We start from the raw sequence: 48,855 nt of genomic DNA on the forward strand, positions 1-48,855 counted from the left end.
GTACCCCGGATTTTCCAGCGCCACCCCGTCCCCCGGCTCCACCAGCAGCTGTGCACAAAGGCTAATTCCCTGTTGCGCACCACTGGTGATCACTATTTGCTCAGCGGTGCACTGCATTCCCCGGGAACTACGCAAATACGCGGCAATCAACCCTCGCAATCGCGCATCGCCGGCCGGATCGCCGTAGCACAACTGCTGCAAGTCCGGTTTACGCCAGAAAGCCGCGTTCAGCTTGGCCCATATCTCAAAAGGGAACAGGTCGAACGCCGGCACACCCACCCGAAATGCCCGAGGCGGCCCGCTGGGTGGTGTCGCTAAATGGTTCTTTTCGACCCGTTCCAGAGCACCATTGTGGATAACTTTACTGGATGAAATTACAGGTAAGTCCAGCCAATTTGTGGATAAGGCTGTGGACAAGCCTGTTGAAAACCCTGTGGATACTTTTGTGGATAGTTTTTTGTCGAGCGAGTCCGCTTGGGGCAATTGCGCGACATAAGTCCCGTCTCCCACTCGCCCCTCGATAAACCCTTCGGCATACAGTTGATCGTACGCCCGCACCACGCTATTGCGGGAAATTGCCAGCGCTGACGCCAGATCGCGTGTTGCAGGCAATCGGGTGCCACTGGCCAGCCGTCCATCCAGCACGCGCAGTCGTAAAGCCTGGTAAAGCTGTCGACTCAGACCCTGGCGTCGATCGAGTTCGATACCAGCCGGATTGAACGACAGGGAAAGCAGCGACTGGCTCATGGTAATGGACCTATGAAATTGGTCGTTAATGGCTCTTACAACAGACCAATAGCCTGCCTAGGATGCAGGCATTCGCCAAGGAATTTTTCCATGTACAACCCAAGCAGCTTTGCCATCCACGATTTGGACGAACTGCAGCAGCAGATACTCGCCACCCGTCTCGCCCTGGTCGTCACCCATGGCGAACAAGGCTTGCAAGCCAGTCACCTGCCCCTGTTGCTGCGCGGCGACGAAGGTCCCAATGGCACGCTCTACGGTCATTTCGCCAGGGCCAATCCACAGTGGAAGGAACTGCACAATGGTGCTGAAGCGATGGTGATATTTGCCGGTGCCGATGCCTATGTCAGCCCCGGGTTTTACCCCAGCAAAGCCGAGCACGGCAAAGTCGTGCCCACCTGGAACTACATCGCCGTGCACGCGTACGGCACTGCCGAAGTGTTCAGCGATGCCGGGCGTCTGCTGGAGCTGGTCAGCGGCTTGACCGATCGTCATGAAGCGGCCCGCGCGCAGCCGTGGAAAGTGAGCGACGCTCCGGCCGACTACATTGACGGGATGCTCAAGGCCATCGTCGGCTTTGCCCTGCCAATCCAGCGCCTGGAAGGTAAACGCAAACTCGGCCAGAACCGTAGCCCCGCCGATTATGCCGGCGTGCGCGAGGGGCTCGGCGCCAGCCCCGATGCGCATGATCAGGCTCTCGCTCACTTGATGCGTTAAGGAACCAACATGAGTCAGCTCGACATCCGCCAGGTCACCGCCGGCGATCACGCCGCCTGGCTACCCTTGTGGCAAACCTATCTGGATTTTTACAACACCCAGCTGCCTGAAACGGTCACCCGAAGCACCTGGGAGCGCATCCTCGATCCAGGCGAGCCGACCCACGCCGCGCTGGCCTGGGCGGATGGTCGAGCGGTAGGCATGGTGCATTTCATCTACCATCGATCAAACTGGAGCATCGAGAATTCCTGCTACCTGCAGGACCTGCTGGTGGCACCACACACCCGCGGCACGGGCGTCGGCCGCCAGTTGATCGAATTCGTCTACGCCACCGCCAAAAACGATGGCTGCTGCAAGGTCCACTGGTTGACTCACGAGACCAACGCCACCGCGATCCAGCTCTACGAGCGTATCGCCGAGCGGCCCGGTTTCATCCAGTTTCGTAAAGCCCTTTAAGGTTCAAGGAGAACAGCATGTCGACTTCACTCGCGGACTGGAAGGGCGTCCCGGCCCCCTCGGTTCAAACCATCGAAGGTCGGTTTATCCGCCTTGAGAAACTCGATGCGGCCCGTCACGCCGATGGCTTGTTCAAAGCCCTGCAAGGTCCGGGCGCAGATCCCAAGCTGTGGGATTACCTGCCTTATGGACCGTTTCCAGAGCGCAGCGTGTTCGACGATTGGTTGAACAATCATGCGGCCCACAGCGACCCCTATTTTTTCAGCGTGATCGACCGCGCCAGCGATGAGGTGCAGGGCATCCTCAGCCTGATGTCGATCGTTGCGGCCCAGGGCCGCATCGAGATCGGCCACGTGACCTTTGGCGCACCGATGCAACGCTCGCCGAAAAGCACCGAGGCTGTGTATCTGCTGGCCAGGGAATCCTTTGCCTTGGGTTACCGCCGCCTGGAGTGGAAGTGCAACAACGGCAACGCTCGCTCCAAGTATGCGGCCGAGCGGCTGGGATTCAGCTTTGAAGGGGTGTTCCGCCAGCACATGGTGGTCAAGGGCCAGAACCGCGACACCGCCTGGTATTCGATCCTGGACTCGGAGTGGCCGGCCATCGGCGCGGGCTTCGAACAGTGGTTATCGGATGAAAACCAGACGACGTCGGGTCAGTTGAAGACGCTGGCGGAGTGCCGGGCTTAGGGACTGATCGGCTTACCGGCGGTGGCGCGTGAGCCATCGCAATCGCCGGCAAGCCGGCTCCTACGGATTGGCGGCGCGGCGTAGTTCAACGCTCACTATCGCGCCGCAGCCGCACCACCCCCATTTTCATTCCAAAAGGTCTGAACACTGCATTCAGGGATTTCAACGTCTGATTCCCCTCCCCATGCTCGATATGTACCAGCGTGCGCACCGAAATCTTGCACATTTTCGCAAACTGCGTCTGGTGCAGGCCCGTGACCTCCACACGTAAACGGCGAACCGCCTCGCCGATTTCAAGAGTGCCTTGGGCAAGTGCCTCCCGGATGCTCTCAATGAGCTTTGTGCGCTCTGCAACCGTCATGCTCATTTCAAGTCCCACTCTATCAAACGGTGCTCCAGGCTTTTCAAGGCAATTCGCGGGTGATTCATCGTCGCGTCAGGCAAACCACTGGCACTTAGAATGTCGGGAAGTGCAGCCAGGCGTCGGGCATCCGCACGCAGGCGCTCGTAGATTTGCGATGCATCGCCGAGTGTGGCCAATGGGTCATTCGGATCGGCCAGTTCAGCCACGGCGCTACACACGCCACGCCAATCCACGTCACCTGCCCGTTCCAGTTCTTTTGGCCACTTGGTAGTACGTGTAACACCTTCATCGTCCATCACCATCGGTGCCAGATCGTAAATCGGTGCCAGTCGAAACGAATCAGTGCCACGGATAATCGCGGTGTTGCGACCATGGTTGTCTGAGTTACCGAGAATCTTATTGATCAAGTCGCGTCTCAGATAATCAGCGAGCAAATCAGGGATTTCAATTTGCAGGCTTGTCTCGGCCGATGCGAGCCATTAGAAATCTTTTCGCCGCTCCTGCAGGTGCAATGTCATACACGAACGCCGGGGCATTGGAGCGCCATCCATCCCAATCCAGTGGAAGCCTGGCACTCACAGCTTTCGCGAAAGGTGTTCCGATGGATTCATAGTTGTCGGCCAGATAACTCTGTTCGTAACCGAAACTGCAGCGGCTCTCAAAGCCTTTTTCAGGGCTGTCAAAGCTCAAGACCATGGCGTCGCGCCAGGTAGCGTCGATGTAGACCTGTAAGGTGAGGTTATACATGCCATCTTCACCTGCATTTAAATGCACATTTTGACGTCAATTGCGAAGCCAACACGCAATATAGTGCATTCAGACCTGGGAAGCACCCTTGCGAACTGCAGTAGAATGCAGATCAAGTTAAAACTTTTAATAAAAAACGCAAAATAATGCAGATGCCAGACGCTTGTCGGCAACCGCCCAAACGACAGCCAAAAAAAAGGGGAGCACATGCCCCCCCGAGGTTTAAAGCGGTGTACCGAGGCTGTTAATCAGCCTTCGATCTCGATCAGGATTTCGCCCGGGTTTACCCGGTCGCCCTTGGCCACGTGAATGGCGGTAACTTTGCCGGCGATGGCGGCCTGGACTTCGGTTTCCATTTTCATCGCTTCGGTGATCAGCACGGCCTGCCCGGCTTTCACCACGTCGCCTTCCTTGACCAGCACGTCGACAATGTTGCCCGGCATGGTGGTGCTGACATGGCCAGGCGCCGTGGCTTGCTTGCGCTTGCTGCTGCCGCCGCTGACGAATTCATTGAGCGGTTCGAACACCACTTCTTCCGGCATGCCGTCGATGGACAGGTAGAAGTGACGCTTGCCTTCAGCCTTGACGCCGACACCGGTGATGTCGACTCGGTAGGTTTCACCGTGAACGTCGATCACGAACTCGGTCGGCACGCCTTCGCCACCGGCCGAGGTCACGCCACCGGCTTCTGGAATCGGCAGCAACACTTCAGGCGTCAGGGTGCCGGCGGCACGCTCTTCGAGGAATTTGCGCCCGATGTCCGGGAACATGGCGTAGGTCAGCACGTCTTCTTCAGACTTGGCCACCGAGCCGATTTCAGCGCGCAGCTTGGTCATTTCCGGCTTGAGCAGATCAGCCGGGCGCACGTCGATCACTTCCTCGCTACCGATCGCCTGGCGACGCAGTTTTTCATTAACGGTGCCCGGCGCCTTGCCATAGCCACCTTGCAGGTAGAGCTTCACTTCATTGGTGATGGTCTTGTAGCGCTCGCCGGCCAGCACGTTGAAGAACGCCTGGGTGCCGACGATCTGCGAAGTCGGGGTCACCAGCGGCGGGAAACCGAGGTCCTCGCGAACACGCGGGATCTCGGCCAGCACTTCGGCCATGCGGTTGAGGGCGCCCTGCTCTTTCAACTGGTTGGCCAGGTTGGAAATCATCCCGCCCGGCACCTGGTTGACTTGCACGCGGGTGTCGACGGCGGTGAACTCGCTTTCGAACTGGTGGTACTTCTTGCGCACGGCGTAGAAGTACAGACCGATTTCCTGCAGCAGTTCCAGATTCAGGCCGGTGTCGTACTCGCTGCCTTTAAGGGCGGCGACCATCGACTCGGTGCCCGGGTGGCTGGTGCCGGAGGCGAAGCTGGAGATCGCGGTGTCGATGTGGTCGGCACCGTTCTCGATCGCCTTGAGCTGGCACATGGTGGCCAGGCCCGCGGTGTCGTGGGAGTGGATGAACACCGGCAGGGACTGCTCTGCTTTCAACGCACGGACCAGTTCGCCAGTGGCATAAGGGGTCAGCAGACCGGCCATGTCCTTGATCGCCACCGAGTCGCAACCCATGGCCTCCATCTGCTTGGCCTGGGCCACAAACGCATCGATGGTGTGCACAGGGCTGGTGGTGTAGGCGATGGTGCCCTGGGCATGCTTGCCGGCAGCCTTCACGGCTTCGATGGCCGTGCGCAGGTTACGTACGTCGTTCATCGCGTCGAAGATGCGGAAGACGTCGATGCCATTGACCGCAGCCTTGGCGACGAAGGCTTTGACCACATCGTCGCTGTAGTGGCGGTAGCCCAACAGGTTCTGGCCACGCAGGAGCATTTGCAGGCGAGTGTTAGGCAGCGCGGCGCGCAGTTGGCGCAGGCGCTCCCACGGGTCTTCTTTCAGGAAGCGTACGCAGGCGTCGAATGTCGCACCGCCCCAGCATTCCAGCGACCAGTAGCCGACCTTGTCGAGCTTGTCGCAGATCGGCAGCATGTCTTCGGTGCGCATGCGGGTCGCGAGCAGCGATTGGTGGGCGTCGCGCAGGATCGTGTCGGTGACGTGGATTTTCTTGCTCATTGTTATATTCCTCACAGGCCTGCGTGGGCGGCGATGGCGGCGGCGATGGCCAGGGCCAGCTCTTCGGGTTTGCGCTTGATCGAGTAGTTGGTCAGTTCAGGGTGGCTTTCAACGAAGCTGGTATTGAACTGGCCACTACGGAATTCCGGGTTACGCAGGATTTCCTGGTAGTACGCGGCGGTGGTCTTGACCCCTTGCAGACGCATGTCGTCGAGGGCACGCAAGCCACGGTCCATCGCTTCTTCCCAGGTCAACGCCCAGACCACCAGTTTGAGGCACATGGAGTCGTAGAACGGTGGAATGGTGTAGCCGGTATAGATTGCCGTGTCGGTACGCACGCCGGGACCGCCGGGTGCGTAGTAACGGGTGATCTTGCCAAAGCTCGGCAGAAAATTGTTTTTCGGGTCTTCGGCGTTGATCCGGAACTGCAGGGCAAAACCGCGGTGCTGGATGTCTTCCTGTTTCACCGAAAGCGGCAAGCCGGACGCAATGCGGATCTGCTCACGCACGATGTCGATGCCGGTGATTTCTTCGGTGATGGTGTGCTCCACCTGCACCCGGGTGTTCATTTCCATGAAGTACACCTCGCCCTCGGCGAGCAGGAACTCCACGGTACCGGCGTTTTCGTAACCCACGGCTTTGGCCGCACGTACGGACAGGTCACCGATGTAGGCGCGCTGTTCCGGGGTCAGTTGCGGGCTCGGGGCAATCTCGATGAGCTTCTGGTTGCGTCGCTGGATCGAGCAGTCGCGCTCGAACAGGTGCACGACATTGCCGAAACTGTCGCCGAGGATCTGCGCTTCGATGTGCTTCGGGTTGACGATGCATTTTTCCAGGAACACTTCTGCCGAACCAAAGGCCTTGGTGGCCTCGGAAATCACTCGCGGGAATGCCTGTTCAAGTTCGTCCCGACTGTCGCAGCGTCGGATACCACGGCCACCGCCACCGGAGGTCGCCTTGAGCATCACCGGATAACCGATGCGGTCGCCTTCGATAAGCGCTTCCGCGATATCCGCGACGTTGCCTTCCGTGCCGGGTGTGACCGGTACTCCGGCCTTGATCATGCTGCGGCGCGCTTCGGTCTTGTCGCCCATGCGCCGAATCACTTCAGCCGAGGGACCGATGAACTTGATCCCGCGCTCGGCGCAGATGTCTGCCAGTTCGGCGTTTTCCGAAAGGAAACCGTAGCCGGGGTGCAGTGCATCGCAGCCGGTTTCTACCGCCAGGTTCACCAGCTTGCGCGCATTCAGGTAGCCGGCCAGAGGTTCGGCACCAATGCTGTGGGCTTCGTCTGCACGCTTCACGTGCAACGCGTGCCGATCGGCGTCGGAGTAGATCGCGACCGAGCGAATGCCCATCTCGGCGCAGGCACGTACGATTCGTACGGCAATCTCACCACGGTTGGCGATCAGGATCTTTTTTATCACTTGGAATTTCCCTTGAGCCGGTGGTACCCACAACCTGCTAGACCAGGTCGACGTGACCAAATGTTTCCATCTGGTCGCGAACCCACACTAGCGCTCACGAGGGATTAACAAAAATGAATAATTATTGGGTCAGGCATAAGTAAAGACTTATAGTTGCGTTACCGGCCATGGTTAAAAGCGAAGAAAAAATGCGTAAGTCCTTGATGCGAATGACATTACGCCAACTTCAGATCTTCAATGAGGTGTGTGATCTACGGTCCTACAGCCGTGCAGCCGAGGAAATGTCGCTGACACAGCCAGCTGTCAGCCTGCAGATTCGGCAGATCGAAGAACTGATCGGGCAGCCATTGTTTGATTATGTTGGCAAAAAACTCTACATGACCGAGGCCGCCGAAGCACTCCAGCGAGCCAGCCGGGACATCTTCGGCCGCCTGGAAAACCTCGACATGCAGCTGTCGGACATGCAGGGATCGCTGCAGGGACAGCTCAAGCTGGCAGTGGAATCCAGCGCCAAGTATTTCGTGCCGCACTTGTTTGCCGCCTTCAAGCGCCAACACCCCGAGGTCAATCTGCAGCTGACGGTGGTCAATCGCGGGCAGGTGATTCGGCGCCTGTCGGATAACCGCGATGACCTGGTGATCATGTCCATGGTGCCACAGGACATGGGGCTCGAATTCCTGCCTTTCCTGAACAACCCGATAGTCGCGGTGGCGCCGCCGGACCATCCGCTGTGCCATTTGGGACCGCTGCGCTTGCAGGATCTGGAACCTTATACCTTGCTGCTGCGCGAACCCGGCTCCGGCACTCGCCTGGCCTGCGAGGAGTACTTCAAGGAAAAGCGCGTGCACTTCAACCAGACCCAGGAAGTCTCGTCGGCCGAAGCCCAGCGCGAGTGTGTACTGGCAGGTTTGGGCGTGGCGCTGTTGACGCGTCACGCCCTGAACCTGGAACTGGCGACCGGCGGATTGATCGAGCTGCCGGTGGAAGAGTTACCGCTGTACCGCAGCTGGTGCCTGGTGCAGGCCAAGGCGAAGCGCCTGTCACCGGTGGCTCACGCATTCCTTGCGTTTATCCGCAGCGAGCGGGTGCAGATCAGCGCCCTGGTTGAGCGTTTCGACGGGAAGCTGCGGGCGCTGCCTGCCAGTAGTTGAGTTCGAGCTCGTCAGGAAAGCCGCCGATTTCAGCCAGCAGCTGGCGGCGCTCGCAGCGGTCTTCGATGGCGCGGCGAAACTCCATGCGGCGCTGGTCTTCCTGCTGACGACGGGTTCTGACGGCGCTGTTGCGTTCTTCGTAGGGCTGGGCCATTTCGAGTCTCCCAAGGCGATTACGGGAGTTTCAAGATAGGCGCGGGGGATGACGGTTTGGCGGCATGCGCGTTACAGGGGTGTGAACATTTACAGATCAAAAGATCGCAACCTTCGGCAGCTCAGGGTACGCGAATTCCCGCAGGAGCTGCCGAAGGCTGCGATCCTTTGATCTTAATCGTCCAGCGCCTTGACCGACTTGGGCGACAACCGCAAGCTGCGCAAGCTGCGCTTCACGCTCTTGAGGTGGTTCACCAGGCTCGGGCCGCGCGCCATGGCCACGCCCATCGCCAACACATCGATCACCACCAGGTGGGCAATACGTGAAGTCAGCGGCGTGTAGATCTCGGTGTCTTCATGCACATCGATCGCCAGGTTGACGGTCGACAACTCGGCCAGCGGGGTCTGGCTCGGGCACAGGGTGATCAGCGAAGCACCGCTTTCACGCACCAGGTTGGCCGTGATCAGCAAATCCTTCGAGCGCCCGGATTGCGAAATGCAGATGGCTACATCGGTGGGTTTTAGGGTCACCGCCGACATGGCCTGCATGTGCGGGTCGGAATATGCCGCCGCCGTCAGCAACAAACGAAAGAATTTGTGCTGGGCATCTGCTGCCACTGCGCCCGACGCACCAAAGCCGTAGAACTCTACCCGCTGGGCCTGGGACATCAGTGTCACTGCGCGCTGCAACTCGATCGGGTCGAGCCGCTCGCGCACTTCCATCAGGGTATGCAGGGTGGTATCGAAGATTTTCAGACTGTAGTCGGCGACCGAATCGTCTTCGTGAATCGCGAACTGTCCAAAACTCGCGCCCGCCGCCAGGCTCTGCGCCAGCTTGAGTTTCAGGTCCTGGAATCCGGAACAGCCGATGGCCCGGCAAAACCGCACGATGGTCGGTTCGCTGATGCCCACGCTGTGGGCCAGGTCTGCCATGGAACTGTGCATCACCGCCGCCGGGTCAAGCAGCACGTGGTCGGCGACCTTGAGCTCCGACTTGCGTAAGAGGTGGCGTGACTGGGCGATGTGTTGCAACAGATTCAAAGGTCTGGACTCTTTGTTATTGGCAGGCGCCGTGATGTAGCGAGCTTGTAGTTATACTACATGAATTGGCTTTTTGCCTGCTCAATCCGTAACCGAATCCCTCGTTTTCAGCAGAGCATGGCTCCATGTAGCGCCAATCACGCCTTCACGGATTTACTTCGAGCCCTGCAACTGCAGAAGGCTCGCTAGCTGTTGCGCCTCAACGGGCTTGCTGATCAGGTAGCCCTGCACCTCATCACAATGTTCGCCTCGCAGGAACTCAAGTTGCTCGGGCCGCTCCACTCCCTCAGCCACCACTTTCAACGACAAGCCATGGGCCATGGCGATGATCGCGCGGGTGATCGCGGCATCCATCTGCCCCTCGCCCAGGCCGCGAATAAACGTCTGATCGATTTTCACGTAGTCCACCGGAATGCGCTTGAGGTAACTCAAAGACGAATAGCCGGTGCCAAAGTCGTCGATCGCCAGTTTTACCCCCAGGTCCCGTAGCTGCTGGAACGTCGAAATGATGTGCTCGACGCTGTCCAGCAACTGACTTTCGGTCAGTTCAAGCTCAAGGTATTGCGGCGCCAGCCCGGTTTCTTCCAGCACCTGTCGAACCAGGCTGACCAACTTGCCCTGACGCAGCTGATACACAGACAGATTGACCGACACACGAATCGGCTCGAGCCCCTGGCGCTGCCACTCGCACGCTTGCCAGCAGGCCTGACGCAGCACGAACTCGCCGATCGGACCGATCAACCCGGTTTCCTCGGCCAGGCCAATGAACTCTGCAGGCGACACCCTGCCCCTGTCGGGATGATCCCAGCGCACCAAGGCTTCGGCGGCATTCAGGCGTCCCGTGGCGAGGCAGAGCTTGGGTTGGTAGAACACTTTAAGCTGCTTCTCATCGATCGCTTTGCGCAGCTGGTTTTCCAGCTGCAATCGCTCCAGGGTGCTGGCTTGCAGGCTCTCGGTGTAGAACTGGAAATTATTGCCACCCAAGTGTTTGGCATGCTGCATGGCCATGTTCGACTGGCTGACCAGCGCTGAGATTTCCCGGGCGTTGTCCGGGAGCATACTGATGCCCATCGACGCACTGACTACCAGCTCATGTCCGTCGATGTTCAATGGCAAACGCAACTTGGCGGACACCCGTGTCGCCACCCGGGCCAGACTGGAGAGGTTGGCGTAGCTGTCAAACAGCACGGCAAATTCGTCGCCGGACAAGCGTGCAATAGTTTCGGCCTCGGGCAGCGCACTTACCAACCTGCGGGCGATTTTCTGCAATAGCTCGTCGGCAATGTCATGGCCCAGGCTCTCGTTGAGCAACTTGAACCGGTCCAGATTGATATGCAGCAACGCCAGGCTGCGCCCGCCCTGACGCATCCGTTGATGAGCCTCGCGCAGGCGCTCGCGGAACAGCGAGCGGTTGGCCAGGCCCGTCAACTCGTCGTAATGGGTGAGAAACCGCATCCGTTCTTCGGATTCGCGCCTGGCCGAAAGATCAGCGAAGAAGCCGACAAGATGACTTACATTTCCCCGATTATCACGCACCGCACTTAGCTGCAACCACTGCGGATACAACTCACCATTTTTCCGCGTCTCCACCAGTTCGCCCTGCCAGCTGCCATGCTGCTCCAGTGCCTGGCGAATGGCGCTGTAGTGCCGGCGAGCGTCACGACTGCACGGCAGATCGACCACACTCAGTCCGAGCAGGTCTTCGATCTCATAGCCGGTCACTCGGCAGAAGGCCTGATTAGCGGCGATCAGGGCGTAATTGGGATCGAAAATCACAATGCCTTCACTGGCCGCTTCAAAGACCGTCGCAGCCAGTTGCTGTTGCGTTTCGTGGTGCTTGCTGACGCTGATGTTGCGTCGAGTCCCGACCATGCGCACCACCCGGCCATTTTCGCCGCGCTCCACCGCCCGTCCACGGTCCTCGATCCATACCCAGTGACCGTCACCGTGACGCACGCGGTATTCGATCTGATAGTCCTCGCTGCGACCCTTCAGGTGCTCAACCAATGCGCGCTTGAGCGCCGGCAGGTCCTCGGGGTGCAGGCGTGGCTTGAGATGGCGCAGCATGGCCGTCACTAACTCTGGCTCCAGGCCGAACAATTCCTGAAGCTGCGTGTGGTGGACTTCGTCCGTCTGCAGGTTCCAGTCCCACAACCCGAGCTCACTGGCTTTCAGCGCCAATGCCAGACGCGCCTCGCTTTTACTGAGGGCCTGGTTGGCCAGGTCGAGTTCGAGGCTGCGCTGGGCAACACGGCCTTCCAGCCCGGCCTGAATGGCCCGTAGTTCAGCTTCCGCGCAATTACGCTGCTCAACCTCCCTGGCCAGCTTCTTATTCAGTTGATCGCTGCTGGTTTGAGCCTGCTGCAGGTGCTCGATCAGTGCCTGATTCTGGAAGCGACGCAACAAGCCGCGATCGATCAGCCGGTTGACCTGCCAGGCGACCACGCTCAACGCCCCCAGCAAAATCAGGCCGAACCAGCCCCAGCCCTGGCCTTGCTCATCGCCGCCCCAAAACAGATAGGCGATCGCCGGCAACAGACAGGGCAACGTAAACGAAAGAAACGCCGGGAGGCTGACGGCGTACGCCACGCTCGCTGACAGCGCAGCGGCCCCGATCAGGCCAAATACCCAGGCTTGCTGGATGAAGGTGTCCGCCGGGACCAGTGCGATACCGGCACCCGCCAAGGTCAAGCCGGTCAGACCCGAGCCGAGCATGAACATGCGGCGCCAGACCGGATGCGCCTGACGGTTGGGGATCGCTGAGTCGAAAGCCGCAACCTGGATAACCCGCAACGCCACCAGTGAGAGCAACCACACCAGCCAGATGCTGACCAGAAAGTAGCGTTGCGGGCTCCAGAGCAGGCCGGCGCAGACCAGGCCATTGATCAGCATGAACAAAGTAGGCAGCAGCGATCCCTGGTAAAGCAGACGCGTGCGCTCCACCGCCATTTCCATGGCGTATTGTCTGCGGATAACCCGGGGCTCCACGGAGGGGCCCGACAGGTCGATGCTGAGGGTCATAGGCAATATTCTTGTTCTTATAATGGTGAGCTTGTGCCCGAATCGTCGACGGAGCATACACAAGCACGTGGCTGGACCAAACCGCCGCCCACTATAAAAAACATGAAATCTGCGGTTGCACTTGCCCCCTGAAAAGCCGCAGAGCAAGCCCCGCCAGCGCTTGCAGGCAGTGACTGACCGGTCGTCATCCGTGCGTCTTTCATCGGCTAATGCAAAGCTCGGTTTGCCCGGTGTGACGGCGCACCCTAGAATGCCCCGATGCGCGATGATCTCTCCCTTCTGCTGAACTCCCTCAACGATGCCCAACGCCAGGCCGTAGCTGCCTCCGTGGGTCGTCAGTTGGTCCTGGCCGGTGCTGGTTCCGGTAAAACCCGAGTGCTGGTGCACCGTATCGCCTGGTTGATCCAGGTCGAGAACGCCTCACCCCACTCGATCCTGTCGGTGACCTTTACCAACAAGGCCGCTGCCGAGATGCGTCATCGCATCGAGCAGCTGATGGGTATCAACCCGGCCGGCATGTGGGTAGGCACCTTCCACGGCCTGGCGCACCGCTTGTTGCGGGCGCATTGGCAGGAAGCCGGCCTGAGCCAGACCTTCCAGATTCTCGACAGCGACGACCAGCAGCGGCTGGTCAAGCGGGTGATCCGCGAGCTGGGGCTGGACGAACAACGCTGGCCAGCGCGCCAGGCGCAATGGTTCATCAACGGGCAGAAAGACGAAGGCCTGCGGCCACAACACATCCAGGCCAGTGGCGACCTGTTCCTGGCGTCCATGCGCAGCATCTACGAAGCCTATGAGGCCGCTTGCCTGCGCGCAGGTGTCATCGATTTCTCCGAACTGCTGCTGCGCGCACTCGACCTGTGGCGTGATCACCCAGGCCTGCTGGCGCATTATCAAAAACGCTTCCGGCACATTCTGGTGGACGAATTCCAGGATACCAACGCCGTGCAGTACGCCTGGCTGCGCCTGCTGGGCAAGGGCGGCGACAGCCTGATGGTTGTAGGCGATGACGACCAGTCGATTTACGGCTGGCGCGGCGCGAAAATCGAAAACATTCATCAGTACTCCTCCGACTTCCCGGATTCGCAAACCATCCGCCTGGAGCAGAACTACCGCTCCACGGCCGGCATCCTCAAAGCGGCCAATGCCCTGATCGCCAACAACACCGGGCGCCTGGGCAAAGAACTGTGGACGGACGGCGGCGATGGCGAGGCGATCAACCTGTACGCGGCTTTCAACGAGCACGATGAGGCGCGTTACGTTGTCGAAACCATCGAAAGCGCGCTGAAAACTGGCCTTGGACGCAGCGATATCGCAATTCTGTATCGCTCCAACGCCCAATCTCGCGTTCTGGAAGAAGCCTTGCTGCGCGAACGCATTCCGTATCGCATCTATGGCGGCCAGCGCTTCTTCGAGCGTGCAGAAATCAAGAACGCCATGGCGTACCTGCGGTTACTGGAAGGTCGAGGCAACGACGCCGCCCTGGAACGGGTGATCAACGTGCCCGCCCGTGGCATCGGTGAGAAAACCGTCGAAGCGATCCGCGAGCATGCGCGCCATAGCGACGTCTCGATGTGGGAAGCCATGCGCCTGCTGGTGGCCAACAAGGGCCTTACCGGACGTGCTGCCGGCGCCTTGGGAGGCTTTATCGAGCTGATAGAGAACCTCGCCGCCAAATGCATGGAAATGCCGCTGCACCTGATGACCCAGACTGTTATCGAGCAGTCCGGGCTGATTGCCTACCACGAAGCGGAAAAAGGTGAAAAAGGCCAGGCACGGGTGGAAAACCTTGAGGAACTGGTCAGCGCTGCCCGCAACTTCGAAAACACCGAGGAAGACGAGGACCTCACGCCGCTGGCCGCATTCCTCGGCCACGCCTCGCTGGAGGCCGGGGATACCCAGGCCGACGAACACGAAGACAGCATTCAGCTGATGACGTTGCACAGCGCCAAGGGCCTGGAATTCCCTTATGTGTTCCTGGTGGGCATGGAAGAAGGCCTGTTCCCGCACAAGATGAGCCTGGAAGAACCCGGACGCCTTGAAGAAGAACGCCGCCTGGCCTACGTCGGCATCACACGGGCCATGCAGAACCTGGTAATGACCTACGCCGAAACCCGCCGCCTGTATGGCAGCGAGACCTACAACAAGGTGTCGCGCTTCGTACGTGAGATCCCGAAGGGTCTTATCCAGGAAGTACGCTTGTCGAACAGCGTCAGCCGGCCCTTCGGCGGCAACCAGTCGATGAGTGGCAGCAACCTGTTCAGTGGCAGTGAAATTCCGGAAACCGGCTTCAGCCTGGGTCAGACGGTGCGTCACTCAATCTTTGGCGACGGCGTGATCCTCAACTTCGAAGGCGCCGGCGCCCAGGCCCGGGTGCAGGTGAACTTCAGCGAAGGCAGCAAATGGCTGATGCTCGGCTACGCCAAGCTGGAAGCCGTCTAGGGACCTGCAAGCAGGTCTTGCAGGTAGGAGCGGCGGTGCGGCTCGCTCGTGAATACCGTGTATCAGCTGGCATCCATGCCAGGTACTAAACGGCTTTCGCGGGCAATCCCGCTCCTACAGGGTTTCATTTCTCTGTGAACCTATCCCTTTTTCCTACAGACAAAAGTACATACCCTTATTGCCTCGACGAAGCTGAACCATACCTGTCAGGCAAAAGCTCGAAACACTCTGCCGCTAGCCAGTAACACTTCAGCTGTGCAACATGGCGCGCGTGCCTTCCACAAATGGGAATTCCCTTTATGAAACGTTTTCTTAGCATCGCCATGGCGTTGTGCATCGGCCTGACGATGAGCCTCGACGCCAACGCCAAGCGCTTTGGTGGCGGCAAGAGCTCCGGCGCTGCGCCGACTCACCAGACCAGCCAAATGGCTCCTTCTTCTGCTGCCGGTGGCGCTGCTGCCACTGCCGGCGCGGCCGGTGCCGCTGGCGCCGCTGCCAAAGCCGGCGGTGCATCGCGCTGGCTCGGCCCTCTGGCCGGTATCGCTGCCGGTGGCCTGCTGGCCTCCATGTTCATGGGCGGCGGCTTCCAGGGGATGCAGATCTTCGACATCCTGATCATGGCGGTCATCGCCTTCCTGGTCTTCCGCTTCATCGCCGCTCGTCGCCGCAAGCAGCAGGAGCACCTGGCCCCGGCCGGCGCGCCAATGCAGCGTGAAGTGTTTGAGCAGAAGCCTGCTGGCATGGGTTCGATCTTCGGCGGTGCAGCAGCGCCGGTTGCCGCACGTCCGGTGATCAATGCGCCAGCCTGGTTCAATGAAAACAACTTCATTGAAGCAGCTCGCAACCACTTCCAGTCCCTGCAGCAGCACTGGGACGCTAACGAAATGGACAAGATCGCCGAGTTCGTGACCCCGCAACTGCTGGAGTTCCTGAAGCGCGAGCGCGCTGATCTGGGCGACAGCTTCCAGTCCACCTACATTGATAACCTCAATGTGCAACTGGACGGCGTGGATGACCGTGCGGACAAAACCATCGCCACCCTGACCTTCAGCGGTCTGTCGAAGACCTCGCGCTTCGACCAGGGCGAAGTGTTCAGCGAAAGCTGGAACATGGAACGTCCACAGGGCGAGAACCAGCCTTGGCTGGTAGCCGGTATCCGCCAGAACGGCTGATCACCCGCTGCTTTAAAAATGCTGTAATAAAAACCCCAGCCCCGGCTGGGGTTTTCTATTTCGCGGTTGCATCTATAGCAAGCTACTGTATAAACCGCCCCAACCAAACCGCGCCAACAGCAAGAGGATCCCGGACGTGGAAGAAATCATCGAACAACTGCGTGACGCCAACGAACCGGTACCAGTCCCCTTGGAACTGCCTGACGAAGACATGCTGGTAGAGATCGAAGAGCAACTGTTCATCGACATTCCCTTCGTCTTCAGAGAATTTTTGCTGACCGTCAGCGACGTGGTCTACGGCAGCCTGGAGCCGGTGACGGTGACCGACCCGCAGTCCCACACCTACCTGCCGGACGTGGCGGCCAATGCCTGGGATGCGGGCGTCGATCGCAGCCTGATCCCGATCTGCCAGGACGGCGACGACTACTACTGCGTCGAAGAAGACGGCACCGTGGTGCTTTGGCAAGCCGAAGAAGAGCTGATTGCCGAAGAAACCTGGGAATCGGTATGGCACTGGGCCCGAGACGTCTGGCTGGAAAGCTGAGCCACGCAGTATTCTGCAGCCATCAGCCCGCGCAGCGGCCCGAGGGCTGCAGGTTCAATCAATGGCCTGACGATTCCTTGTGATTGTCCAGGGTCTCCAGCAGGGCCACCTGCATCCGTGTGTGAACGCGAATGAACCAGCGCCACAACACGGCAGCCACAGCGGCCGCCACTACGACGATCAATACCAGCAGCTTGTTGGTGGGCAAAATACTCGCCGACAAGGCCGCCAGCAGCAGGAAAATCACCAGCAGCGACAGGATCGGAATCACTTCAGCGATCACCCGTCGTACCCGCTGCGTGTGACGCCCCGCCATCTCCGGCTTGACGCCCATTTCCGCCAGCAGCATCGACAACGCCTTGAGCTTGCGGTAGGCGGCGATCAGAAATGGCAGCGACAGGATCAACGCCCCACCCCAAATCAACGCCTTCTGCCAGCTCGGATCACTGATCCAGTCCTGCAGGTAGGCAGACATGCGCTCGGCGAAAAATGCCCCCGAGAAGAAAATCGCAATCACCAGCGCCAGGTTGACGCCGACCTGCAACAGAATCCGCCGGATCATCGACGCCAACAGCGCACCCTCGCCTTGGGGCTGGATGCTGCGCAACCATTCGCCATACATGCCCAATACCCGGCCCAGTCGCTGAGGCATCACCGCTGCCAGCTTGATCGACAGGGGGTCCGCCGCGCGGATCAGATACGGCGTCAGCAGCGTGGTGATGACCGACACGGCAACGGCCACCGGATACAGGAAATTACTGGTCACCTGCAGCGTCATGCCCAGCGCCGCAATGATGAAGGAGAACTCGCCAATCTGCGAAAGCCCCATGCCAACCCGCAGTGAAGTACGTCCGTCATTGCCTGCGATAAACGCGCCCAAGCCGCAGGACAGCATCTTGCCCAGCACCACCGCAACAGTGATCACCGCGATGGGCCAGGCATATTGCAGCAGGATCATCGGATCGAGCATCAGCCCGATGGCGACAAAAAATATTGCGCTGAACAGATCACGCACCGGTTCAATCAGACGCTCAATCTTCAGCAGTTGCCGCGATTCCGCCATGATCGCGCCAATCAGGAACGCTCCCAGTACCATGCTGTACTCGAGCTTGACCACCAGCAGGCAGAAGCCGAAGCAAAGCCCCAGCACGGTGATCAAGAGCATTTCGTTGCTTTCGAATCTGGCCACGTAAGCCAGCAGGCGCGGCACCAGCAGAATGCCGATCACCAACGCGACAATCATGAACAGCGACAGCTTGCCGACCGTAGAAAAGACTTCGCCGGAGCTCACGGTACCGCTCACCGCGATGCTCGACAGCAAGGCGATAATCCCGATGCCGAGGATGTCCTCGACGATCAACACGCCAAAGATCAACTGTGCAAAGCGCTCGTTCTTCATCTTCAAGTCGTTCAGCGCCTTGACGATGATAGTGGTCGAGGAAATCGCCAGGATCGCGCCAAGGAACAGCGAATCCATGGTGTTCCAGTCGAACCAGCGGCCGATTTCATAGCCGATCCAGATCATCAGTACGATTTCCAGGAACGCTGCGATAAACGCTGTGGCGCCGACCTTGAACAGCTTGCGCAGGCTGAACTCCAGGCCCAGGCAGAACATCAGGAAGATCACCCCGAGTTCGGCCAGGGTCTTGATGGTTTCTTCATCGTGGATAAGGCCGAACGGCGGGGTGTGCGGGCCAATGATGAAGCCGGCAACGATGTAGCCCAGGACCACAGGTTGTTTAAGCCTGTGGAACAACACCGTGACCACCCCGGCGACCAACATGATCACTGCCAGATCCTGGATAAAACTGATCGCATGCATGGTGTGGGGCTCCTTTGGGTCGACTTTTGGAGCGTAACACCGCGACTTCCGCCAGAAAGGCGGTGCAATATATGGAAACAGATCGGCCAGGGCGTGACGGCAGCCACCCGCCCGGCGTCCCGATAACTGTTGGTTTGAAAAAAGCTGACAAGGCACCCGCAGAGGTGCGCCCCAATAACCTGCCTTGAACCGTGAGCACTTTATGGAACCCGGAAACGCCCAACTGTCGATGACGGTATTGATGACCCCCGACATGGCCAACTTCTCTGGCAATGTTCACGGCGGCACTCTGCTCAAGTACCTCGACGAAGTCGCGTATGCCTGCGCCAGCCGTTATGCCGGCCGCTATGTGGTGACCTTGTCGGTGGACCAGGTGATCTTTCGCGAACCCATTCACGTCGGCGAGCTGGTGACCTTCCTGGCCTCGGTGAACTACACCGGCAACACGTCGATGGAAGTCGGGATCAAGGTCGTCACCGAGAACATTCGTGAACGCTCGGTGCGGCATACCAACAGCTGTTTTTTCACCATGGTGGCGGTAGATGACGACCGCAAGCCGGCCTCCGTTCCACCGCTGCAACCACAGAACAGCGAAGACAAACGCCGATATGTGCAGGCCCAGCAACGCCGGCAGATTCGTCAGGAGCTGGAAAAGCGTTATCAGGAGATCAAGGGCGACGCCTGAGGTCTGGTTCCGACCTTAGATAGCTTTCGCGGGCAAGCCCGCTCCCACAGGAAATCTGCCGGGTGCACAAATATTGTGTCCACTGACAATCTCTGTGGGAGCGGGCTTGCCCGCGAACGGGTTCAACGCAAAATCAGAGGCTGATCGCAGTCGCCTCAAACCGCACCCGCGGATGCGCAATGCGGTCCTGAGCCCGCACCAGTTCCAACTCGTAGCTGGCACACGCCTGGGTCTCCAGCAGCACTTCATGCACCGCCGACGCCGCGAATTCGAATGCCGCCACCAGGCTGTCCCCCAACAGCACTCGCGCCAGGAACAACCCTGAAGTCAGGTCGCCCACGCCCACCGGCTGCCGCGGGAACGCCAACAGCGGACGGCGCAAATGCCAGCTGTTCTCGGCTGTGACCAGCAGCATTTCGAACACATCCGCCGCTTTCCCGGGATAGTCCAGGTGCTTGACCAACACTGCCTTGGGGCCACGGGCCAGCAGTGCTCGCGCCATGGCCAGGCAGTCGAACAGCGATTGCGGGCGGCGCCCTGAAAAGCTGTCCAGCTCCAACTGGTTCGGGCACATGAAGTCGGCCACGGCCGCCGCTTCTTCCAGAAGGAAATCGCTGACCTCCTGCGGCACACTGCAGCCCTTCTCCGGGTGACCCATCACCGGGTCGCACAGGTATAACGCCTTGGGATTCATCGACTTGATCCGCGCCACACCGGTCAGGATCGCCCGTCCCTGGGCCGCACTGCCCAGGTACCCGGAGAGCACCGCATCACAATTGCCCAGCTCACCGATCGCCGCGATGCCTTCCACCAACGCCGGAATCTGTTGCGGCGACAAGACTTCCCCGGCCCATTGGCCGTACTGGGTATGGTTGGAGAACTGCACAGTGTTAAGCGGCCATACGTTTACCCCGACCCGTTGCATCGGGAAAACCGCGGCGCTATTGCCAGCATGGCCGAATACCACGTGGGACTGGATGGCGAGCAGATGGGGTGTACGTTTCATGCGCTGAGTTTCCGTCAAACGAAATTCGAGCCGCGCAGTATGCGACTAAACGCAGCCTGTACGACAGACCGGGGACACAGTTAAGCTGACACTATCTTGTTGGAGCACCCTGTTGATGCTGACCCTCGGAAATATCTTCGTGCTGATGCTGCTGGCCACCGCTGGCGCGTGGCTGTGGCATAACCATGGTTTGCGCGAACGTGCACTGGAGCGGGTCAAGCAGCACTGCGCCAAGCTGGGTATCGAGCTGCTGGACGGTAATGTCGCGCTGAAAAAAATTGGCTTCATGAAGGATGCCAACGACCGCCGGCGCCTGGCCCGTGTGTATAACTTTGAATTCACCGTAACCGGCGAAAGCCGTCATAACGGCACGATCACCCAGTTCGGCGCCCACAGCGCGCAGATCGAACTGGCGCCCTACCCGATGCCGTTCGATGAATCACCGGCGGTGGTCGACATCGTCAAACCCCGCGCTGAAGTGATCGAGCTGAGCCAATGGCGCCAGGATCACAACAAGTGGAGGCCTTAGAGCAGGCAATCAGCCAACGTCTCTTGTAGCGTCACCACATCCCCTGGGGCATCGAAGATCAACTCGATGCGCGAATCCAGGCGCCACTCACTGGGCCGCCATTGCAACGGCGAGTTATCCAGCGCATTGGCGGACACCCAACCTGCATCGCTGTGAATAACCAGCTTTGCCCGCCGCCACACCATGCCCTCAAGCCATCGACTGACGTGGGCCAATTGGAACGTCTGGCTCGGGTGCCAGCGCCAGCCAACGCTCCAGCTGCCCTGCTGTTCCTGACAGAGACAAATCGGCGTTGCAGGGTCAGTCCATAGTGCCGGCAGCTGTCCCAGCCCCTTGGGCGCGATGAAGTTATCCACAGCGGCCACAGCGCAAGCATCGAGCCCCGGTAGTGCGCTTAGCGGCAGTGCTGCGTGCCGGGTCCAGTGCAGTGGGCGCGCTGGCAGGCTGGCGGCGATGCGCTGGCGATCTGCTTCATTGAGCTGTTCCGACTTGTTCAGCAACAACAAGCCGGCGCTGTCCAGCGCCTCCTGTTGCGCCTGTGGCAAGGTTTTGCCAAGGGCTAGCGCCTGGGCATCCAGCACCAGTACACACGGCTGTACAGCCAGTACACCCAGCCACGGCCCCTCGTTCAGTTGCCTGAGCAATTGCGCCGGATGACCCAACCCGGACGGCTCGATAAACAGCCGATCGGGCCGTGCCTTGCGCAGCAGACGTCCCAGCCCTATCTGAAAAGGCGCACCGTTTACGCAGCACAAACATCCCCCGGCCACTTCACCCAGTGCGATACCATCGGCGTCGCTGGTTAATAGCGCTGCGTCCAGGCCGATCTGGCCGAACTCATTGATCAGCACTGCCCAACGTTCGTTCTGGGGCCGCTGCTCAAGCAACTGCCTGATCAGGCTGGTCTTGCCAGCACCCAAGGGGCCGGCAATGACGTGGGTCGGGATGTTCTGCAACATGATTGATGGATTCTAAGGGGGTAGAAGATGCGGTTGACGGGATTGTTGTTGCTCCTGGCGCTGACCTCAGACGAGGTACTGGCGCAGGCCTGCATGGTTCACAGTACCGCCGAGCGACTGGATGTGAAAGTGTGCCAGCAGAACCGCAACATACCGGAAAAACTCTTCGCCGATGGTTTTTGCCAGCCCAACCTGCCCGGGCAGAAAGTCGACGTGCAGTATGTGAACGAATGCCCTGCCGGGGCGTTTGGCGTCTGCAGCAACGCCCAGGTCGCCAATATGCCGTACCGGCAGGATATTCACTATTACGGTGTGGTGACCGATCAGGCGTACCTCAAGCCCTATTGCGAGGCACAAAGCCAGGGCAGCTGGCTCAAGCCTTGAGCCTCAGGCGACTTCCTCGTACCACGGTCCGAACGGGTCCGTCAGCTGTTGCCAGCCCGACACGCCCAATGCCATTTCTGCTTCAGTGAGCAAGCAGTCGTCCAGCTCGCCGGTGAGTTTTGCGAAGTCGATATTCTGGCCGATGAACACCAGCTCCTGGCGGCAATCGCCGGTGTCGACAGCCCAGTTTTTTCGGATTGCAGCGATGCTTTCGTCGTCCTGTGGCCACTGCTCCTGTGGCACAAAACGCCACCAGCGCCCAGCATATCCATGGCGCATCAAGCCGCCCGCCTGAGACCAGCTACCCGCGTCCATGTGCTTGCTGGCGAGCCAGAAAAACCCCTTGGAACGCAGCAATTTGCCATTTTCCCAGGAGCCGTTGATGAAATCGAAAAAACGCCGGGGATGAAAAGGTTTAAGCGCCCGATAAGCGGTGGAAGCGATGCCATACTCCTCGGTCTCCGGCAGGTGCTCACCGCGCAGCTCTCGCAGCCAGCCAGGGGCTTGGGCGGCCTTGTCGAAATCGAAACGACCCGTATCAAGGATTCTGCCCAAGGCAACTTCGCCCATGACCATTGGAATGATCTCTGCCTGGGCGTTAAGCCGCGCAAGAATCGCCATTAACTCCAAGCGTTCGCTGCTGCTGATCAGATCGACCTTGCTGATCAGAATGACGTCGGCAAACTCAATCTGCTCGATCAACAAGTCGGTAATGGATCGCTCGTCACCCTCACCCAGGGTTTCACCCCTTGATGCGAGGCTGTCTGCGGCCTGGTAGTCGAGGAGAAAGTTCACCCCATCAACTACCGTGACCATGGTATCGAGGCGCGCCAGATCGGCCAGGCTCTGTCCTTGTTCGTCGCGGAAGGTGAATGTTTCAGCAACCGGCAATGGTTCGGATATTCCCGTCGACTCGATCAGCAGGTAATCGAAGCGACCGTCCCTGGCGAGCTTGCTCACCTCCTCCAGAAGATCTTCGCGCAGCGTGCAGCAAATGCAGCCGTTGCTCATTTCCACGAGCTTCTCTTCAGCGCGGTTCAGGCTGACGTCACGCTGAACCTCACTGCCATCAATGTTGATTTCGCTCATGTCATTGACGATCACGGCCACCCGCAGGTTTTCGCGATTTCGCAGCACATGGTTGAGCAGCGTGCTTTTGCCCGCGCCTAAAAAGCCAGACAGCACGGTGACGGGTAGACGGTGGGGCATGCGAAATTCCTCGTAGGCATTGCACGCTCTTGTGAGAAAAGGCGTGGCAGATTCAATATGTAATAACATAACATAGAACATCTACCTCTACGATGGAACTGCCTCATGAACGCGCTGACGTTGCCGGATATCGCCACCCAGGCCTCCCACCAAACACTGCCGCTGGATTGGGTCGGCATGCGCGGGATTGCCATTCCCGTGGTGCTCAACGGCCAGCAATGCTCGGCAAAAGCCGATGCGGGGGTCAGCCTGGACGATGGCGACGCACGCGGCATCCACATGTCACGCCTATACCTGGCATTAGAATCGCTCGAGCAACAGGAGCTGACGCCTGCGCGCTTGAGCCAGGTACTGCAGTGCTTTCTGCGGAGTCATGAGGGACTTTCAAACAGTGCCTACCTCAATATTCACTTTGAGCTGCTGTTAAAAAGACCGGCACTGATCACCCAATTATCCGGCTGGCGGTCATACCCAGTGAGTGTTCAAGCGCGCCTGGAAAATGGAATGTTCCACGTGGAACTAAATGTCGAAGTCATCTACTCGTCGACCTGCCCCTGCTCAGCCGCCCTTTCGCGGCAACTGATCCAGCAGCAATTCATGAATGATTTCGCCAACAGGACTTTGCGGCATACCGAGGTGCTTATGTGGTTGGGTGGCGCAAATGGAATTGTTGCGACACCTCACAGCCAGCGCAGTAGCGCACAACTGCAAGCCCGGATAATTCCGAATGGGTGGGAGTTACCACTGGTAAAAATAATAGATGTGGCAGAAGCAGCGTTAGGCACCGCAGTACAAACAGCGGTTAAACGCGCCGACGAACAAGCTTTCGCGTTGGCAAATGGACAGAACCTGATGTTCTGCGAAGACGCCGCGCGACGTCTGCACTTTGCCCTCAAACACTGCGATGAAATCGACGGGTTTCAGCTACGCGTGGTGCATGCAGAGAGCCTGCATGCCCACGACGCTGTGGCACAGAGCGAATGGAATCGGGATCAGGCTCGAGGCTTGACCGTACCGCAATCCTGACCCAGCCACACGGCTCGAGTATCGAGGCTACCCTTCTGCTGAATACCGGTGGCATTGAATGTACCGTTGACCTTGGTAGTGAACTCACGATCGCTGAGGAAAGTGGCCACGCCGGTACCCTGTGCCTTCGGACAGCTGAACCGGAATTTCCACTGGTTGCCGGTACGCTCGGTGATTTCCTGCTTGCAGCCCGACTGAGGATCCGTCAGGGGGATATTGTCGGTCTTCACCTGTTCCGGAGTCAGGCAGGCGCGAATACCCTTGCCACCCATGGTGATGCCTTGCTTCTCCAGTTGAGCGCGTTGCTCAGGCGTCATCTGGCTCTGGATCTGCCCGAGAATCAGTTGCAGATCCGGGAGATCCTGGTTGTCGACCTTCATGTTGCTCGAGGTCAATTCCCACAAACCTGGCTGAAGCATCTGCGCCTGAGCGGCCACAGGAAGTGCCAAACCAAATGCCATGGCCAAACCCAGCAGACGAACGTTCATCGTGTAACTCCTGATCAGTAGTGGCCGTTAGACGTCAGCCACGGGCATCGGTTCATGGACCAATTAATTAGCGACATTCTGCACGGAACATGGTCTGTTAAGCATTGAATATTCAGGAGCAAGGTTGCCCCATGGATTACTTTGGACCGCACATTTTCGGCTACATGATTGCACTGCTCCATACGCTCGGCTCGATCGCGGCCATTCATGCAGTGCTCACCGTAAGGACGGCCCAAGGCTCGATCGCCTGGGCCCTGTCGTTGGTGTTTATCCCCTACTTCACGCTCATCCCCTACCTGGTGTTCGGCCGCAGTACGTTTGATGGATATATCAAGGCTCGCCGGCAGGCCAACGAGGAAATGCGCAAAGCGATCTCCGAGCTTAATTGGCGGCCCTGGGTAGAAGAGGCGCTGGCCGCGCGCGCATCCAGCGCCTACGCGTCCCTGCGAGCGATGCCTAAACTGGGACGAATGCCGTGCCTGGCGAACAATGAAGTGCGCCTGCTGATCAATGGGAAGGCCACCTTCGAAGCTATTTTCGCGGCTATAAGCTCCGCCAAAGAAGCGGTGCTGATCCAGTTTTTTATCATTCACGATGACCGCCTCGGCCAACGTCTGCAAAGCCTGCTGCTGCAAAAAGCCGCCGAAGGGGTGGCGGTTTATCTGTTGTATGACCGCATTGGCAGCCACTCCCTGCCCCACAGTTTTGTCCAGCCGTTGCGCGATGCTGGTGTTGAGGTCAAGGCGTTCGCCACTCGCAGCGGTTGGCTAAATCGCTTTCAGGTGAACTTCCGCAACCATCGAAAAATTGTGGTGGTCGATGGTGTGCTGGGCTTTGTCGGTGGCCACAATGTCGGCGACGAGTACATGGGCGAGAAACCACCGCTGGCACCCTGGCGTGATACCCACGTTGAAGTACGCGGCCCAGTCGTTGCCTGCATGCAGGAATCGTTTGCCGAAGATTGGTTCTGGGCGGCGCGCTCGCTGCCCCCGCTGATACTGCCTGACGTCTATCCGGATGACGGAGTGCTGTGCCAGTTGCTCGCCAGCGGCCCGGCAGATGCCTATGAAACCTGCTCACTGTTCTTCGTCGAGGCGATCCACGCAGCCACGCAGCGGGTCTGGATCACCAGCCCTTATTTCATTCCTGACGAAGCTGTTTTCGCCGCCCTGCGTCTGGCTGTGTTGCGCGGAGTGGACGTGCGCCTGCTGTTGCCATCGCGCCCGGACCACCGCATCGTCTATGCCGCGTCCAGCCTCTACGCTTTCGAAGCGGTCCGGGCCGGTGTTCGGGTGTTCCGCTACGAGCCTGGTTTTCTGCACCAGAAGGTGGTGCTGATAGATAGCGAGATCAGCGCGATCGGCAGCGCGAACCTCGACAACCGTTCGTTCCGGTTGAATTTCGAAGTGATGCTGCTGACAGTCGACAGTGCTTTCGCCGGCGAGGTGGAGCAGATGCTGAACGCCGATTTCGCCCTGGCCCATGAAATAGCCAAGGAGGAAAGCCGGGAGACCCATCGCCTGCAACAGATCGGCATGCGGATAGCCCGGCTGATTTCGCCAATTCTTTAAGGCGTATAGATGTCATCGCGGGTCCATGGCAGTTCATGGCTGCCATCAGGATGGGCTTTGACGGCAAGTATCTGGTGCAGGTTGATCCAGCCCCTGGCAAATGCGTAGGCACAGCCGGCCAGATACAGCCGCCAGATCCGCAAAGCCTGCTCCGGCACCTGCTTCGCGGCGGCCTCCAGATTGTCTTCCAGGCGCTCGCTCCAGTGGTCCAGCGTGCGCGCATAGTGCAGGCGCAAGCTCTCGACGTCGACGATCTCAAGGCCCACTTCACTGATCTCGGCCGAGATCATGGACAGGTGCGGCAACTCGCCATTGGGAAACACGTACTTGCCGATGAAGTCACCCGCCCCGCGTCCAACCGGACGCCCATCGGTATGTTTAGCGGTAATGCCATGGTTCATCACCAGGCCGCCCTCTTTTACCGCGCCAAAAAGCGTCTTGCAGTACTCCGGGAGATTAGCGTGCCCGACGTGTTCGAACATGCCGACACTGACCACTTTATCGAAGCGACCATCCTGAGGCAGGTCGCGGTAGTCGAGCAGTTGCAGTTCTACCAGGTCGTCCAGCCCCTCGGCGGTGACTCGCTCCCTGGCCAGCGCCAGTTGTTCCTTGCTGAGCGTGATTCCGAAAACTTTCGCGCCGAATTCCCGCGCGGCATACCGCGCAAGCCCACCCCAGCCGCAACCCACGTCGAGTAAATAGTCACCGGGTTGCAGTCGCAGCTTGCGGCAAAGGTGACGAAATTTTGCTTGTTGTGCCTGCTCCAGGGATTCGCTGCCGGTCTCGAAATAGGCGCAGGAGTACGCCATGTCACTGTCGAGCCAGAGCTGGTAGAAGGCGTTGGAAAGATCGTAGTGATAGGAAATGGCCTTGGCGTCGGTTTCCTTGTCATGCACGGTGCGCACAAATTGACCGGCGTCGTCCTCATCCATCAAGGCCTGGCTCCATTGATCGCAGACGCGAATGACGTCGGTGATTGAACCTTCCAGCTCAAGTTTGCCTTCGACGTACGCTGCTCCCAACGCATCCAGACTCGGATGGGTGAACTGGGAAACCATCTGTGGGTCCTTGACCACAATAGTGACACTAGGCGCCGGCCCCAGATTGAATTCATGGCCATCCCAAAGTCTCAAGCGAAGCGGCAACTGCAGATTCTGTAAGGCCGGTGGAATACGCGCGAGCATGGAGAATCCCCCTTGTTTCAGACGTCTGATGAGAGGTTAGACCATCCTGGAAAAATAGCTGGCTATCGATTTAACGGGCTTTCCAGGGATCTTCCGGTCAAAAAAACACCAGAACCTGCACCCTCCTCCCAGATGACTCCCGGAAACTGCTGGAGTTCTGAAAATTATGATTGCCCTGCCGAGGGCGCATGAGACATATTATGTCCATAATATTAACCCCGGACTACTTTTAACTTCCGATGATCTTCCATCCAGGAGAACAGCATGAGCACCTACGACATCGTGATACTGGGCGGCGGCCCTGGCGGCTACAACGCAGCAATCCGGGCCGGCCAATTGGGCCTGAAGGCCGCCTGCGTCGAAGGTCGCACCACGCTGGGAGGCACCTGCCTGAACGTTGGCTGCATGCCGTCCAAAGCGTTGTTGCATGCCTCGGAGCTCTACGAAGCGGCCATCGGGGCGGAATTTGCCAACCTGGGCATCGAGGTCAAACCGGTGCTGAACCTGGCGCAGATGATGAAGCAGAAAGACGAAAGCGTTAGCGGCCTGACCAAAGGCATCGAGTTCCTGTTTCGCAAGAACAAGGTCGACTGGATCAAGGGTTGGGGCCACATCGATGGCCCGGGCAAAGTCACGGTAACCGACAGTGAAGGCGGCAAGACCGAGCTCGGCGCCAAGGACATCATCATCGCCACCGGCAGCGAACCCACGCCCCTTCCCGGAGTCAGCATCGACAATCAACGAATCCTCGACTCCACTGGCGCGCTGTCACTGGCTGAAGTGCCCAAGCATCTGGTGGTGATCGGCGCTGGGGTAATAGGTCTGGAGTTGGGTTCGGTATGGCGGCGCTTGGGAGCGCAGGTCACCGTAGTGGAATTTCTCGACCGCATCTGTCCAGGCGTTGATGCAGAGGCAGGTAAAACACTGCAGCGTTCGTTGAGCAAACAGGGGATCAGCTTCAAGTTGAGCTCTAAAGTCACCAGCGCCACCTCGTCCGCAACCGGAGTGCAGCTAAGCGTTGAGCCCGCTGCGGGAGGTACCGCCGAGCTGCTGGAGGCCGACTACGTCTTGGTGTCCATCGGCCGCCGGCCTTACACCGAGGGCCTGGGGCTGCAGAACGTGGGCCTGACGACGGACAAGCGCGGGATGCTCGCCAACAAAAGGCATCGCACCGAAGCCGCTGGAGTCTGGGTGATTGGCGACGTGACTTCCGGGCCGATGCTGGCGCATAAAGCCGAAGACGAAGCCATGGCCTGCGTGGAACAAATCGCCGGTAAAGCGGGCGAGGTCAATTACGACCTGATCCCCAACGTGATCTACACCCGACCGGAACTGGCCAGCGTCGGCAAGACCGAAGAGCAGCTCAAGGCTGAAGGTCGGGGGTATAAGGTCGGGAAGTTTCCCTTTACCGCCAACAGTCGCGCGAAGATCAACCATGAAACCGAAGGTTTCGCGAAAGTGCTGGCTGATGAGCGCACCGACGAAATTCTGGGCGTGCACCTTGTGGGCCCCAGTGTCAGCGAGATGATCGGCGAATATTGCGTGGCCATGGAGTTCAGCGCTTCAGCCGAAGACATTGCACTGACCTGCCATCCCCACCCTACCCGCTCCGAGGCTCTGCGTCAGGCGGCGATGAATGTGGAGGGGATGGCAACTCAGATGTAGCCCATGCTAGAGCGGCAGGTGCTCCAGGGGCAACGCGCCTGGAGCCTTTACGGTGTTGATGGCAAAGTTGCTGCGAATGTCACTCACGCCGGGCAGTTTCAACAGCTGGCCCGTGAGGAAACGGTCGTAGCCGCGCAAGTCCGGCACTACCACCTGCAGCAGAAAATCCGATTCGCCCGATACCAGGAATGCCGAAATCACCTCCGGCAATGCGGTTACAGCCAGGCGAAACGCCTCGGCCTGTTCGTCGTTATGGCGTTCCACCTTGACCCCGACAAACACCGTCAGCCCCAAGCCTACCTCGTCACGGTCCAGATTGGCCTGATAACCCCTGATCACTCCGGCCTCTTCCAGCATCCGTACCCGACGCAAGCACGGCGAGGCGGATAATCCGATCTCGTCGGCCAGTTGCACGTTGCTCAGGCGACCATCCCGTTGCAGGGCGGCAAGGATCTTGCGGTCGTAGGCGTCGAGCTTCATAGGTTGGCAGATTCCAATGGTGGAAAGGCAATAAACCAGTAGATTGTGCCACACACATGTTTCTACGCAGTGACCGGCGCCGCACTGGGCCGTTGGCTGCAACACAGCCCTTCGGCCCAGGGCTTGCAGCAATGGCTGTTCGGCAGCCTGCTGATCGGTTTGGCGATACGTCTAACGTTCGTCCAGCAGGCTTGATCAGGCTTGCTTGCGCCGCTTGTGCCGGTTGATCAGCAGCAGCGCAAAGGCGGTAAATGCCACCACCGCGCCAAGTTGCAGCCACGCTTTATACGGCCGCAAGACGTTACGGACCGGGCTGATGGCCTGCGTCACGTAACGTCGGTCGGCCTTCCCAAAATCCGGGGACGGGCAGCGCTCACCGAAGTGAACAGCCCAATCGACATACGGCCCTTCGTTGACGTACCGCCGATAAAATACCTGTTTCTGCTCTGGATCCGCGTTCCAGCCAGTTGCCGCACACAAAACAGCGGCAAATGCCTGGCTGGTATGCGGCAAGTTATCGGCGGCCCGAGTGGCAAGGTCGTTGGCGAGATAGCGGTAGTGATAACGCAGGTCTGGCTGTGCAGCGCTGGCTTGCTGACGGCTGAACTCTTCCTGCGCCAACAGTGGCCCCACTTTCAATTCGGTGCTTTGAAGGCTGTAGTTGCCTTCGAAAGTCGCGTAGTCGGGGGACATCTCATAGCCCAGTAACTCCATGCCGAAGTGACGGCTCAAGTCGGCCGCATGGAAGTACGCAAATGCCCTTTTGGTCGGCCACCATTTTGATTCTGCATCGTGGCGCAGCTCGCCGTACCACTTCGCCAGGCTGAACAACCGGGGGTTATCGAAGTAAACCGGCGCTTCGTTGTAGCGTCCTTCGCGCAGCAACCGGCGGCCGAGCAGGTTGCGTAGTTTGGCCGCGACCGTTAGCGGGGCTGCAACCTGGTCGCCACCTTCTGCTTCTTTTTTGGCCGCATAGGCCTCAACATCCTGCTGGCTAAAGGGCGTTGGCACCTGCACGTTGGTATCGACGTAATGCTTGAGCTCATCGACAGTCAGCACGCTCTCGGCCAAGGTCGCCGCGTCCAACCAGTAGATGTCCTGGCTGCGGTAGAGTTGATCAAACGCTTGCAGGTAATCCCCACGCTGCAGCGCCAGAATTGCACTCTCACCCTCGACCCGACATTTGGGCTGCAGCGACTCGTAATCAAAATCCGGGGTCCTGCGCTCACCCCATGATTCGTTCTGCGGGAAGGCCTGAGCAGCTTTGGCATAGGCTGCGGTTGCCGCGACTTTGTCGCCATCGCGCAGCGCCAGCTTCGCCCGTAGCCACCAAGCCAGGCCGCCGTCCCCGGCGTGCTCAAGAAAGGCTTTTGCGCTGGCGTAATCACCTTGTTGATAATTGACCGCCGCCAGCCGATCGGCGTTTTCCAGGGTCCCGCGCGTGCTGTTTTGAAGCAGCTTGATCAGCTTTAGTTCGTTCGGCGGTTGTTCCCCGAATGACCAGCCCAGTCGGCTGATCAAGGAAGCCGTCACCAGTTGCTGCACTGGCTTTCCCTGGAGCAATTGCGCCAAAGACGCTTCGGGCATCGCGGCCAATTCAGCCACCAGTTGCTTCAAGGAGCTGTAGCCCACTGGCGATCCGTGCCGGTTCTGCGTGGCATACAGCTCAATGGCGCGGTTCCAGTCACCTGCGGTGCGAACCACACGGGCTTCTTCGCCGAGGCTGGCGACTCCCAACTCCAAGGGGTCACTGAAGCCGTCAATGCTCAGTTGACGGGTCTGCTCGAAAGCAAGCCGGGACTGGGCCAACAGGCTTGGCACTGCATCCACTTGCGAGTTCATCGCGAACAATGCCCGTCCCAGGGAATAGGCGGCCCAGGTGCTGCGTAGCGGGCGCTGATCTGCCGGCAGTGCCAATACTTTGTGAAAGTACTCGACAGCCAGCGCGTAGTCAGCTGCATTGAAGGCCGCCGCGCCCGCCAGGTAGAACATGAGTTCGGGCGGCAGTGCTTTGCCGTCGACTTCAACTTGGCGCGCGTCGGCCACACTGCGCAGTTGCTTAACCAGAGCCTGTTGTTCCACAGACAAACCGACCTGCTCTGCCAGATCCCGCGAGCTGGGTTGGCCTGCTTCTTCGCCGTAACTGTAATCTTGACTGCCAGTAGCGGGCGCGATGTTCTTCAGCCCGGCAATCGAGCCTCCAAGGCGACTGACCTCGAAGTTGAAGTTGCCCTCCGGCAGCTCCGACAGGGTCTGCCCCCGGTTGTCCAACAGCCGCATGGGGAAGTCCGGGCCACAGGCCAGCACTGACCCCAGTGGCAGGCTGAGGGTCAGGCATAGCAGATGATGTGGCCACTTACGGATCAACATGTGACGCTCCTTGATCAATTTTTGCGCAGCGTGCCCAACCAATGGCGCGCTGCCCCTGTGCCGCTACTCGGCCCTCTCGTAGACGGCTGAAGGTCAGGCTGTTTGAAGTCTGCTGCATTGAATAACCGGCCAGCGCATCCGCACCTTCACAAGCGCTAGCCGCCAGCGTCACCCGTTCGGGCCATGGGCTGTCGAGATTGCCTGAGTTGATGATGCTGATTTCGAACAAGCCTTGATGCTCTGAAAGTTGCAACGTCACCTGGCTTCGGAGCGCCTCACCGCGTGCTACAGCGCGCAGCATGGTCAGGCTCCAGGCCCGGCGATCAATCGCCAGCGGTAATCTGAACCAGATTAGACCTGCGAGGTGCTCCGGGGGATTATCCCGCAGTTCCAGGCCAAGCTTGCGAAGTTGCTGGGGATCGGCCATTAACTCCTGGCGGTCACCGTCGCGCTCAAGGGGTACTTCGCTTTCTACGATCGGCCCGCCACTGCTCGCCGGCAACAACGCCACGCCATATGCAGGCAGTGCCAGGTAAAACGGTTTCGAGGTTTTGCGTGACCAAGCCGCGGTCCATTTTTTTGTTTGTTCCACGTGGAACAAACCTGTTCTTGGATCGCTGACTGCGTGCACTTGCAACACGCTGCTATCGACGGAGGATAAAAGTGCCGGCAACTCCGGGCTGTTCAGCCAAGCGGGTAATGCAGTGATACTCAGCGCCATGGAGGCCGGTAGAACCTGGCGCAATTCGCTCAGCAGATTTCGATAGGCCGGCAGTCGAGCAACACCGGCATCGTGGTCGATTTCCACCCCGGCCAATGTCAACCCCTGCCCTTGCCAATCAGTGATCAAGTGTTGGACCTGCGCAATGACTTCATGCGAATCCAGAGACTTCAACTGACCATCAAGCCGGATTACCGCGATCAGCGGGCGACCATCTTGTCGTAACAGATGGGCGTCAACTTGCGCCCGACTCCAGCCGGCTTGAGGAAATGACTGTAGAGCGAGTACACGCAGCGTAGAGAAATCAGCCCGGCTGTCACGCAAGGCGTGTTGATGAGCAGGCAGCCACTGGCGTTGCCAGATGTAGAGTTGCTGATCGAGCGCAGGCGCCTCGGGTTGCCCACAGCCGGCGAGCATCAGCAGCGGGAAAAGCAGTGCCCACCGTCGGATTGAAAACCCCATGAACATCTATCCCATCCAACACAGGGTTGCAGGGTACACAGAATCCGGTGGGATCAGGGCTTACGCGCAATGATCACCTGACTCTTGGCCACTACCGCATCCAGGGCCTGTTTGATCTGTGCGCCCCGAGGCGAAGCGAGAATTGCCTGCCAGGTATCGGCCCAGTGATTGAGTAAAGGATGGTCCGCATTGCTGAAGTCCACTTTGGCTTCCCAGAACAGAAGCATCCACATCGACCAGTAAAAACCGTATTGGCTATGGCTGATCACTTCCAGCCCCGCGTCGCTGACCATTGCCTTGAATTGTTCTTCGCTGATGATGCGAATGTGATTGGGCTTCTGAAAGTACTCGGGCGCGGCAATGTCTTTTTGCAGGTCTTCGGAACTTGGATGCGGCACGCTGAGTAGATATAGCGCTCCCGGTTTGCCGACCCGTACCAGTTCGGCAAGAAACTGCGCAGGGTCATCGACGTGCTCGATTACTTCAGTGGAGACCACTCGAGTCGCGGTTTCGTCAGCAATGGGCAACGGGTCGCAATCGGTGACGTGGCACTCAATGCTCCGAGCCGGTGTATCTGCCAGGCGTTGCCGGGTCGCCTCGACCTTGGCCGCGTCGATATCGGCGATGATGATATTCGCCCCGCGCATTGCGCAGAAATGCACGTTACCGCCGTCACCGCAGCCAACGTCCAGCAAGGTGTCTTGCGCGGTGACCGGGAAGCCGGTGAACAGCTCGCCGGTTTGCTGGTTGAACCAGCCACTGAGCATCGCGTCATGCAGGCCGAGCATGTACGGATCGACCTTGTCGGGTGCTGCGGCCAGCGGTGTCGGCTCCGGCATCGGTTGCGCGGGAGGCGTGCCCGCCGCGAGTTTCTTCAACAGTCTCAGCATGAGGTTGCTCCAGAGGATGGGACGGCGTTTGGGGGCAAGCTCAGGCGCTGCACCAGCGATACGCCACGACGGCGCATGGGCATTTCGACAAAGCGATAGTTGAGTTCACTTAAAACCGCGATCAGCCCGAAGGCGATCAACAATGTAGGGATCGGGTGCCCGCCAGGGTTCGGCAAGTTGGCTGCCTGCAAACGAAAGATGCCTTCGCGCACCAGCAGATAAGCCGGGATGTGGATCAGGTAAATCCCGTAGGAACGGCTGCCCACCCAGGTCATCAGGCTTTTGAACAGACAGCCGGGCATCAGGTAGTCACGATTGTAGGAAGCGATCCAGACCAGCAACGCACACAGCAGTGCAATCACGCCAATACGGTAATGAGTGAGCGTGAAGCGATCAGTGGCGATGAAACCCAGCACCAGCGACACCGCGAGCAATGCAGCCAGACCAGCCCAGGGACGGCGCAGGAATGTCGGTTCCCAGCGTCGGTAGGAAGGCTGCGCGCTCCAGATGGCCAGCAGCACGCCGAGGGCCAGCGCATCGGTTCTGATCACCATCAATATCGGCGTGCGCAAAGTGAACAGTTGCACCGCCACCAACAGGACTAGCGCCCAGACCAGGTATTTGCGACAGAGCAAAATCAGCAAGGGGAACAGCAGGTAGAACTGCTCCTCCAACGACAGACTCCAGTACACGAAACTGGTGCCATATTCGTAATTGTAAAAGCTGTCGGCGAAGCGAAAGTTGGCGTACTGGGCAATGCCCGCCAGGGTCGCCTGCAGATTCGCCTGCAGGGTGCCGAACGCGCCGGAGCGGTTGAGAAACAGGCACGCCAGCAACATCAGCGCCAGCCATAACCAGGCTGACGGTAACAAACGAAAGGCCCGCCGCAGCCAGAAGTTGCGGGTTTCCTGCCAGTATTCCTGCCGCGTGCTGCAACCTTGCAGCGCCGGGATCAGGCTGCGCGCGATGACGAAGCCGGAGATGGCGAAGAACAAATCAACGCCCCACCACGGCTGCGTGTACAGGGTGATGCGTTGCAGCAGCGGAACACTCGCCGCGAACAGGCTGTCCTGCAGGTGGTGAAACAAAACGCCCAGTACCGCAATACCGCGAAGCAACTCGATATCCATGATGCGCTTGCTGCTACTCATGGTGTCCTCCTGGACGTGCCCCGGTATCCATCGGTTTGCGGGCAATGATGACCTGGCTCTTGGGCATGAACCGGTCAAGCATCTGCTTGATCGCCAGGCCGTCGGGGTGCGACAGCAAGTCCTGCCAGGTTTTCGCCCAGCTCTCCATCAACGGCGGATACGGCGCCTGAATACGGTCGCGAACCGCGCCACCCACGTCACGTCCGGCAGCCCTCTCGCTCGCCCAGAAAAAGATCATGCCCATCACCCAGAAAAACCCGCTGGCCTGACGATGCTCGATGACCAGGCCCGCCTCCTCCACCATGGTGGCGAACCGTTCGGGGGTGAAAATCTGCACATGATTGGGTGTCTGGAAATAACTGGCGGGAGCGATGCCCTTTTGCAAATGCTCGCCCACCGGTGCTGGAACGCTCAGCAGATACAGCGCCCCGGGACGCCCCATGCGCACCAGTTCAGCCATGAAGGGTTCAGGTTGGTCGATGTGTTCGAGCACTTCCATGCATACGATTTTGCTCGCGCAACCGTCGGCCAGCGGCAGCGGCAAGCTGTTGCTGACCAGTCCCAGACTGGCCTGGCTCGATTGCGCGGCCACTTGCCTGGCCAGGTCACGCACCTTGTCGTGCTCGCTGTCGGTGAAGATCACCGAGGCGCCCTGGCGAATCGCGAACAAGGTCGCCACGCCTTCGCCGCATCCGACATCCAGCAGCGTGTCGTCGGCGTTAATGGCAAAACCCTTGAGCAACTCGCCGGTTTCGCCGAGGAACCAGCCATCGAGTACTGCATCGTGCAAGCCGACGTCTCTGGGCGATACCGGGCTTAGGGGCACGGTCAAAGGCGCCGACGGTGCCGGCCACAGCTTTGCCAACAGACGGCGAATCATGCGCTGGACGCTTGCAAGGTCAGTGCTTTGCGCCGCTCCAGCAGCTGTTCGAAAAACGCCTGCAGGCGCTGTTCGGTGCTGTCCTGACTACAGAAACCCTGAAGTCGGCTGACAGCATGGGCCGACATCCTTTCATACCGCCCGACATCGTTTTTGGCGACCTCGTAGCTGGCCCGGTAGGCGGCGCACAGCGAGTCCCAATCAGTGGTGTAACGCAGGGTACGAAATGCCGCCCGGGGATCGTGCGGCCAGGCGGTCAGTTCTTCTGTCGAGTCGACGATGAACGCGTTGTCACTGTCCACGTAGTCGGCCATCGCTGTGTTCAGCGGCGCAATCGCCGGCTTGCCGCACGACATGAATTCCATCAACGGCAGGCACTGGCCTTCGCCGTAGGAGCAATTGACGACGTAACTGGTGGCCTCTACCAGGCGCTCGTAGTCAAGGTCTGCGAGGTAGCCATGGATCAGCACGATGCGGCACTGATAGGTCTGATTCTTGTAGACGTGGTGCAGCATGTCGTTGAGTGCATCGGCGATGTCATGGTGAGTGAGCTTGAGCACCAGGGTCGCATCGGCCGACTCGCAGAAGGTGCTGCAGAACGCACTGATCATGTCCTTCCAGTTCTTGCGCCCGTCGTAGGGGTTGAAGACCGAGGTGTAGACCACGCCATCAAGCAGCAACTCGCAATCGCGCACCGGGCCATCGAACTCGATCGGAGTGCCTTCGCGCAAGCGCTCCGGTCCGTAGGGGCGCAGATCTGCGGTACGACTGTCGATCATCAGGCCGCGCAGATTCAGGCGAATCGCTTCAGCGACCGGGCACTTGAGCAAGTGCTCGCCGCGCGCGGCAAAGCGATCCCAGACTGGCGCCGGGATCGCGCAGATCGGATACTCGGGCCCCATTACATCGCGAACGGTTTTTACGGTGAAACTGGAATGAGTGATCGCCATGCCGCTGGCCGCCAGTACCACCCGCCAGTCATGCCGCGGTTCCCCATGCCAGCTTTCAGTGGGGATGGTGCTGAACTCCCAGGCGAACACTGCAATGGTCGGGCAGGCATAGCTGATGGGTGTGCGGTGCGGCGGCGAGAAGGACAGGAACACACAGTCCTCTCCCCTGCTCTGGCAATCGAAATACAGGCGGTCGACCAACTCGTCAGGGTCGCTGACCTCGATCACCTGGCCCAGGCGTTCCAGCACCGGGCGAAACTCCTTGAGCACGAAGTAGTAGCTGTACTCGGGCCGGCCCAGATTCTGCTGGATGTTGCTCTTGTTGGTTTCCGAATGAATGATGATCAGCATGCTGCAGTCCCTGTCCTGGCGGCCGCTGGCGCAGCGGCGATGACCGGGGCCTGCCCAAAGAACTGCGCCAGGCGCTGCTGCACTGGCATAAAACTGCAGTAGTCGCGCATCCGCTCGCTGGCGGCGTCGGCCATGGCATGCCAGGCCTGCGGCTGGTCTTTGGCCATGGCGTAACTCTGTGCATAAGCGGTTTTCAACGAGCCCCAATCCGGACGATGGCGCAGGGTCCGGTAGAGGATGCGCGCGTCTTCCGGCCAGATCGTCGGCTCGCGACTGGACTTCACGACAAAGGCCACGCGTTCGTCGATGTAATCGCGCATTGCGGTGTGGTCCGGGGCGATAACGGGCCGTGCACACGACATGAATTCCATCAGCGGCAAGCACAGGCCTTCGCAGCGTGATGCGTTGACGTAAAAACTCGCGGCGCCGTACAACTGCGCAAATTCTTCATCCTGCAGATAACCGTGCATGACCACCACCCGACAGGCGAACGGTGACAGTTGCGAGAGCAAGGTCATGAGTTCGACGTAATAGGTGGAGAGGTCGTTCTGAGTCATCTTCAGCACGAGCGTAGCGTCTGGTGCATCGCGCAATGCCCAGCAAAACGCGGTGATCAGATGGTGCCAGTTCTTGCGCCCGTCGTCGGGATTGAACACGCTGACATACACCACACCACTGACATCGATGGAGACTGTCGTGGTGGTATCGGGCAAAGCGGATGGCGCCGGTTCGACTAGCTCGACCGGCTCGGCAACCTCGGGAGCAACTGGCAGTGGTTGCATTGGCAGTGCCGGCTTGCGAAGCCTGGTTAACAAGGGGCGAACGGCGTCCGGCACCAGATCGCGAGCGGCTTCGCGATACCACAGCAGCAGGTTGTGCTTGAGTGCCCGGTAGACTTCGCGCACGTAATGCCGGGTAATGAATGCACGGCGGCGGATGGTCAATGGTGGCGGTGGCGGTGGCGGTGGCGGCTCCGGTACTACTTCCGGCTCAGGCTCGATCTGCGCCACTGACTCTTCAATCGGCGGTCCAAGCAGGCCATCGGCGGACAAGCCCATCACATGGCTGTCGAGGATGCAGCCTTTGATCTGCAGCGTGGCGCCCGGATTTACCGGGGTGCCCGGATAGTGCTGGCGCACCTCGGCAAAGCGTTCCCACAAAGGCGTCGGCAGTACGAGCACAGGGAAATCGGCACCCAGGGTTCGGCGGATGGCTTCGGCTGTATGGGTGGACAAGGTGATCACCCGGCCCAGGCGCGCCAGTGTCTGGCTCCAGTCCTGGCGTGGATCGTTGTCCCAATGCTCGGCAGGAATGGTGTCGAATTCCCAGGCAACCACACACACCATTGGGCATTGAATATCGGTCGGGGTCTTGTGCGGCGGTGCAAACGAAATGAACAGGCTATCCTGCCCCGCTTGCTGCAACTGCCGATAGAGCGGATCCACTTCGGCGCTCGAGGCTACGACATGAACCTGCCCAAGACTTTCGAACAAGGGTCGATACGCCTTGAGCACAAAATAGTAACTGTACTCGGGACGGCCGAGACTCTGGCTGATGGAGGTGTCGTTGACGTCGGAGTAGAGAATGAAATTCATGGCATCCCATGGTGAAATCGCCATCCCGGCAACCTCACTCTGTGACGGAGAAGCCACGGATCGGGGCAGCATTTACTAACCCTCGTCCATCGTCTTCGTGCCCGTCTTCGTTCTTGTTTTAATGGTCAGTTTCTCGCAGTTTCACAACGACGCTGCCGAACCTTGGGTAATCGTGACGAGGGCCATTCTAAACACATCCGTTGAGGATCCGTGAACCGCCCGACGAGAATAAATCGGGCTACGGGGACCAGAACTGATCAGTCACGGTTGGACCTGTTGAAATTACCGCGCAATTGGCACAGATTGGCAGCCAAACAATTACAACAAATCGTTTCGCCAGTCTTTCGACCCAGTAATCCACCGGGTCTGCCAGACATCTCCGACCAAACTGTGGGGAATGGACGAAAATGTATGACCAAGGGGCTGCTGTTTGAAAAAGCGTCTGTTCGTTACGGGTCTCAGCGGTTTCGTAGGACAACACATCCAATCCCGCCTGCTGGCTGATGCCGCGCAGTGGGAGCTACTGACCGTCCCTGGCCGCTATGATCTCGCAGACCCGCAGAGCCTTGAAGGCCTGTGGCCGGAACTGCCGGATGCGGTCATCCACCTGGCCGGCCAGACCTTCGTACCCGAAGCGTTCCGTGATCCGGCACGCACACTGAACATCAACCTGCTCGGTACGCTGAACCTGCTGCAAGCCCTCAAGGCTCGCGGCTTCACCGGCACGTTCCTGTACGTCAGCTCCGGCGACGTCTACGGCCAGGTCAGCGAAGACCATTTGCCCATCACCGAACTGCAACCGCCCTGCCCTCGCAATCCGTATGCCGTGAGCAAACTCTCCGCGGAGTTCCTGAGTGTGCAATGGGGTTTGAGCGAAGGCTGGCCGGTACTGGTCGCCCGCCCGTTCAACCACATCGGCACTGGCCAGAAAGAAAGTTTTGTCATCGCCAGCGCCGCCCGCCAGATCAATCGCATCAAACAAGGCCTGCAAGCACCGCAACTGGAAGTCGGTGATATCGACGTCACACGCGACTTCCTCGACGTGAGCGACGTGATCTCGGCTTACCTGGCGTTGCTGGAAAAAGGCACACCCGGCCAGGTCTACAACGTGTGCTCGGGGCGCGAGCAAAGCATTCGCAGCCTGATCGAACAGCTGGGTGACCTCGCGCAAGTCGACCTGCAACTGGTTCAAGACCCTGCCCGACTGCGCCGCGCGGATCAGCGCCGGGTATGCGGCAGTCATGCCAGGCTCGCCCAGACCACCGGTTGGGCGCCGCAAATCACTACACAACAAACCCTGCGGGCGATCCTGTCCGACTGGGAGATACGGGTAAGACAAGAATGACAAAAAGTGCACTGATCACAGGGATCACCGGACAGGACGGCGCTTATCTGGCCAAACTGTTGCTCGACAAGGGCTATAGAGTCCACGGCCTGGTTGCGCGGCGCAGCAGCGACGCACGCTGGCGACTGCGCGAAATGGGGGTCGAGGCCGACATCGTTTACCTGGACGGCGACATGGCCGATGCCTGTTCCATCCAGCGCGCAGTGATCAAATCGGCGCCGGACGAGGTCTACAACCTGGCCGCACAGAGTTTTGTTGCAGCCTCCTGGTCGCAACCGGTAACCACCGGCATTGTCGACGGGTTGGGCGTCACGCACCTGCTTGAAGCGATCCACCAGTTCAGCCCGCATACCCGTTTCTACCAAGCATCCACCAGCGAAATGTTTGGCCTGATCCAGGCGGAGCAGCAGGACGAAAATACGCCGTTTTACCCGCGCAGCCCTTACGGCGTGGCCAAGCTCTATGGCCACTGGATCACCGTGAACTATCGCGAGAGCTACAACCTGCACGCCAGCAGCGGCATCCTGTTCAACCACGAATCACCGCTGCGCGGCATCGAATTCGTGACGCGCAAGGTCACCGACGCAGCCGCTCGCATCAAGCTGGGCAAACAGCAGGAACTGCGCCTGGGCAACATCGATGCCAAGCGCGACTGGGGTTTTGCCGGCGACTACGTCGAAGCCATGTGGCTGATGTTGCAACAGGACAAACCCGATGACTTCGTGGTCGCCACGGGGGTAACCACCACGGTGCGCGAAATGTGCCGGATCGCCTTCGAGCACGTCGACCTGAACTACCGTGACTTCGTGAAGATCGACCCGGCGTTTTTCCGCCCGGCCGAAGTTGAAGTGCTGCTCGGCAACCCGGCCAAGGCTCAGCGAGTGCTGGGCTGGAAACCAAAAACCGACCTGGATACCTTGATCCGCATGATGATGGATGCGGACATGAAACGCGTCGCCAAGGAGTAGGCCCATGCTGATTCCCGTGATTCTTTCCGGTGGTGCTGGTACGCGGTTGTGGCCGGTATCGCGAGAAGGCCAGCCGAAACCCTTCATGATGTTGCCGGACGGCCAGTCGTTACTGGGCAAGACCTATCGGCGTGCTGCCGGTTTGCTGGAAGGCTGGGGCGACATCGTGACGGTGACCAATCGCGACTACTACTTCCAGAGTAAGGATCACTATCAGGACGCACAACTGGGCAGGCATCGCGGGCACTTTCTGCTGGAGCCGACGGGGCGCAATACCGCTCCGGCAATCGCGGCGGCCGCCCTCTCGCTGCAGGCACTGCATGGTGACGAAGCGATCATGCTGGTCATGCCCGCCGATCACCTGATCGTCAACGAAGAGGCCCTGAAGCAGGCTGTCGAACATGCGGTGACCCTGGCCCGGTCCGGCCAGCTGGTGACCTTCGGGGTGGTGCCGACCGCACCGGAAACCGGGTTTGGCTACATCGAGACCGGCGCAGCGCTGGACGAAAATGGCGCCGCCCGTGTGCAGCGTTTCGTTGAAAAACCCGACCTGCAGACCGCAACTCATTACCTTGAAAGTGGCAACTTCCTGTGGAATTCCGGGATGTTCTGCTTCTCGGTAGCCACTGTCCTGGCGGAACTGGAAACCCACGCCCCGACACTGCTGGAGCAGGCCAGGACCTGCATGGCAGCCAGTGCGGCAGTGGAAACCGCCGGCGGCCTGCAGCAGGAGCTATCGCCTGCGCTGTTTGGCGAGATCATGGACATTTCCATCGACTACGCGTTGATGGAGCGCTCCGACAAGGTGGTGGTGGTGCCCGCCCGTTTCGACTGGAGCGACATCGGCTCCTGGGGTGCAATCGCCGCCCTGGTGCCCGCGGATGCGCAGCACAACCGTGCGGCAGGCGAAGCCATCTTCATCGACAGTCACCATAACTTCGTGCAGAGCGAAGATCGCCTGGTGGCCACCGTTGGCGTGGAAAACCTGATCATCATCGACACCGCCGACGCGGTCCTGGTGGCTCATGCCGACCGTGCCCAGGATGTGCGCCAGGTGGCCAGGCAACTCAAGGACAAGAAGCACGAAGCCTATCGCCTGCACCGCACGGTCAGCCGGCCATGGGGCACGTACACGGTGCTCGAGGAAGGTCCACGCTTCAAGATCAAACGCATCGTGGTCAAGCCTGGTGCCAAGTTGTCCCTGCAGATGCACCACCACCGCAATGAACACTGGGTGGTGGTCGAAGGCATGGCCAAGGTCACCAATAATGGCACCGGCACTCACCTGGTAGCCAAGAACGAATCGACTTTCATTGCCGCCGGCCACAAGCATCGCCTGGAAAATCCCGGGGTGATCGACCTGGTGATTATTGAAGTGCAGAGCGGCGAATACCTGGGAGAGGACGATATCGTCCGCTTCGAAGATCAATACGGCCGGACGGTTTGAATGCTGCGTAATCTTTACCAATCGTTGTGGAGTTACCGGGGTTTTATCCTCGGCAGCGTCAAAAGAGAGTTTCAGGCGCGTTATCGCAATTCGCTGTTTGGTGCCTTGTGGACCGTGCTCAACCCGCTGTCGATGATCGTGGTCTACACGGTCATCTTCTCCACCATCATGCGCGCCCGCCTGCCGGGTGTGGATGATGGCCTGGCCTACAGCGTTTACCTGTGCGCCGGCCTGCTGACCTGGGGCCTGTTCGCCGAGATCACCACCCGCAGCCAGAGCATGTTTCTGGAAAACGCCAACCTGCTGAAGAAAATCAGCTTCCCGCGCATCTGCCTGCCGGTGATCGTGCTGCTCAATGCCGGGATCAATTTCGCGATCATCCTGGGGTTGTTCCTCGGCTTCCTGCTGATCAGCGGACGGCTTCCGGGCATGGCGTTGCTGGCCCTGATACCGCTGCTGATGCTGCAGGTGATGTTCGCCGCCGGACTGGGGATGATCCTCGGGGTGCTCAATGTGTTCTTCCGCGACGTCGGGCAATTTTTCGGCATCTGCCTGCAATTCTGGTTCTGGCTGACACCGATCGTGTACCCGCTGTCGATCCTGCCGCCGGGCATCCAGCGCGTTATCGAGCTGAACCCGATGACGGCGTTAATGAACAGTTACCAGAACCTGTTCCTCTATAACCAATGGCCGAACTGGAGCTCGCTGCTCCCGCTGCTGGTGATCGGGCTGTTGTTCTGCGTGATGGGGCTGCGGCTTTTCCGCCAGCGTGTTGGTGAAATGGTGGATGAGCTCTGATGGGACATATACGCGTCAGTGGCCTGGGCAAGGCCTACAAGCAATACCCGAATCGCTGGAGCCGGCTGTTCGAATGGCTGGTGCCGTTCTCCCCTACCCGCCATCACTTGCACTGGGTGCTGCAGGGTGTCGACTTCGAGATCCAGCCCGGCGAAGCCGTTGGCATTGTCGGGGTCAACGGCGCTGGCAAAAGTACCCTGTTGAAGATGATCACCGGCACCACCCAGGCCACCTGTGGCGAGATCAAGTTGCAAGGTCGAGTCGCCGCGCTGCTGGAGCTGGGCATGGGTTTCCACCCGGACTTCACCGGGCGCCAGAACACCTTCATGGCGGGCCAGCTGCTCGGCATGCAGGTCGAGGAAATTGAGGCGCTGATGCCGGAAATCGAAAGTTTTGCCGAAATTGGCGAGGCCATCGACCAGCCGGTCCGCACCTATTCAAGCGGCATGCAGATGCGCCTGGCGTTCAGCGTTGCTACGGCGCGCCGTCCGGATATCCTGATCGTCGACGAAGCATTGTCCGTGGGTGACGCCTACTTCCAGCACAAAAGCTTCGACCGCATCCGTAACTTCCGCAAGGCCGGCACCACGCTGCTGATCGTGTCCCACGACCGATCGGCGATCCAGTCGATCTGCGATACCGCCATCCTCCTGGAAAACGGGCGCATGGCCATGCGCGGCAAGCCTGAAGAGGTGATGGACTACTACAACGCGATGCTCGCCCAGCGCGAAGGCCAGACGGTCCGCCAGGAGATGCTTGCCAACGGCCAGGTGCAGACTATTTCCGGTACAGGCGAGGCCGGCATTCTCAGCGTGCGCCTGCTCGATCCAAAGGGCCGCTCGGTGGAAGTGGCCGAGGTCGGGCAGGCGATGGTGCTGGAAGTGCAAGTCGAAGTTCGCCAGGACATCGAGCGGCTGATCCTTGGGTTCATGATCAAGGATCGCCTCGGCCAACCCATGTACGGCATCAATACCCACCGCATCGACAAGGCCCTCACCGACCTGAGCGCCGGCGAGCGGGTCACTTACCGATTCGCTTTCGACATGCGCCTGGGCAAGGGTAATTACTCGGTGGCCCTGAGCCTCTCGCGCCTGGACTCGCACCTGGACCGCAACTTCGAGTGGCGCGACTACGGGCTGGTCTTTCACGTGATCAACAACCGTCGGGAAGACTTCGTCGGCTGTTCGTGGCTCGAGGCCCAAACCAGCATTACCCGCTCCAGCGAGAGCACTATCGAAGCGGCCGCCCCAGAGGAATTGCGATGACCCGACTGCTGGTGGAGTGCACCTACGTTTTTGAACATCCTCACGCCAACTCAGGCATTCAGCGGGTGGTGCGCAACGTCATCCAGCAGCTACCGGCGGCAAATTCCACCCGTGAATGCATTCCCGTGGTGATGGTCAACGGCGCGTTGTTCGAGGTGAAGAGCCTGTCGCCGCTGGAGACGCCGAAACTCGACCTGATGAGCCTGCGGGTGAAGCTCGAACAGATGGCCAACCTGTTCTGGCTGCGCCACCGCACCCTGGAACGACGTCGCCCTTTCAGCGAGTCGAAGTTCGCCCGCCGCGTACTTTACGTGGGGTGCCGCCTCGCCGCGTTCGCCTGCCTGAGCCTGCCAATGCGCGTGCTCGACCGGGTACTCAAAGGTCAGAAGGTGCCTGAGCGTTGTGTGCCGTTGCAGCATCGGGCCGGAGACCAACTGGTGTTGCTGGACTCGTCCTGGCACGCCAATTTCTTTCCCCTGGCCGAGCAGCTAAAGCGTGACGGTGTCGGCATTGTGTCGGTGATCTATGACCTGATTCCCCTGACTCATCCGCAGTTCTGCGACGCGGGCCTGGTGAAAGTGTTCAATGAGTGGTTCGACTGGATCGCCCGCACCGCCGATGGCTACGTGGCGATTTCTACGACTATTCGCGATCAGGTCCGCCAGGAGATGGTGCGCCGGGTTGGCACTGAACAGGTGGCACAACGCTGGTTCGACTATTTCCACCTGGGCTCGGAACTGGACTTGAGCGACGCCCGCTCATCCGTCGATCAAGGCCTGCTGGACATGTTCAAAAAGCCGCAGCCGGTGTTTCTGATGGTCAGCACCATCGAACCGCGCAAGAACCACGCCTACCTGCTGGATGCGTTCGAGCGCGCCTGGGCGGCTGGGTCGCTGGCCCGGTTGTGCATCGTCGGCAAGATTGGCTGGAAGTGCGACGCCCTGGTCGAGCGTATCCGCCGCCATCCCGAATTGAACAAACGGTTGTTCATGTTCAACGACCTGTCGGACAGAAGCCTGGAGCATGCTTACTCCCACGCCACTTCGCTGGTCTTCCCGTCTTACGTCGAAGGGTTTGGCTTGCCGCTGGTGGAAGCCATGCAGCGCGGGCTGCCGGCTATGGCCAGCGACATACCGGTGTTTCGCGAAATTGGCGGTGATTACATGGCCTATTTCGACCTTGCCAAGCCGCAGAGCCTGGCCGACCTGGTGATCGGCATGGAAACCACTGGCGTGTTCCCGGCAGCGCTGAACCTTGACGGCTGGCGCTGGCTGTCCTGGCGTGAAGCGAGCGCGCAACTGGTGGAGCGCATCGAGCGCAACCTGCACAACGTGGCAAAAGTGCCTGAGAGCCAACATGCGAATTGCCCTTAACGCACGCATTCTCCAGGCGCCGAGAACCGGTATCGGGCATTACGTCGCCGAACTGGTAAACGCCCTCGCCCAAGAGCCGGACGTCGATTTGGCATTGTTCCACGGCTGGGGCTGGAGTTCGGCACTTCCCGAAGCCGCGATGCCCGGTTACTCGCGACTGACGCCATTGTTGCGACAAATCCCCGGGGCCTATCAGGCAAGGCGCTGGCTGGAGCAGAAACGGTTCGACCAGCGGCATTCCAAGAGTATCGATCTGTATCACGAGCCGAGCTTGTGGCCGTTGTCGTTCGATGGCCCGACGGTTATCACCCTGCACGACCTGACACATATGCACTATCCCGAAACCCAGCCGGCTGCACGCTTGCGGGAGATCGAGCGGCGCCTGGCCGATGGCGTACAGCAGGCACGCCTGATTCTGACGGACTCACAATGCATTGCCGACGAGGCACAGGACTATTTCGCACTGCCAGCCGAGCGTTTTGTCGTTGCGCCACTCGGTGTGGCCGCGCGATTCCATCCCAGGTCGGACGAGTCCATCGATAAAGTGCTCAAAACTCACGGGGTCGACGCCCGGGAGTATTTCCTGTGCGTCGGCACCCTCGAACCGCGCAAGAACCTGACCCTGGCACTGCGCGCCCATGCGCGACTGCCCGAAGCCATGCGCCAGCGTTTTCCGCTGCTGATCGCCGGCATGGCAGGCTGGCAGCGCGAACAGTTCAACGACGAGTTGCGCTCAGCCCTTGCCGCCGGTCATGTGTGTCTGCTGGGGTATCTGCCTGATGAGGACCTGGCCCAACTGCTGGCCGGCGCCCGGGCGCTGGTCTTCCCGTCCCTGTACGAAGGGTTTGGCCTGCCGGTACTGGAAGCCATGGCCAGTGGTACCCCGGTGATACTCACCCGTGCATCGGCCATGCCCGAAGTTGCCGCCGACGCCGGCAATTACATTCAGCCGGACGATCCCGACTCCTTGCGTGATGCGATGACCCGGCTGATCGAAGACCCGACGCATTGGCAGGCCTGCCGTGCGGCGGGGTTGCATCGAGCCAAGCTTTTTTCCTGGGAGCGTTGCGCGAAGGTCACAGCCCGCGCCTACCGCCAGGCTATGGGAGATTGATATGCGAGTTCTGCACTTTTATAAAACCTATTTGCCCGACTCCATGGGTGGCATCGAACAAGTCATCTTCCAGATGAGCGAAAGCGGCGCCCGTCACGGTGTCGAGAGCACGGTGCTGACGCTGAGCAACAATCCGGCGCCAGGCGTGTTGCAGATCCGCGAACATCAGGTTAATCAGGCCAGGATGGATTTTCAGCTGGCCTCTACGGGCTTTTCCTACAGCGTCTTCAAGCAGTTTCGCGAGCTGGCAGCCGAAGCGGACGTGGTCAATTATCACTTCCCCTGGCCCTTCATGGATCTGGTGCATTTCTGCACGGCCACCAAGAAACCCTGCGTGGTCAGCTATCACTCGGACATCATTCGCCAGCGCCATCTGCTCAGGCTGTATCGGCCCTTGATGCGTCGATTCCTGGACAGTGCCGACCGCATCGTTGCGGCTTCGCCTAACTATTTTCACACCAGCGATGTGCTGAAGGACTACCGCGAGAAGACCAGGGTCATTACCTACGGGCTCGACAAGTCAGGTTATCCACAACATGACGCAGCGCGTACCGAACGCTGGCGCCAGCAGCTGGGCGACAAGTTTTTCCTGTTTGTTGGAGTAATGCGTTATTACAAGGGCCTGCATATCCTGCTGGACGCCATGCAGGGGCTCAATTATCCGGTGGTGATCGTGGGCGCCGGCCCTCTGGAAAAAGAGCTGCATGCCCAGGCGCAGGCCTTGGGTCTGCGCAACCTGCACTTCCTCGGCTTCCTCGGCGACGAGGACAAGGTCACCCTTCTGGAGCTCAGTTACGCGGTGGTCTTCCCGTCTCACCTGCGCTCTGAAGCGTTCGGTATTTCGCTGCTTGAAGGCGCGATGTACGGCAAGCCGATGATCTCCAGCGAGATCGGCACAGGCACCAGCTACATCAATATTCACAATGAGACCGGGCTGGTCGTGCCGCCCAGTAATCCACAGGCGTTTCGTGAGGCGATGCGCACCCTTTGGGAAAACCCGGCGCTGGCGGCGCAAATGGGGGCAAACGCGCAGGCGCGGTATCGGCAGTTGTTTACCGCTGACGAGATGGGGCGCAAGTGGGCGGCTCTGTATGAAGAGCTGTTGGCCGAGAAATCGTTGGCTTACGCATGACCTGGCTGATTGTCGCGTTGTTCATGGCCCTGTGGCCGCTGTGACCCTTGTGATCCTGTGATCCTGCGATCCCTGTGATCCCTGTGATCCCTGTGATCCCTGTAGGAGCTGTCGAGTGCAACGAGGCTGCGATCTTTTGACGTTGGTTGCAGGATCAAAAGATCGCAGCCTCGTTCCACGACACAGCTCCTTGTATGTTGACCCAGCACCCAGCGAGAGAGGTCTAAGCTCGTTGGTGCTGACATACAAAGATGTGTTTCTGGGGGAGGCCGATGGCTCCTGAAGGCAGGACTTGCGCCTGACCTTGTCT

The 48,855-nt window shown here is 59.5% G+C and carries 42 protein-coding genes and 2 pseudogenes; 22 read left to right on the forward strand and 22 right to left on the reverse strand.

Annotated features, from left to right (window positions below; translation table 11 throughout):
* A partial coding sequence (locus UB23_RS18925; RefSeq protein ID WP_045060829.1) for an aminotransferase-like domain-containing protein occupies positions 1–747 on the reverse strand: 747 nt, incomplete at its 3' end.
* A gap of 90 nt (positions 748–837) precedes the next feature.
* On the opposite strand from UB23_RS18925, the gene UB23_RS18930 reads away from it, so the two are divergent.
* The 3 genes from UB23_RS18930 to UB23_RS18940 are packed head-to-tail and all read left to right on the forward strand — an operon-like array spanning position 838 to position 2,606.
* On the forward strand, positions 838–1,461 hold the full coding sequence (locus UB23_RS18930; protein ID WP_045060830.1) for an FMN-binding negative transcriptional regulator: 624 nt from the start codon (positions 838–840) through the stop codon (positions 1,459–1,461).
* 9 nt (positions 1,462–1,470) lie between these two features.
* Complete coding sequence (locus UB23_RS18935) at positions 1,471–1,917, forward strand: GNAT family N-acetyltransferase (RefSeq protein WP_045060831.1); 447 nt, start codon at positions 1,471–1,473, stop codon at positions 1,915–1,917.
* 17 nt (positions 1,918–1,934) lie between these two features.
* Positions 1,935–2,606 carry a GNAT family N-acetyltransferase gene (locus tag UB23_RS18940; RefSeq protein WP_045060832.1) on the forward strand — a complete coding sequence of 224 codons (672 nt, stop codon included), beginning with the start codon at positions 1,935–1,937 and terminating at the stop codon, positions 2,604–2,606.
* An 85-nt stretch (positions 2,607–2,691) separates the two neighbouring features.
* Here the strand turns inward: UB23_RS18940 and UB23_RS18945 are convergent, their stop codons facing one another.
* From UB23_RS18945 to UB23_RS18960, 4 genes and pseudogenes are all read right to left on the reverse strand, one after another.
* Positions 2,692–2,973: a helix-turn-helix domain-containing protein gene (locus UB23_RS18945; protein WP_045060833.1), complete on the reverse strand. Its 282-nt coding sequence runs from the start codon at positions 2,971–2,973 to the stop codon at positions 2,692–2,694.
* Positions 2,970–3,717 (reverse strand): annotated as a pseudogene (locus UB23_RS28720) (HipA domain-containing protein). The gene UB23_RS18945 and the pseudogene UB23_RS28720 overlap by 4 nt, the downstream one beginning before the upstream one ends.
* Before the next feature lie 248 nt (positions 3,718–3,965).
* A complete protein-coding gene (oadA, locus tag UB23_RS18955) occupies positions 3,966–5,774 on the reverse strand; it encodes a sodium-extruding oxaloacetate decarboxylase subunit alpha (protein WP_045060834.1) in 1,809 nt (602 codons plus the stop codon).
* Between the two features lie 11 nt (positions 5,775–5,785).
* Positions 5,786–7,201 (reverse strand): acetyl-CoA carboxylase biotin carboxylase subunit, encoded by a 1,416-nt coding sequence (locus UB23_RS18960; protein WP_045060835.1) that lies wholly within the window; start codon positions 7,199–7,201, stop codon positions 5,786–5,788.
* A 188-nt stretch (positions 7,202–7,389) separates the two neighbouring features.
* Between UB23_RS18960 and UB23_RS18965 the strand changes: the two genes are divergently transcribed.
* Entirely contained in the window at positions 7,390–8,352 is a 963-nt protein-coding gene (locus tag UB23_RS18965; protein WP_045060868.1) for a LysR family transcriptional regulator, read from the forward strand.
* Here the strand turns inward: UB23_RS18965 and UB23_RS18970 are convergent.
* From UB23_RS18970 to UB23_RS18980, 3 genes are all read right to left on the reverse strand, one after another.
* Complete coding sequence (locus tag UB23_RS18970) at positions 8,294–8,506, reverse strand: PA3496 family putative envelope integrity protein (RefSeq protein ID WP_045060836.1); 213 nt, start codon at positions 8,504–8,506, stop codon at positions 8,294–8,296. The two genes, UB23_RS18965 and UB23_RS18970, sit on opposite strands and share 59 nt — an antisense overlap.
* A gap of 173 nt (positions 8,507–8,679) precedes the next feature.
* On the reverse strand, positions 8,680–9,546 hold the full coding sequence (hexR, locus tag UB23_RS18975) for a transcriptional regulator HexR (RefSeq protein WP_045060837.1): 867 nt from the start codon (positions 9,544–9,546) through the stop codon (positions 8,680–8,682).
* 153 nt (positions 9,547–9,699) lie between these two features.
* The gene (locus UB23_RS18980) at positions 9,700–12,567 is read right to left on the reverse strand and encodes an EAL domain-containing protein (protein WP_045060838.1); all 2,868 of its coding nucleotides are present in this window, start codon (positions 12,565–12,567) and stop codon (positions 9,700–9,702) included.
* 258 nt (positions 12,568–12,825) lie between these two features.
* Between UB23_RS18980 and uvrD the strand changes: the two genes are divergently transcribed.
* The 3 genes from uvrD to UB23_RS18995 all read left to right on the forward strand — a co-directional run bounded on the left by uvrD (position 12,826) and on the right by UB23_RS18995 (position 16,725).
* Positions 12,826–15,009: a DNA helicase II gene (uvrD, locus tag UB23_RS18985; RefSeq protein ID WP_045060839.1), complete on the forward strand. Its 2,184-nt coding sequence runs from the start codon at positions 12,826–12,828 to the stop codon at positions 15,007–15,009.
* Positions 15,010–15,308: 299 nt separating this feature from the next.
* Entirely contained in the window at positions 15,309–16,181 is an 873-nt protein-coding gene (locus tag UB23_RS18990) for a Tim44 domain-containing protein (RefSeq protein WP_045060840.1), read from the forward strand.
* A 136-nt stretch (positions 16,182–16,317) separates the two neighbouring features.
* Entirely contained in the window at positions 16,318–16,725 is a 408-nt protein-coding gene (locus UB23_RS18995; RefSeq protein WP_045060841.1) for an SMI1/KNR4 family protein, read from the forward strand.
* Positions 16,726–16,783: 58 nt separating this feature from the next.
* Here the strand turns inward: UB23_RS18995 and UB23_RS19000 are convergent, their stop codons facing one another.
* Positions 16,784–18,547 carry a cation:proton antiporter gene (locus UB23_RS19000; protein WP_045060842.1) on the reverse strand — a complete coding sequence of 588 codons (1,764 nt, stop codon included), beginning with the start codon at positions 18,545–18,547 and terminating at the stop codon, positions 16,784–16,786.
* Positions 18,548–18,749: 202 nt separating this feature from the next.
* On the opposite strand from UB23_RS19000, the gene UB23_RS19005 reads away from it, so the two are divergent.
* Positions 18,750–19,232 (forward strand): acyl-CoA thioesterase, encoded by a 483-nt coding sequence (locus tag UB23_RS19005; protein WP_045060843.1) that lies wholly within the window; start codon positions 18,750–18,752, stop codon positions 19,230–19,232.
* Between the two features lie 133 nt (positions 19,233–19,365).
* Here UB23_RS19005 and pdxY read toward each other — a convergent pair whose 3' ends face one another.
* Positions 19,366–20,238 carry a pyridoxal kinase PdxY gene (gene pdxY / locus UB23_RS19010; RefSeq protein ID WP_045060844.1) on the reverse strand — a complete coding sequence of 291 codons (873 nt, stop codon included), beginning with the start codon at positions 20,236–20,238 and terminating at the stop codon, positions 19,366–19,368.
* A gap of 115 nt (positions 20,239–20,353) precedes the next feature.
* On the opposite strand from pdxY, the gene UB23_RS19015 reads away from it, so the two are divergent.
* Entirely contained in the window at positions 20,354–20,767 is a 414-nt protein-coding gene (locus tag UB23_RS19015; RefSeq protein ID WP_045060845.1) for a DUF3301 domain-containing protein, read from the forward strand.
* On the opposite strand, the gene UB23_RS19020 is transcribed toward UB23_RS19015, so the two are convergent.
* Complete coding sequence (locus tag UB23_RS19020; protein ID WP_045060846.1) at positions 20,764–21,726, reverse strand: CobW family GTP-binding protein; 963 nt, start codon at positions 21,724–21,726, stop codon at positions 20,764–20,766. The two genes, UB23_RS19015 and UB23_RS19020, sit on opposite strands and share 4 nt — an antisense overlap.
* A 27-nt stretch (positions 21,727–21,753) precedes the next feature.
* On the opposite strand from UB23_RS19020, the gene UB23_RS19025 reads away from it, so the two are divergent.
* On the forward strand, positions 21,754–22,110 hold the full coding sequence (locus tag UB23_RS19025) for a hypothetical protein (RefSeq protein WP_045060847.1): 357 nt from the start codon (positions 21,754–21,756) through the stop codon (positions 22,108–22,110).
* Between the two features lie 3 nt (positions 22,111–22,113).
* Here the strand turns inward: UB23_RS19025 and zigA are convergent, their stop codons facing one another.
* On the reverse strand, positions 22,114–23,319 hold the full coding sequence (gene zigA / locus UB23_RS19030) for a zinc metallochaperone GTPase ZigA (RefSeq protein WP_045060848.1): 1,206 nt from the start codon (positions 23,317–23,319) through the stop codon (positions 22,114–22,116).
* Positions 23,320–23,424: 105 nt separating this feature from the next.
* Here zigA and folE2 point away from each other — a divergent pair, with 105 nt between their 5' ends.
* Positions 23,425–24,345, forward strand: coding sequence for a GTP cyclohydrolase FolE2 (gene folE2, locus UB23_RS19035; RefSeq protein ID WP_045060849.1), 921 nt, complete (start codon positions 23,425–23,427; stop codon positions 24,343–24,345).
* Here the strand turns inward: folE2 and UB23_RS19040 are convergent.
* The gene (locus UB23_RS19040; RefSeq protein WP_045060850.1) at positions 24,312–24,833 is read right to left on the reverse strand and encodes a DUF3617 domain-containing protein; all 522 of its coding nucleotides are present in this window, start codon (positions 24,831–24,833) and stop codon (positions 24,312–24,314) included. The two genes, folE2 and UB23_RS19040, sit on opposite strands and share 34 nt — an antisense overlap.
* A 131-nt stretch (positions 24,834–24,964) precedes the next feature.
* Here UB23_RS19040 and cls point away from each other — a divergent pair, with 131 nt between their 5' ends.
* Positions 24,965–26,404 carry a cardiolipin synthase gene (cls, locus tag UB23_RS19045; protein ID WP_045060851.1) on the forward strand — a complete coding sequence of 480 codons (1,440 nt, stop codon included), beginning with the start codon at positions 24,965–24,967 and terminating at the stop codon, positions 26,402–26,404.
* Here the strand turns inward: cls and cfaB are convergent.
* Entirely contained in the window at positions 26,401–27,588 is a 1,188-nt protein-coding gene (gene cfaB, locus UB23_RS19050; protein WP_045060852.1) for a C17 cyclopropane fatty acid synthase CfaB, read from the reverse strand. The two genes, cls and cfaB, sit on opposite strands and share 4 nt — an antisense overlap.
* A 264-nt stretch (positions 27,589–27,852) precedes the next feature.
* On the opposite strand from cfaB, the gene lpdA reads away from it, so the two are divergent.
* On the forward strand, positions 27,853–29,253 hold the full coding sequence (gene lpdA / locus UB23_RS19055; RefSeq protein ID WP_045060853.1) for a dihydrolipoyl dehydrogenase: 1,401 nt from the start codon (positions 27,853–27,855) through the stop codon (positions 29,251–29,253).
* Positions 29,254–29,259: 6 nt separating this feature from the next.
* Here lpdA and UB23_RS19060 read toward each other — a convergent pair whose 3' ends face one another.
* Positions 29,260–29,733: an Lrp/AsnC family transcriptional regulator gene (locus UB23_RS19060; RefSeq protein WP_045060854.1), complete on the reverse strand. Its 474-nt coding sequence runs from the start codon at positions 29,731–29,733 to the stop codon at positions 29,260–29,262.
* 63 nt (positions 29,734–29,796) lie between these two features.
* On the opposite strand from UB23_RS19060, the pseudogene UB23_RS28725 reads away from it, so the two are divergent.
* Positions 29,797–29,928, forward strand: a pseudogene (locus UB23_RS28725) (LysE family translocator); the annotation flags it as partial.
* On the opposite strand, the gene UB23_RS19065 reads toward UB23_RS28725, so the two are convergent.
* From UB23_RS19065 to UB23_RS19095, 7 genes are read right to left on the reverse strand one after another with little or no spacing between them, the layout of a single operon-like run.
* On the reverse strand, positions 29,929–32,103 hold the full coding sequence (locus UB23_RS19065; protein ID WP_045060855.1) for a hypothetical protein: 2,175 nt from the start codon (positions 32,101–32,103) through the stop codon (positions 29,929–29,931).
* Entirely contained in the window at positions 32,090–33,286 is a 1,197-nt protein-coding gene (locus tag UB23_RS19070) for a DUF3142 domain-containing protein (RefSeq protein WP_045060869.1), read from the reverse strand. The genes UB23_RS19065 and UB23_RS19070 overlap by 14 nt, the downstream gene beginning before the upstream one ends.
* A gap of 53 nt (positions 33,287–33,339) precedes the next feature.
* The gene (locus UB23_RS19075) at positions 33,340–34,176 is read right to left on the reverse strand and encodes a class I SAM-dependent methyltransferase (protein ID WP_045060856.1); all 837 of its coding nucleotides are present in this window, start codon (positions 34,174–34,176) and stop codon (positions 33,340–33,342) included.
* The gene (locus tag UB23_RS19080; protein WP_045060857.1) at positions 34,170–35,327 is read right to left on the reverse strand and encodes an acyltransferase family protein; all 1,158 of its coding nucleotides are present in this window, start codon (positions 35,325–35,327) and stop codon (positions 34,170–34,172) included. The genes UB23_RS19075 and UB23_RS19080 overlap by 7 nt, the downstream gene beginning before the upstream one ends.
* A complete protein-coding gene (locus tag UB23_RS19085) occupies positions 35,320–36,207 on the reverse strand; it encodes a class I SAM-dependent methyltransferase (protein WP_045060858.1) in 888 nt (295 codons plus the stop codon). Before UB23_RS19085 ends, UB23_RS19080 begins: the two co-directional genes overlap by 8 nt.
* Positions 36,204–37,508, reverse strand: coding sequence for a glycosyltransferase (locus UB23_RS19090; RefSeq protein ID WP_045060859.1), 1,305 nt, complete (start codon positions 37,506–37,508; stop codon positions 36,204–36,206). Before UB23_RS19090 ends, UB23_RS19085 begins: the two co-directional genes overlap by 4 nt.
* A complete protein-coding gene (locus UB23_RS19095) occupies positions 37,502–39,127 on the reverse strand; it encodes a glycosyltransferase (protein ID WP_236695870.1) in 1,626 nt (541 codons plus the stop codon). Before UB23_RS19095 ends, UB23_RS19090 begins: the two co-directional genes overlap by 7 nt.
* A 406-nt stretch (positions 39,128–39,533) precedes the next feature.
* Here UB23_RS19095 and UB23_RS19100 point away from each other — a divergent pair, with 406 nt between their 5' ends.
* From UB23_RS19100 to UB23_RS19135, 8 genes are read left to right on the forward strand one after another with little or no spacing between them, the layout of a single operon-like run.
* The gene (locus UB23_RS19100; protein ID WP_045060860.1) at positions 39,534–40,448 is read left to right on the forward strand and encodes a GDP-mannose 4,6-dehydratase; all 915 of its coding nucleotides are present in this window, start codon (positions 39,534–39,536) and stop codon (positions 40,446–40,448) included.
* Positions 40,445–41,416 carry a GDP-mannose 4,6-dehydratase gene (gene gmd, locus UB23_RS19105; protein WP_045060861.1) on the forward strand — a complete coding sequence of 324 codons (972 nt, stop codon included), beginning with the start codon at positions 40,445–40,447 and terminating at the stop codon, positions 41,414–41,416. The genes UB23_RS19100 and gmd overlap by 4 nt, the downstream gene beginning before the upstream one ends.
* A gap of 4 nt (positions 41,417–41,420) precedes the next feature.
* Positions 41,421–42,863: a mannose-1-phosphate guanylyltransferase/mannose-6-phosphate isomerase gene (locus UB23_RS19110; RefSeq protein ID WP_045060862.1), complete on the forward strand. Its 1,443-nt coding sequence runs from the start codon at positions 41,421–41,423 to the stop codon at positions 42,861–42,863.
* On the forward strand, positions 42,864–43,661 hold the full coding sequence (locus tag UB23_RS19115; protein WP_045060863.1) for an ABC transporter permease: 798 nt from the start codon (positions 42,864–42,866) through the stop codon (positions 43,659–43,661).
* The gene (locus UB23_RS19120; RefSeq protein WP_045060864.1) at positions 43,661–44,926 is read left to right on the forward strand and encodes an ABC transporter ATP-binding protein; all 1,266 of its coding nucleotides are present in this window, start codon (positions 43,661–43,663) and stop codon (positions 44,924–44,926) included. Before UB23_RS19115 ends, UB23_RS19120 begins: the two co-directional genes overlap by 1 nt.
* Complete coding sequence (locus UB23_RS19125) at positions 44,923–46,299, forward strand: glycosyltransferase family 4 protein (protein ID WP_045060865.1); 1,377 nt, start codon at positions 44,923–44,925, stop codon at positions 46,297–46,299. The genes UB23_RS19120 and UB23_RS19125 overlap by 4 nt, the downstream gene beginning before the upstream one ends.
* Entirely contained in the window at positions 46,283–47,413 is a 1,131-nt protein-coding gene (locus UB23_RS19130; protein ID WP_045060866.1) for a glycosyltransferase family 4 protein, read from the forward strand. The genes UB23_RS19125 and UB23_RS19130 overlap by 17 nt, the downstream gene beginning before the upstream one ends.
* A gap of 1 nt (position 47,414) precedes the next feature.
* The gene (locus tag UB23_RS19135) at positions 47,415–48,545 is read left to right on the forward strand and encodes a glycosyltransferase family 4 protein (RefSeq protein WP_045060867.1); all 1,131 of its coding nucleotides are present in this window, start codon (positions 47,415–47,417) and stop codon (positions 48,543–48,545) included.
* The last annotated feature ends 310 nt before the right edge of the window (positions 48,546–48,855 follow it).

This window comes from Pseudomonas sp. ES3-33 (assembly GCF_000952175.1).
GTDB classification, from domain to species: domain Bacteria; phylum Pseudomonadota; class Gammaproteobacteria; order Pseudomonadales; family Pseudomonadaceae; genus Aquipseudomonas; species Aquipseudomonas gregormendelii.

Bases quoted from the DNA above. Each gene is read 5' to 3' on its own strand.
- folE2 (WP_045060849.1), top strand. From the start codon at position 23,425: ATGAACGCGCTGACGTTGCCGGATATCGCCACCCAGGCCTCCCACCAA.
- UB23_RS18935 (WP_045060831.1), top strand. From the start codon at position 1,471: ATGAGTCAGCTCGACATCCGCCAGGTCACCGCCGGCGATCACGCCGCC.
- UB23_RS19025 (WP_045060847.1), top strand. From the start codon at position 21,754: ATGCGGTTGACGGGATTGTTGTTGCTCCTGGCGCTGACCTCAGACGAG.
- UB23_RS18965 (WP_045060868.1), top strand. From the start codon at position 7,390: ATGCGTAAGTCCTTGATGCGAATGACATTACGCCAACTTCAGATCTTC.
- UB23_RS19080 (WP_045060857.1), bottom strand. From the start codon at position 35,327: ATGAGTAGCAGCAAGCGCATCATGGATATCGAGTTGCTTCGCGGTATT.
- UB23_RS19020 (WP_045060846.1), bottom strand. From the start codon at position 21,726: ATGTTGCAGAACATCCCGACCCACGTCATTGCCGGCCCCTTGGGTGCT.
- UB23_RS19110 (WP_045060862.1), top strand. From the start codon at position 41,421: ATGCTGATTCCCGTGATTCTTTCCGGTGGTGCTGGTACGCGGTTGTGG.
- UB23_RS19130 (WP_045060866.1), top strand. From the start codon at position 46,283: ATGCGAATTGCCCTTAACGCACGCATTCTCCAGGCGCCGAGAACCGGT.
- UB23_RS18980 (WP_045060838.1), bottom strand. From the start codon at position 12,567: ATGACCCTCAGCATCGACCTGTCGGGCCCCTCCGTGGAGCCCCGGGTT.
- UB23_RS19120 (WP_045060864.1), top strand. From the start codon at position 43,661: ATGGGACATATACGCGTCAGTGGCCTGGGCAAGGCCTACAAGCAATAC.
- UB23_RS19070 (WP_045060869.1), bottom strand. From the start codon at position 33,286: ATGGGGTTTTCAATCCGACGGTGGGCACTGCTTTTCCCGCTGCTGATG.
- UB23_RS18930 (WP_045060830.1), top strand. From the start codon at position 838: ATGTACAACCCAAGCAGCTTTGCCATCCACGATTTGGACGAACTGCAG.
- UB23_RS19115 (WP_045060863.1), top strand. From the start codon at position 42,864: ATGCTGCGTAATCTTTACCAATCGTTGTGGAGTTACCGGGGTTTTATC.
- gmd (WP_045060861.1), top strand. From the start codon at position 40,445: ATGACAAAAAGTGCACTGATCACAGGGATCACCGGACAGGACGGCGCT.
- UB23_RS18940 (WP_045060832.1), top strand. From the start codon at position 1,935: ATGTCGACTTCACTCGCGGACTGGAAGGGCGTCCCGGCCCCCTCGGTT.
- UB23_RS19015 (WP_045060845.1), top strand. From the start codon at position 20,354: ATGCTGACCCTCGGAAATATCTTCGTGCTGATGCTGCTGGCCACCGCT.
- UB23_RS19095 (WP_236695870.1), bottom strand. From the start codon at position 39,127: ATGGCGATTTCACCATGGGATGCCATGAATTTCATTCTCTACTCCGAC.
- UB23_RS18970 (WP_045060836.1), bottom strand. From the start codon at position 8,506: ATGGCCCAGCCCTACGAAGAACGCAACAGCGCCGTCAGAACCCGTCGT.
- cls (WP_045060851.1), top strand. From the start codon at position 24,965: ATGGATTACTTTGGACCGCACATTTTCGGCTACATGATTGCACTGCTC.
- UB23_RS19005 (WP_045060843.1), top strand. From the start codon at position 18,750: ATGGAACCCGGAAACGCCCAACTGTCGATGACGGTATTGATGACCCCC.
- UB23_RS19065 (WP_045060855.1), bottom strand. From the start codon at position 32,103: ATGTTGATCCGTAAGTGGCCACATCATCTGCTATGCCTGACCCTCAGC.
- oadA (WP_045060834.1), bottom strand. From the start codon at position 5,774: ATGAGCAAGAAAATCCACGTCACCGACACGATCCTGCGCGACGCCCAC.
- UB23_RS19125 (WP_045060865.1), top strand. From the start codon at position 44,923: ATGACCCGACTGCTGGTGGAGTGCACCTACGTTTTTGAACATCCTCAC.
- UB23_RS18945 (WP_045060833.1), bottom strand. From the start codon at position 2,973: ATGAGCATGACGGTTGCAGAGCGCACAAAGCTCATTGAGAGCATCCGG.
- cfaB (WP_045060852.1), bottom strand. From the start codon at position 27,588: ATGCTCGCGCGTATTCCACCGGCCTTACAGAATCTGCAGTTGCCGCTT.
- uvrD (WP_045060839.1), top strand. From the start codon at position 12,826: ATGCGCGATGATCTCTCCCTTCTGCTGAACTCCCTCAACGATGCCCAA.
- pdxY (WP_045060844.1), bottom strand. From the start codon at position 20,238: ATGAAACGTACACCCCATCTGCTCGCCATCCAGTCCCACGTGGTATTC.
- UB23_RS19085 (WP_045060858.1), bottom strand. From the start codon at position 36,207: ATGATTCGCCGTCTGTTGGCAAAGCTGTGGCCGGCACCGTCGGCGCCT.
- lpdA (WP_045060853.1), top strand. From the start codon at position 27,853: ATGAGCACCTACGACATCGTGATACTGGGCGGCGGCCCTGGCGGCTAC.
- zigA (WP_045060848.1), bottom strand. From the start codon at position 23,319: ATGCCCCACCGTCTACCCGTCACCGTGCTGTCTGGCTTTTTAGGCGCG.
- UB23_RS18990 (WP_045060840.1), top strand. From the start codon at position 15,309: ATGAAACGTTTTCTTAGCATCGCCATGGCGTTGTGCATCGGCCTGACG.
- UB23_RS19040 (WP_045060850.1), bottom strand. From the start codon at position 24,833: ATGAACGTTCGTCTGCTGGGTTTGGCCATGGCATTTGGTTTGGCACTT.
- UB23_RS19000 (WP_045060842.1), bottom strand. From the start codon at position 18,547: ATGCATGCGATCAGTTTTATCCAGGATCTGGCAGTGATCATGTTGGTC.
- UB23_RS19135 (WP_045060867.1), top strand. From the start codon at position 47,415: ATGCGAGTTCTGCACTTTTATAAAACCTATTTGCCCGACTCCATGGGT.
- UB23_RS19090 (WP_045060859.1), bottom strand. From the start codon at position 37,508: ATGCTGATCATCATTCATTCGGAAACCAACAAGAGCAACATCCAGCAG.
- UB23_RS19060 (WP_045060854.1), bottom strand. From the start codon at position 29,733: ATGAAGCTCGACGCCTACGACCGCAAGATCCTTGCCGCCCTGCAACGG.
- UB23_RS19075 (WP_045060856.1), bottom strand. From the start codon at position 34,176: ATGCTGAGACTGTTGAAGAAACTCGCGGCGGGCACGCCTCCCGCGCAA.